53 protein-coding genes, 1 tRNA gene and 11 pseudogenes (2 of these 65 only partly in view) are annotated in these 54911 nt (G+C 71.3%); 26 read left to right on the forward strand and 39 right to left on the reverse strand.

The annotated features are described in order from the left end of the window. The 3 genes and pseudogenes from QQK29_RS00975 to QQK29_RS18305 all read right to left on the reverse strand — a co-directional run. On the reverse strand, positions 1–859 hold the 5' portion of the coding sequence (locus tag QQK29_RS00975; protein WP_284297042.1) for an ATP-dependent helicase. Its footprint begins 1007 nt before the window's first position; the window shows 859 of its 1866 coding nt (coding positions 1–859); its start codon is at positions 857–859; the stop codon falls past the left edge of the window. Further along, a complete protein-coding gene (locus QQK29_RS00980) occupies positions 852–3095 on the reverse strand; it encodes a PD-(D/E)XK nuclease family protein (RefSeq protein WP_284297044.1) in 2244 nt (747 codons plus the stop codon). Before QQK29_RS00980 ends, QQK29_RS00975 begins: the two co-directional genes overlap by 8 nt. Before the next feature lie 122 nt (positions 3096–3217). Continuing rightward, positions 3218–4012: pseudogene (locus tag QQK29_RS18305) on the reverse strand (UvrD-helicase domain-containing protein); the annotation flags it as partial. 90 nt (positions 4013–4102) lie between these two features. Here QQK29_RS18305 and QQK29_RS18310 point away from each other — a divergent pair. Next, positions 4103–4360: a DUF3107 domain-containing protein gene (locus QQK29_RS18310; protein WP_431308761.1), complete on the forward strand. Its 258-nt coding sequence runs from the start codon at positions 4103–4105 to the stop codon at positions 4358–4360. Positions 4361–4385: 25 nt separating this feature from the next. After that, entirely contained in the window at positions 4386–4688 is a 303-nt protein-coding gene (locus QQK29_RS00990; RefSeq protein WP_284297047.1) for a hypothetical protein, read from the forward strand. Positions 4689–4724: 36 nt separating this feature from the next. On the opposite strand, the gene QQK29_RS00995 is transcribed toward QQK29_RS00990, so the two are convergent. Beyond that, on the reverse strand, positions 4725–5456 hold the full coding sequence (locus tag QQK29_RS00995; RefSeq protein ID WP_284297049.1) for a ferritin-like fold-containing protein: 732 nt from the start codon (positions 5454–5456) through the stop codon (positions 4725–4727). 95 nt (positions 5457–5551) lie between these two features. Between QQK29_RS00995 and QQK29_RS01000 the strand changes: the two genes are divergently transcribed. Beyond that, a complete protein-coding gene (locus QQK29_RS01000) occupies positions 5552–7456 on the forward strand; it encodes a DEAD/DEAH box helicase (protein ID WP_284297051.1) in 1905 nt (634 codons plus the stop codon). A gap of 5 nt (positions 7457–7461) precedes the next feature. After that, positions 7462–7662 (forward strand): hypothetical protein, encoded by a 201-nt coding sequence (locus tag QQK29_RS01005; protein ID WP_284297053.1) that lies wholly within the window; start codon positions 7462–7464, stop codon positions 7660–7662. A 2-nt stretch (positions 7663–7664) separates the two neighbouring features. Here the strand turns inward: QQK29_RS01005 and QQK29_RS01010 are convergent, their stop codons facing one another. After that, entirely contained in the window at positions 7665–8519 is an 855-nt protein-coding gene (locus QQK29_RS01010; protein WP_284297055.1) for a PHP domain-containing protein, read from the reverse strand. A 146-nt stretch (positions 8520–8665) separates the two neighbouring features. Between QQK29_RS01010 and QQK29_RS01015 the strand changes: the two genes are divergently transcribed. The 4 genes from QQK29_RS01015 to QQK29_RS01030 all read left to right on the forward strand — a co-directional run bounded on the left by QQK29_RS01015 (position 8666) and on the right by QQK29_RS01030 (position 11888). Beyond that, entirely contained in the window at positions 8666–9685 is a 1020-nt protein-coding gene (locus QQK29_RS01015; RefSeq protein WP_284297057.1) for an endonuclease/exonuclease/phosphatase family protein, read from the forward strand. Between the two features lie 23 nt (positions 9686–9708). Beyond that, on the forward strand, positions 9709–11160 hold the full coding sequence (locus QQK29_RS01020; protein WP_284297059.1) for an aminopeptidase P family protein: 1452 nt from the start codon (positions 9709–9711) through the stop codon (positions 11158–11160). A gap of 94 nt (positions 11161–11254) precedes the next feature. Next, positions 11255–11509: a type II toxin-antitoxin system Phd/YefM family antitoxin gene (locus QQK29_RS01025; RefSeq protein WP_284297061.1), complete on the forward strand. Its 255-nt coding sequence runs from the start codon at positions 11255–11257 to the stop codon at positions 11507–11509. After that, positions 11439–11888: a type II toxin-antitoxin system VapC family toxin gene (locus tag QQK29_RS01030; protein ID WP_284297063.1), complete on the forward strand. Its 450-nt coding sequence runs from the start codon at positions 11439–11441 to the stop codon at positions 11886–11888. Before QQK29_RS01025 ends, QQK29_RS01030 begins: the two co-directional genes overlap by 71 nt. 64 nt (positions 11889–11952) lie before the next feature. Here the strand turns inward: QQK29_RS01030 and QQK29_RS01035 are convergent, their stop codons facing one another. Then, positions 11953–12876 (reverse strand): TetR/AcrR family transcriptional regulator, encoded by a 924-nt coding sequence (locus QQK29_RS01035; RefSeq protein ID WP_284297065.1) that lies wholly within the window; start codon positions 12874–12876, stop codon positions 11953–11955. A gap of 127 nt (positions 12877–13003) precedes the next feature. Between QQK29_RS01035 and QQK29_RS01040 the strand changes: the two genes are divergently transcribed. After that, positions 13004–13936 carry an ATP-binding cassette domain-containing protein gene (locus tag QQK29_RS01040; protein ID WP_284297067.1) on the forward strand — a complete coding sequence of 311 codons (933 nt, stop codon included), beginning with the start codon at positions 13004–13006 and terminating at the stop codon, positions 13934–13936. An 88-nt stretch (positions 13937–14024) separates the two neighbouring features. Continuing rightward, on the forward strand, positions 14025–14762 hold the full coding sequence (locus QQK29_RS01045) for an ABC transporter permease (RefSeq protein ID WP_284297070.1): 738 nt from the start codon (positions 14025–14027) through the stop codon (positions 14760–14762). A gap of 100 nt (positions 14763–14862) precedes the next feature. On the opposite strand, the gene QQK29_RS01050 is transcribed toward QQK29_RS01045, so the two are convergent. Next, a complete protein-coding gene (locus tag QQK29_RS01050) occupies positions 14863–15213 on the reverse strand; it encodes a general stress protein (RefSeq protein ID WP_284297072.1) in 351 nt (116 codons plus the stop codon). 167 nt (positions 15214–15380) lie between these two features. Between QQK29_RS01050 and QQK29_RS01055 the strand changes: the two genes are divergently transcribed. From QQK29_RS01055 to QQK29_RS01065, 3 genes and pseudogenes are all read left to right on the forward strand, one after another. Continuing rightward, positions 15381–16697, forward strand: coding sequence for a magnesium transporter MgtE N-terminal domain-containing protein (locus QQK29_RS01055; protein WP_284297074.1), 1317 nt, complete (start codon positions 15381–15383; stop codon positions 16695–16697). Continuing rightward, positions 16684–17189 (forward strand): annotated as a pseudogene (locus QQK29_RS01060) (DUF1003 domain-containing protein). The gene QQK29_RS01055 and the pseudogene QQK29_RS01060 overlap by 14 nt, the downstream one beginning before the upstream one ends. Next, positions 17186–18259, forward strand: a complete 1074-nt coding sequence (locus QQK29_RS01065) for a P-loop NTPase (RefSeq protein ID WP_284297076.1) — start codon at positions 17186–17188, stop codon at positions 18257–18259. Before QQK29_RS01060 ends, QQK29_RS01065 begins: the two are co-directional and overlap by 4 nt. An 863-nt stretch (positions 18260–19122) precedes the next feature. Here the strand turns inward: QQK29_RS01065 and QQK29_RS17590 are convergent. Together QQK29_RS17590 and QQK29_RS01075 are read right to left on the reverse strand one after the other, a co-directional pair. Next, positions 19123–19962: pseudogene (locus QQK29_RS17590) on the reverse strand (pyridoxal phosphate-dependent decarboxylase family protein); the annotation flags it as partial. Further along, on the reverse strand, positions 19845–21257 hold the full coding sequence (locus tag QQK29_RS01075; protein ID WP_284297078.1) for an MFS transporter: 1413 nt from the start codon (positions 21255–21257) through the stop codon (positions 19845–19847). The gene QQK29_RS01075 and the pseudogene QQK29_RS17590, both read right to left, overlap by 118 nt. A 147-nt stretch (positions 21258–21404) precedes the next feature. On the opposite strand from QQK29_RS01075, the gene QQK29_RS01080 reads away from it, so the two are divergent. Next, a complete protein-coding gene (locus QQK29_RS01080) occupies positions 21405–22121 on the forward strand; it encodes a TIGR00645 family protein (protein ID WP_284297080.1) in 717 nt (238 codons plus the stop codon). A 26-nt stretch (positions 22122–22147) separates the two neighbouring features. Here the strand turns inward: QQK29_RS01080 and QQK29_RS01085 are convergent, their stop codons facing one another. The 14 genes and pseudogenes from QQK29_RS01085 to QQK29_RS01150 all read right to left on the reverse strand — a co-directional run bounded on the left by QQK29_RS01085 (position 22148) and on the right by QQK29_RS01150 (position 32098). After that, positions 22148–22855: an SOS response-associated peptidase gene (locus QQK29_RS01085; RefSeq protein WP_284297082.1), complete on the reverse strand. Its 708-nt coding sequence runs from the start codon at positions 22853–22855 to the stop codon at positions 22148–22150. Between the two features lie 209 nt (positions 22856–23064). Further along, positions 23065–23412, reverse strand: coding sequence for a histone-like nucleoid-structuring protein Lsr2 (locus tag QQK29_RS01090; protein WP_284297084.1), 348 nt, complete (start codon positions 23410–23412; stop codon positions 23065–23067). Between the two features lie 32 nt (positions 23413–23444). Further along, positions 23445–23930 carry an SRPBCC family protein gene (locus QQK29_RS01095; protein ID WP_284297086.1) on the reverse strand — a complete coding sequence of 162 codons (486 nt, stop codon included), beginning with the start codon at positions 23928–23930 and terminating at the stop codon, positions 23445–23447. Continuing rightward, positions 23882–24283 carry an ArsR/SmtB family transcription factor gene (locus QQK29_RS01100; RefSeq protein WP_284297089.1) on the reverse strand — a complete coding sequence of 134 codons (402 nt, stop codon included), beginning with the start codon at positions 24281–24283 and terminating at the stop codon, positions 23882–23884. The genes QQK29_RS01095 and QQK29_RS01100 overlap by 49 nt, the downstream gene beginning before the upstream one ends. Positions 24284–24340: 57 nt before the next feature. Continuing rightward, the gene (locus QQK29_RS01105; protein WP_284297091.1) at positions 24341–24646 is read right to left on the reverse strand and encodes a cupin domain-containing protein; all 306 of its coding nucleotides are present in this window, start codon (positions 24644–24646) and stop codon (positions 24341–24343) included. Between the two features lie 55 nt (positions 24647–24701). Continuing rightward, positions 24702–25058 carry a YciI family protein gene (locus tag QQK29_RS01110; protein WP_284297093.1) on the reverse strand — a complete coding sequence of 119 codons (357 nt, stop codon included), beginning with the start codon at positions 25056–25058 and terminating at the stop codon, positions 24702–24704. A 139-nt stretch (positions 25059–25197) separates the two neighbouring features. Then, a tRNA-Glu gene (locus tag QQK29_RS01115) sits at positions 25198–25273 on the reverse strand. A gap of 76 nt (positions 25274–25349) precedes the next feature. After that, complete coding sequence (locus QQK29_RS01120) at positions 25350–26270, reverse strand: diacylglycerol/lipid kinase family protein (RefSeq protein ID WP_284297095.1); 921 nt, start codon at positions 26268–26270, stop codon at positions 25350–25352. Between the two features lie 114 nt (positions 26271–26384). After that, on the reverse strand, positions 26385–28523 hold the full coding sequence (locus tag QQK29_RS01125) for a heavy metal translocating P-type ATPase (protein WP_284297097.1): 2139 nt from the start codon (positions 28521–28523) through the stop codon (positions 26385–26387). An 85-nt stretch (positions 28524–28608) separates the two neighbouring features. Then, positions 28609–28803, reverse strand: a pseudogene (locus QQK29_RS01130) (metal-sensitive transcriptional regulator); the annotation flags it as partial. A 43-nt stretch (positions 28804–28846) separates the two neighbouring features. Continuing rightward, positions 28847–29529, reverse strand: a pseudogene (locus QQK29_RS01135) (IclR family transcriptional regulator domain-containing protein). Beyond that, a pseudogene (locus tag QQK29_RS01140) lies at positions 29526–30694 on the reverse strand (thiolase family protein). Before QQK29_RS01140 ends, QQK29_RS01135 begins: the two co-directional pseudogenes overlap by 4 nt. Then, positions 30691–31335, reverse strand: coding sequence for a 3-oxoacid CoA-transferase subunit B (locus tag QQK29_RS01145; protein WP_284297099.1), 645 nt, complete (start codon positions 31333–31335; stop codon positions 30691–30693). Before QQK29_RS01145 ends, QQK29_RS01140 begins: the two are co-directional and overlap by 4 nt. A 1-nt stretch (position 31336) precedes the next feature. Continuing rightward, positions 31337–32098 (reverse strand): 3-oxoacid CoA-transferase subunit A, encoded by a 762-nt coding sequence (locus QQK29_RS01150; protein ID WP_284297101.1) that lies wholly within the window; start codon positions 32096–32098, stop codon positions 31337–31339. Between the two features lie 111 nt (positions 32099–32209). Between QQK29_RS01150 and QQK29_RS01155 the strand changes: the two are divergent. Both QQK29_RS01155 and QQK29_RS01160 read left to right on the forward strand, forming a co-directional pair. Continuing rightward, positions 32210–32848, forward strand: a pseudogene (locus tag QQK29_RS01155) (IclR family transcriptional regulator); the annotation flags it as partial. Between the two features lie 222 nt (positions 32849–33070). Continuing rightward, the gene (locus QQK29_RS01160) at positions 33071–34255 is read left to right on the forward strand and encodes a 4-hydroxybenzoate 3-monooxygenase (RefSeq protein WP_284301871.1); all 1185 of its coding nucleotides are present in this window, start codon (positions 33071–33073) and stop codon (positions 34253–34255) included. A 1-nt stretch (position 34256) separates the two neighbouring features. Here QQK29_RS01160 and pcaC read toward each other — a convergent pair. From pcaC to QQK29_RS01195, 7 genes and pseudogenes are all read right to left on the reverse strand, one after another. After that, positions 34257–34678: pseudogene (gene pcaC, locus QQK29_RS01165) on the reverse strand (4-carboxymuconolactone decarboxylase). Continuing rightward, entirely contained in the window at positions 34675–35442 is a 768-nt protein-coding gene (locus QQK29_RS01170; RefSeq protein ID WP_284297103.1) for an alpha/beta fold hydrolase, read from the reverse strand. The pseudogene pcaC and the gene QQK29_RS01170 overlap by 4 nt, the downstream one beginning before the upstream one ends. 39 nt (positions 35443–35481) lie before the next feature. After that, positions 35482–36750: a lyase family protein gene (locus tag QQK29_RS01175; RefSeq protein ID WP_284297105.1), complete on the reverse strand. Its 1269-nt coding sequence runs from the start codon at positions 36748–36750 to the stop codon at positions 35482–35484. A gap of 31 nt (positions 36751–36781) precedes the next feature. Then, positions 36782–37345: a protocatechuate 3,4-dioxygenase subunit alpha gene (gene pcaG, locus QQK29_RS01180; protein WP_284297107.1), complete on the reverse strand. Its 564-nt coding sequence runs from the start codon at positions 37343–37345 to the stop codon at positions 36782–36784. Then, on the reverse strand, positions 37345–38139 hold the full coding sequence (gene pcaH / locus QQK29_RS01185) for a protocatechuate 3,4-dioxygenase subunit beta (protein WP_284297109.1): 795 nt from the start codon (positions 38137–38139) through the stop codon (positions 37345–37347). Before pcaH ends, pcaG begins: the two co-directional genes overlap by 1 nt. 85 nt (positions 38140–38224) lie before the next feature. Further along, positions 38225–38995 carry an IclR family transcriptional regulator gene (locus QQK29_RS01190; RefSeq protein ID WP_284297111.1) on the reverse strand — a complete coding sequence of 257 codons (771 nt, stop codon included), beginning with the start codon at positions 38993–38995 and terminating at the stop codon, positions 38225–38227. A 2-nt stretch (positions 38996–38997) separates the two neighbouring features. Further along, positions 38998–39474: a MarR family winged helix-turn-helix transcriptional regulator gene (locus tag QQK29_RS01195; protein WP_284297114.1), complete on the reverse strand. Its 477-nt coding sequence runs from the start codon at positions 39472–39474 to the stop codon at positions 38998–39000. Between the two features lie 91 nt (positions 39475–39565). Between QQK29_RS01195 and QQK29_RS01200 the strand changes: the two genes are divergently transcribed. The 6 genes from QQK29_RS01200 to QQK29_RS01220 are packed head-to-tail and all read left to right on the forward strand — an operon-like array spanning position 39566 to position 45149. Continuing rightward, on the forward strand, positions 39566–40498 hold the full coding sequence (locus QQK29_RS01200) for an SDR family NAD(P)-dependent oxidoreductase (RefSeq protein WP_284297116.1): 933 nt from the start codon (positions 39566–39568) through the stop codon (positions 40496–40498). Positions 40499–40502: 4 nt separating this feature from the next. After that, positions 40503–41393, forward strand: a complete 891-nt coding sequence (locus QQK29_RS01205) for an amidohydrolase family protein (RefSeq protein WP_284297118.1) — start codon at positions 40503–40505, stop codon at positions 41391–41393. Continuing rightward, positions 41390–41926 carry an acyl-CoA dehydrogenase N-terminal domain-containing protein gene (locus QQK29_RS18315; protein WP_431308637.1) on the forward strand — a complete coding sequence of 179 codons (537 nt, stop codon included), beginning with the start codon at positions 41390–41392 and terminating at the stop codon, positions 41924–41926. Before QQK29_RS01205 ends, QQK29_RS18315 begins: the two co-directional genes overlap by 4 nt. Continuing rightward, on the forward strand, positions 41827–42573 hold the full coding sequence (locus QQK29_RS18320) for an acyl-CoA dehydrogenase family protein (RefSeq protein WP_431308762.1): 747 nt from the start codon (positions 41827–41829) through the stop codon (positions 42571–42573). Before QQK29_RS18315 ends, QQK29_RS18320 begins: the two co-directional genes overlap by 100 nt. Before the next feature lie 21 nt (positions 42574–42594). Continuing rightward, positions 42595–43047 carry a MaoC family dehydratase gene (locus QQK29_RS01215; RefSeq protein ID WP_284297120.1) on the forward strand — a complete coding sequence of 151 codons (453 nt, stop codon included), beginning with the start codon at positions 42595–42597 and terminating at the stop codon, positions 43045–43047. A gap of 53 nt (positions 43048–43100) precedes the next feature. Then, the gene (locus tag QQK29_RS01220) at positions 43101–45149 is read left to right on the forward strand and encodes an acyl-CoA synthetase (RefSeq protein WP_431308638.1); all 2049 of its coding nucleotides are present in this window, start codon (positions 43101–43103) and stop codon (positions 45147–45149) included. Here QQK29_RS01220 and QQK29_RS17595 read toward each other — a convergent pair. The 5 genes and pseudogenes from QQK29_RS17595 to QQK29_RS01250 all read right to left on the reverse strand — a co-directional run. Next, positions 45137–45490 (reverse strand): annotated as a pseudogene (locus QQK29_RS17595) (PaaX family transcriptional regulator C-terminal domain-containing protein); the annotation flags it as partial. The gene QQK29_RS01220 and the pseudogene QQK29_RS17595 sit on opposite strands and share 13 nt — an antisense overlap. A 39-nt stretch (positions 45491–45529) precedes the next feature. Continuing rightward, complete coding sequence (locus QQK29_RS01235; protein ID WP_284297122.1) at positions 45530–46330, reverse strand: ABC transporter ATP-binding protein; 801 nt, start codon at positions 46328–46330, stop codon at positions 45530–45532. After that, positions 46323–47072, reverse strand: coding sequence for an ABC transporter permease (locus QQK29_RS01240; protein ID WP_431308763.1), 750 nt, complete (start codon positions 47070–47072; stop codon positions 46323–46325). Before QQK29_RS01240 ends, QQK29_RS01235 begins: the two co-directional genes overlap by 8 nt. Before the next feature lie 76 nt (positions 47073–47148). Then, the gene (locus QQK29_RS01245; RefSeq protein ID WP_284297126.1) at positions 47149–47973 is read right to left on the reverse strand and encodes an ABC transporter permease; all 825 of its coding nucleotides are present in this window, start codon (positions 47971–47973) and stop codon (positions 47149–47151) included. Between the two features lie 80 nt (positions 47974–48053). Then, complete coding sequence (locus tag QQK29_RS01250) at positions 48054–49040, reverse strand: ABC transporter substrate-binding protein (RefSeq protein WP_284297128.1); 987 nt, start codon at positions 49038–49040, stop codon at positions 48054–48056. Positions 49041–49263: 223 nt separating this feature from the next. Between QQK29_RS01250 and QQK29_RS01255 the strand changes: the two genes are divergently transcribed. The 4 genes and pseudogenes from QQK29_RS01255 to QQK29_RS01270 all read left to right on the forward strand — a co-directional run bounded on the left by QQK29_RS01255 (position 49264) and on the right by QQK29_RS01270 (position 53120). Then, positions 49264–50136 (forward strand): methylenetetrahydrofolate reductase, encoded by an 873-nt coding sequence (locus QQK29_RS01255; protein ID WP_348533766.1) that lies wholly within the window; start codon positions 49264–49266, stop codon positions 50134–50136. Then, entirely contained in the window at positions 50103–51002 is a 900-nt protein-coding gene (gene purU, locus QQK29_RS01260) for a formyltetrahydrofolate deformylase (RefSeq protein WP_431308640.1), read from the forward strand. Before QQK29_RS01255 ends, purU begins: the two co-directional genes overlap by 34 nt. A 20-nt stretch (positions 51003–51022) precedes the next feature. Then, positions 51023–52431: pseudogene (gene ligM, locus QQK29_RS01265) on the forward strand (vanillate/3-O-methylgallate O-demethylase). Between the two features lie 77 nt (positions 52432–52508). Further along, positions 52509–53120: a PadR family transcriptional regulator gene (locus QQK29_RS01270; RefSeq protein WP_284297132.1), complete on the forward strand. Its 612-nt coding sequence runs from the start codon at positions 52509–52511 to the stop codon at positions 53118–53120. Between the two features lies 1 nt (position 53121). Here QQK29_RS01270 and QQK29_RS01275 read toward each other — a convergent pair whose 3' ends face one another. The 4 genes and pseudogenes from QQK29_RS01275 to QQK29_RS01290 form a co-directional block, all read right to left on the reverse strand. Next, on the reverse strand, positions 53122–53358 hold the full coding sequence (locus tag QQK29_RS01275; protein ID WP_284297134.1) for a VOC family protein: 237 nt from the start codon (positions 53356–53358) through the stop codon (positions 53122–53124). Beyond that, positions 53310–53534, reverse strand: coding sequence for a VOC family protein (locus QQK29_RS01280; RefSeq protein ID WP_284297136.1), 225 nt, complete (start codon positions 53532–53534; stop codon positions 53310–53312). Before QQK29_RS01280 ends, QQK29_RS01275 begins: the two co-directional genes overlap by 49 nt. A 33-nt stretch (positions 53535–53567) precedes the next feature. Beyond that, entirely contained in the window at positions 53568–53975 is a 408-nt protein-coding gene (locus tag QQK29_RS01285; RefSeq protein ID WP_284297138.1) for a helix-turn-helix domain-containing protein, read from the reverse strand. Positions 53976–53995: 20 nt separating this feature from the next. Next, a pseudogene (locus QQK29_RS01290) lies at positions 53996–54911 on the reverse strand (acetylxylan esterase) (it continues 52 nt past the right edge of the window).

The raw sequence follows: 54911 nt of genomic DNA on the forward strand, positions 1-54911 counted from the left end.
CGGAGGTGTCTTGATACTCGTCGAGCAGCACGACCCGGAACCGGGCGCGCAGCTCCTCGACCGCGGCCGGGCGGGCGCGCACCGCGTGCAGGGCGAGCACGACCTGATCGGCGAAGTCGACCGCTCCGCGCAGGCGCTTGGCCTCGTCGTACTCACGGGCGAGGTCGACGAGCAGCTCGAGCTGCGCGATCTCGCGCATCCGCTCGACGTCGGAGGCATACTCCGCCGTGCCGCCGAGCGGCAGTTCGGGCAGGCCGGCGAAGCGGCGGCCGATCGCGCGGATGCGCTCGGGGTCGGCGTCGTTGTCGGCGATGCCCCGCGCGATCTGCAGGGTCGCCTCGACCACCGACTCGAGGCGCTTGTCGAGCTGCTCGAGCCGCGGGTCGGTGCTGCGCACCACGACGTTCCGGGCGAGCTGCCAGGCCGCCGCCTCGCCCAACACCACGCCATCGCCGTCGCGGCCGAGCACGAGCGCGTTGTCGCGGAAGACCGTGCTCGCGAAGGAGTTGTAGGTGGAGATCTCGGGGGCGTCGAAGAGGTCGTGGTCGTCGGGGGCGAGGCCGGCGGTGTGCAACTCGGCGAGACGGGTGCGGATGCGTTCGGCGAGTTCACCGGCCGCCTTGCGCGTGAAGGTGAGGCCCAGCACCTCGGCGGGCTTGAGGTGGCGGTTCGCGACGAGCCACAGCACGCGATTGGCCATCGTCTCGGTCTTGCCCGAGCCCGCGCCCGCCACGACGAGGGCGGGCTCGGCTGGATCCGCCTCGATCACGGCCTGCTGCTCGAGCGTCGGATAGCGCACCGACTCGCCCCGCACCTCGGCGAGCGCCTCGGCGATGCGGCGCGCGGTGACCTCAGTCATGGGTCACCTCCGGCACGCGCGGCAGCAGCGACTCGGGCACGGGCTTGCCGCGGAACTCGCGCGCCTCGCGCGGGCCCTCGAAGCTCGCGGCCGCCATGACCTTCGCCGCCTCGAGGATGCGCTCCCGGAAGCTCGCGAGCGACTCCTCGTCGAGCACGAGCTGCACACCCTCGCGGTAGAGCTTGCCGCGCACGCCCGACTTCACGAATACGAGCTTGGCTCCCCCGGCGCGGTGCTCACCGTGGGGCGCGAGGAACTCGTCGAGCACGCCCTCGCGATAGGCGAGCTGATAGGTCGCGAGCTGCGGATGCGCGTCGATGACCGGCTGCGAGGTCTCGGGGGTGCCGGTCTTGAGATCGACGATGACGACCTCGCCGCCCGGCGCGAGCTCCACGCGGTCGATGCTGCCCGACACGATCACGTCGTCGGCAACGGGGAAGCGGAACCGACCCTCGGCCGCCACGAGCGTCTTGTCGTGGGCGGCGAAGTCGCGCAGGTACTCGGCGAGCGCTCGGATGAGGCCGAGCGTCGCGCGACGCTGGAACTCGGCGATCCACGGCGCGTCGAAGGGCAGCTCGGGCCAGCGCCGCTCGACCTGCGCCCACAGGGCCTCCACCTCGGGCGACTCGGCGGTCTCCATCGCCCAGTGCACGATCGTTCCGACGCTCATGGCGATCGAGGAGCTGCCGCCCGCCAGGCGCGACACGGCCCAATCGAGGGGCGACTCCTCGACGTTCGCGAGCTGCGAGGGCGACACCCGCACGGGCTCGTCGGAGAAGAGGGGCGCATCCGTGGACGGCTCGCGCAGCCCCAGCCACTCATCCGGATCGGCCCCGGTGACCTGCCGCTCGGCGAGCAGGGCGAGCAGGGATGCGGCGTCGGCCGCGGCACCCGCCCCCGCGGCGGAGGCGCGTGCGAGGTCGCGACGCAGCAACCCCGTGAGACCGCGCAGCGTGAGGGGCGTCGCGCTCAGCCGCGGAGGTCGCCCGTCGTGCGGGCGCAACAGCTCGACCGCATCCGGCGCGAGCGAGAAGAGCACGCTCGAGGTCTCATCGTCGTTGTCGACGGCCGCGAGCACGACACGCTCCGACGCGCGCGAGACCGCGAGCGCGAACATCCGCAGCTCGTCGTCGAGGACGAGCTTGCGCTCGTCGATGGATGCCGCGTCGCGGCCCTCGAGCGCGCGCACGAGGCGCTGCGGTGCGAGCAGCGACCCGCGCGGTCGCAGATTGGGCCACGCACCATCCTGCAGCGAGGCGACCACGACCGTTCGGAACTCGAGCCCCACCACGGCCGATGGCGTGGCCACGAGCACGGCGTCGTCGACGCGCGCGGGCGCGAGCAGGTCGTCGGCGATGTCGGAGTCGAGCACGTGCTCGAGGAAGGTGTCGGGCTTGTCGACGGGACGTTGCTCCACGTAGCGCTTCGCCGCGGCGAAGAGCGCGACGACCCCGTCGAGATCGCGATTGGCCTCTGCCGCCTCGATGCCGCTGCCGAGCGCCGCCCGCCGCCAGCGCTCGGCGACACGACTGCGTTCCCACGCCGTCCAGAGCAGCTCCTCGATCGTGGCGTCGTCGGCCATGCCGCGCAGCACCTCGAGGGTCTCAGCGAGCCGCGCGGCGCGTGTGGCGGCCCGGCCCTCGATGGTCGCGAGCCGCCCCGGCGCCGCCAGCGCCTCGGCCACGAGCTCGGCGCCGGGGCGCGTGCCGCCGCCCGCGAGCTCCTCGTGGCGCAGCGCGAGCCGCAGGCGCCGGAGGCCGAGCGGGTCGAGCCCGCCGAAGGGGCCGGTGAGCAGCTCCGCCGCCGTCTCGGCGTCGAGTGGGCGCCTGCCGATGCCGACCTCGATGAGCGCCAGCAGCGCCCGCGGCGCGGGGTCGTCGCGCAGGGGCGTGCCGCGCCCCGTCGTGCGGGTCGGCACCTCGGCTCGCGAGAGCGCCCGCGCGAGCTCGGGAATCTGCGCGCCCGAACGCACGACCACCGCGAGCCGCGACCACGGAACGTCGTGCAGCAGATGCTCCTCGCGCAGCACGCGCGCGATCGCGGCGGCGTGCCGGGCAGGCGTCGTGGCGCGCAGCGTCGCGACAGCGGGGCGTTCCGGATGCGGCTCCACGCGTGCGGGAGACGCCGCCACCGCCGCGCGCCGCTGCGGCCCGGCGGCCGCCGTGCCGATGCGCTCGACGGTGCGCGCGACGAGGGCGCGCAACTCGGGCCCTCCGCGGTGCACGGTCTCGAGCACGAGCCGGTCGCCGTCTGCGATGCCGAGCGAGGCGGCGAAGCGCCCCGCGACATCCGCCTCTCCCCGCGGAAGGCGTTGGCCGCGACATCCGGGTCGCCGAAGGCGATCACCGCGACACCCCGGTCGAGCAGCGCCCGCAACACCGCCATCGTCGACTCGGTGGCCTCTTGCAGGTCGTCGACGAGCACGAGCCGGAGGCGGGAGATGCGGTCGTCGTCGCCGCCCTCGCGGATCGCGCGCACGGCGAAGCTCACGATCTCGGCGGCGTCGAACTGCTCGGGGCGGTTCTGCGCCTGAGTGGCGGCGTATTCGCGCATGAACGCGGCGGCGGCGGCCCAATCGGCGCGCCCCGCCTCGCGGGCGAGCTCGGCGACGCGGTCGGCGTCGGCGCCGTACTCGGTGGCGCGCGCCATGAACTCCCGCAACTCGCTGCGGAATCCGCGCAGCTCCCGCACCTCGGGGGTGAGGGGCTCGGGCCAATCGGGGCCGGTGCCGTCGGCGATGTGGCCCGCGAGGTAGGCGGCGATATCGGCATCCTGTTCGGTGCCGGTGAGCAGCCGGGGCGCCGGATGCCCCGCCACCCGCGCCGCCGCGCCGACCACCTCGTAGGCGAGCGAGGCGACGGTGCGCGCGAGCGGTCCGTCGGTCGGAACCCCGATCCGCCGAGCGAGCCGGTCGCGCAACCGCGCCGCAGAGGCGCGCGAGGGAGCGAGCACGAGCAGCTGCTCGGGCGCCCAACCGCGCGCCACCCGGTCGGCGACGAGCTCGACGAGGGTCGTGGTCTTGCCGGTTCCCGGCGCTCCGAGCACGGCAGCGGATGCGTCGTCGGGCAGCGCGAGCACGGCGGCCTGCGAGGCGTCGAGCTCGAGGGCGCGCACCTCCTCGGGCGCGTCGACGGCGAACCGGGTGTCGGGCATGCGGCTACCGTATCGGGCGGCGGCGACACCGCATCCGCCCCCGCGAGCACGGCATCCGCGCCCGGGTTCCGCCCAGGGAGAACGCCCCGGATGCCGCGCGTCGGCATCATCTACGCTCAACACGTGGACATTCGCATCGGTATCGCCAACACCGCCCGCGAGCTCTCCTTCGAGAGCGCGCAGACCCCCGCCGAGGTCGAGAAGATCGTCGCGGACGCCCTCTCCTCCGACGCCAAGTTCCTGAGCCTCACCGACGACAAGGGCAAGGTGTACGTCGTTCCGATCGCCGCGCTGGCCTACGTCGAGATCGGCGAGGGTGAGACCCGTCGGGTCGGCTTCGTCGCCTGACGCCCGCATCGCCTAGGATCGCGGCGTGGAGATCGTCTTCGTCACCGTCATCGGCGCCGGCCTCGGCGGACTGATCCGCTACCTCGTGCCGGGTCGCCGCACCTACGGCCTCGCGCTGCTTCCCGCCGTCGGCGCGGCAGCCACCTCCGGGGTGTGGGCGCTCCTGGTCTGGCTCGGCTGGCCGTTCGACGGCGGCTGGATCTGGACCGTCTCCATCCTCGCCGGCATCGCGGCCGACCTCGCCGTCGCGCTCCTCCTGCCGCGAACCCGCGACGCCGCCGACGCGCGCGCCCTGCACGAGCTGACCGGCGGCCGGCTCTCGCGCTAGGCGATCCCCGGCAGCGCCGTCAGGCCGGCAGCGCCCCTAGGCCGTCAGCCCCAGTTTGTCCATGCGGCGGGTGTGGGCCGCGATGAGTTCGGTGAACACGGGGTCCACGCGCTCCTCCGAGGCGTCCGGATGCTGCGCGATCGCGAGCCGCGCCACGAGCATCGTGTCGCCCACGAGCCGCCGCCCCCACATCGCCAGCCGCGACGCGAGCCGCGGGTTGTCTTCGATCGCGAGCCGCAGCTCCTCCACGAGCACCGCCTCGCCTTCGCGGCGTTGCAGCAGCGTGGCAGCGCGGTCGTCGAGCTCGTCGGGCAGCCCGGATGCGAGTCCCGCGAAGAAGTCGAGCAGGAAACCGTTGGTGAGGTAGCAGGTCACGAGGATCTCGTACCAGTCGGCGCCCTTCGTGCGGCGCTGGTAGTCGTCGAGCGGCACGCGGAACGGCTCCATCTCGGCCGCGGGATCCGCGCCCATGCGCTCGAGCTCGGCCGAGAGACCCTCGTGCATCGCGAGCATCTCGGATGCCGCGCGCGCCAGCCGCGACTTGGCATCCGTGGTGGGGGCGGTCGTCACCGCGCGGCCCAGATTCTCGAACAGCACGATCGTCAGATAGGCCGTCTGACCGAGGAATCGCGCGGGCGACGGGGCCAGGTCGCGCAGCTCGACCCGGGCGACGGCGACGGCCTCGGAGCGGGGGCAACCTGAAGCGTCCCCGGGCGCGGACGCGAGCGACGACGGAACCAGGCCACCGAGCCAGTGTAGAGGTCTCATCCCGCCGCCTCGGGAACGCGCCCGGTAGACTGGGCCCCCTCACACCCACAGACAGGTATTCCTTGACTTTCAGCGATCTAGGCATCGACCAGGACATGGTCGACGCGCTGGCGGCGAAGGGCATCATCGAGCCCTTCCCCATCCAGACCCAGACCATCCCCCTCGGCCTCGCCAAGCAAGACATCATCGGCCAGGCGAAGACGGGCACCGGCAAGACCTTCGGCTTCGGCCTCCCCGTGATCCAGGCCCTCGGCGAGAACCCCGGCCCCGGCGTCAAGGCGCTCATCGTCGTGCCGACGCGCGAACTGTGCGTGCAGGTGGCCGAAGACCTCGAACTCGCGGCCTCCAACCGCCCCACCCAGATCGTCGCCATCTACGGCGGCAAGGCCTACGAGGGCCAGGTGGAGCAGCTCAAGGCGGGCGCCCAGATCGTCGTCGGCACCCCCGGCCGCCTGCTCGACCTCGCCGGTCAGCGCCTGCTCTCCCTCAAGGACGTGCAGGTCATGGTGCTCGACGAGGCCGACAAGATGCTCGACCTCGGCTTCCTGCCGGATGTCGAGAAGCTCTTCGCGCAGACGAGCCCCACCCGTCACACCATGCTGTTCTCGGCCACGATGCCGGGCCCCGTCGTCGCCCTCGCGCGCCGCTTCATGACGCGGCCCATCCACATCCGCGCCACCGACCCCGACGAGGGCCTCACGCAGGCCAACATCAAGCACGTCGTCTACCGCGCGCACTCGCTCGACAAGGACGAGGTCATCTCGCGCATCCTCCAGGCGGAGGGTCGCGGCAAGACGGTCATCTTCACGCGCACGAAGCGCGCCGCCGCGAAGCTCGTCGAGGAGCTGAACGACCGCGGCTTCAACGCGGGCGCCGTGCACGGCGACATGAGCCAGGACGCACGCGAGCGTTCCATGGCGGCGTTCAAGGCCGGCAAGAAGGACATCCTGATCGCGACGGATGTGGCGGCGCGCGGCATCGACGTCAACGACGTCACCCACGTGATCAACCACACCGTGCCCGACGACGCCGACACCTACCTGCATCGCGCGGGCCGCACGGGGCGCGCGGGCAAGACGGGCATCGCCGTGACGTTCGTCGACTGGGACGACATGCACAAGTGGCGCCTCATCGACCGCGGACTCGATATGGGCATCCCCGAGCCGGTGGAGACCTACTCCTCGTCGCCGCACCTCTACGCCGAACTCGACATCCCCGAGGGCACGAAGGGTCGCCTGAAGCCTGCGGCGCCTGCCTCCGAGCGTGCGCCGCGACAGAGCAGCTCGCGCGGCGCCGGTGCGGAGAGGTCCGACTCCGGTGACCGCACGCGATCGCGTCGTCGCACGCGCGGCGGGTCGGGGGCAGCGGATCGGGTGGCGCGCAGGCAGCAGCCTCGCGTCCCGAGGGCGCAGGCACCCACGACGGCAAGGGCACCGAGCACCACGACGGCAACGCCGCACCGGCCAAGCGTCGCCGGCGGCGCCGGCGCAGCGGGGGCGCGACGGGCGCGCCGACCCCGCCGCCCGCGGGCTGATCGCTTTGCGCGGCGGCGCGCACTCGCGATACTGAGTACGCATCAGCGCGAGGAGGTCGAGTCATGCGAGCTCCTCGCGCGCTGGGCGCGGCGCTCCTCGTCGCCGTCGCGCTCACCGGGTGCTCGGGCACCCCGCGGCCGAGCCGCGCGCGACGCCGACGCACTCGCGCGAGGTCGCCTCCACCTACCGCTGCCTCGCCGACCACTCCCCTGGACCCTCGACCTCGACGCGATCTACCGGGAGTGGTACGACGCTGCGGCGGCGGAGCACGCGCTCGACGGCGGAAGCGTCACGGGAACCGCCGAGCTGAGCTTCACACGCGGCCCGCACCCGAGCTGGACCTTCCGGGCCAGCGGGGTGAGCTACGAGCTGTTCTTCGCGGGGGCGTGCGCGAGACGACGAGCTCGTCGCAAGAGCTGCGGGGTAGCTACACGCTGCCCGAGCCCGGCGGCATCCTCACCCTGACGAGCGTGCGCACGGTCGGGGGCACCACGGATGCCGCATCCCTCGCCGAGGATGGCACGCGCACCGCGGGCACGAGCGTGGCGGCCCCGCGCTTCCCCTGGGACGCCGATGCCGGCACCGCACTCGCCATCACCTGCACCGAGCACCTGCTCGTCGTGAGCGCGCCCGGAGAGACGCCCGACACGTGGGATCTCGCGCCCGGGTGAGGTCAGCCGGTGCGGAACGGGCGTGATCCGGTGGCACGCGCGACGATCGCGTCGTACACCTCGGGCGAGGTCGTGTTCTCGCCGAGCCGGTTGGGCTTGCCTGCGCCGTGGTAATCGCTCGAGCCCGTCGTGACCAGGCTGAAGCGCTCGGCCAGGTCGATCCAGTGCGGGCGTCCGGCGGGCGGGTTGTCGCGGTGGTCGAGTTCGAGGCCGAACAGCCCCGCGTCGACGAGCGCCCGCATCCGCTTGTCGGAGAGCACGCGTTGCGGACCGCGCGCCCCCGGATGCGCGATCACGGCGACCCCGCCGGCCTCCGTGATGAGCCGCACGCCTTCGACCGGCAGCGGGGCCTCGTGCGGGCGGTAGTAGCCGCCCTGCCAGTGCAGGATCGTCTGGAACGCCGCCGAGCGGTCGCTCACGTGGCCGCGAGCGACGAGCGCGTCGGCGATGTGCGGGCGGCCGATCGTGGCGCCCGGCGTCGCCTGGGCGAGCACGTCGTCCCAGTCGAGCGCGTAGTCGCGGCCGATCCGCTCGACCATCGACTCCGCGCGATGCAACCGCTCGGAGCGGATGGCGGCCGTCGCCTCCACGAGGGCGGGATCGGTGGGGTCGACGAGGTAGCCGAGGATGTGCACGCTCGCGTAGTCGAGCTGCGTCGAGAGCTCGATGCCGGGCACGAGCTCGAGCCCCGTGCCGTCGGCCGCGTCGGTCGCCTGGTCCCAGCCGGCGGTCGAGTCGTGGTCGGTGATCGCGAGCACTCCGAGGCCCGCTGCGACGCCAGCCGCGACGAGCTCGGCGGGCGATTCCGTGCCGTCGGACACGCTCGAGTGGGCGTGCAGATCGATCGGTCCCGGCATCCCCTCATGCTAGGGCGGCGCGCGGCGACGTCGCAGACACAGGCCGAACCGCACGTTCTGCGCTCCGTCCGCGGCGGCACACGCGACTCAGCCTGTATCTGCGACGCGTCGGCCCTCACCCGGCGACGTCGCCTAGGCTCGACGCGATGATCGGACGCCTGCTCACCGCCGCGGTCACCCTTCTCCTCGCCGCCCTGCTGCTCGTGGCCTGCTGGCCCCAGCTGTTCGGGCTGCAGCAGACGATGGGGGTGGCCCAATTGGTGTCGCTGCGCGGCATCGCCGCACTCGTCGCGGTGCTGCTCGCGGTGCTGCTGACCCTCGTGGCGCTGCTCACCGCGCAGACGCGGCGTTTCTTCGCGGGCCTCGCGGTGCTGCTGCTGGCCTTCGCCGTCGTCTCGACGGGCGTGCTCGCGGTGCGCGGCTTCGGCGGCGGCGCTTTCCAGACCACCGCGGAGGGCGACCTCGTGGTGCTCTCCTGGAACACCCTCGGCGATGCCCCGGGCGCCGAGACGATCGCCGAACTCGCGCTCGAGGTCGATGCGGATGTCGTGGCGCTGCCCGAGACGAGCCACGAGGCGGGCGAGCAGGTGCGCGCGCTGCTGGCCGCATCCGGGCACGAGATGCAGCTCATCGACCTGCAGGCCGACCAGATCTCGAAGGCGCGCTCGACGGTGCTGCTCATCAGCACCGCGCTCGGAGAGTACGTGCGTGACGACACGGTCGGCACGACCCCCACACTGCCGAGCGTGGTCGCGGTGCCCGCCGACGGCACCGGACCCACCATCGTCGCCGCGCATCCGGTGGCCCCCGTGCCGGGCGAGATGCAGAACTGGCGTGACGGGCTGGGCTGGCTCGCCGACCACTGCGCGGACGCCGACGCGAACCTCATCGTGGCCGGCGACCTCAACTCGACGCTCGACCACTGGGCAGGGCTCGGATCGGATGTCGGTCTCGCCGCCTGCGACGACGCGGCGCGAGCCGTGGGCACGGCGGCCGTCGGCACCTGGCCGACCCTGCTGCCCCCGCTGCTGGGGGCCCCCATCGACCACGTGCTCGCGACGCCCGCGTGGCAGCCGATCGGCTTCCGCGTGATCGAGTCGGCCGACGGCGCCGGCTCCGACCACCGCCCGGTCGTCGCCCAGCTGCGCCCTGCAGACGGTTCCTAGCGCCGAGTGGGAGGATGGAGGGTATGGCAGACACGACCCCCGTCGACACGACGGAGCGCTCCTCGGCCGCCACCACCTCGGCGACCGCGAACCGCTCCACGACCCCCACCTCCGACGCCTTCCGCGAGTTCATCTCGAGTGGGTGGGCCGAGCGAGCGGATGCGGCACCGTCGCCGCGTGAGCAGGCCGCGTTCGCCGCCGCCCGCCGCATGCGCCTCGCCGCGAAGTTTCCGGGGGCGACCCTCGTGATCCCGGCAGGCCCCGCGAAGGTGCGCTCGAACGACACCGACTACCCCTACCGCGCCCACTCCGCGTTCTCGCACCTCACGGGCTGGGCGAGCGACACCGTGCCCGGCGCCGTGCTCGTGATCGGCCCGGGTGACGACGCCCCGGCCACGCTCTACTTCACCCCCACCGCGGGCCGCGACACCGAGGAGTTCTACGCGAACGCGGCGATCGGCGAGTTCTGGACGGGCCCGCGCCCCTCTCTCGCCCACGTCGCCGCCGATCTCGCCCTGGAGACGCGAGCCCTCAGCGAGCTCGCGGCGCCTGGCGACGAGGTGCTCGTGCTGCGCGGTGTCGACCCGGCCGCCGACGACCTCGCCGAGGCCACCGCGAGCGAGGCCGAGCTGCTGCGCACCGTGAGCGAGCTGCGTCTCGTCAAGGACGAGTACGAGGTCGCCGAGCTACGCGCCGCGATCGCGGCGACCAAGGCGGGTTTCGACGACGTCATCGCCGACTTCCCGCAGATCGTCGCCCACCCGCGCGGGGAGCGGCTCGTCGAGGGCACCTTCAACCGTCGGGCCCGGGCCGAGGGCAACGCCGTCGGCTACGACACGATCGCGGCCTCGGGGCCGCACGCCTGCATCCTGCACTGGACCCGCAACGACGGCCCGGTCGCCCCCGGCGACCTGCTGCTGCTCGACGCGGGCGTCGAGCTCGACTCGCTCTACACGGCCGACATCACCCGCACCCTGCCCGTCTCCGGCACCTTCACCGAGGTGCAGCGCCGGGTGTACGAGGCGGTGCGGGAGGCGGCGGATGCGGCGTTCCAGATCGTGCGCCCCGGCATCCGGTTCCGCGAGATCCACGCCGAGGCGATGAAGGTGATCGCCGCCAAGACGGCCGAGTGGGGCTTCCTGCCGGTGAGCGCCGAGGAGTCGCTCGAGCCCTCGCTGCAGTACCACCGCCGCTACATGGTGCACGGCACGAGCCACCACCTGGGCATCGACGTGCACGACTGCGCGCAGGCGCGTCGCGAGCTCTACCTCGACGGGGTGCTCGAGCCGGGCATGGTGTTCACGATCGAGCCGGGGCTGTACTTCCAGCCCGACGACCTGACCGTGCCCGCGGAGTATCGCGGTATCGGCGTGCGCATCGAGGACGACATCCTCGTGACGGCCGACGGTGCCGAGAACCTCTCGGCCGACATCCCGCGCACGGCCGACGAGGTCGAGGCCTGGCTCGCGGGCTGAGCTGCGCTGTGTGCCGCTCTGCTGATCGAGTACCACGCACAGCGCGGCGTTATCGATCTTGACTTAGTCCACTGGACTTAGTCACACTGGTCGCATGACGACCGTCAACGTGCATGAGGCCAAGACCCACCTCTCGCAACTGCTCGCCCGTGTGGCAGAGGGTGAAACCGTCATCATCGCGAAGGCGGGGCGGCCCGTCGCGCGCTTGAGCCCGATCGAGCGCGATGACCAGCGCGCGTCGCGCCTCGGGTTCATGGCCGGGCAGGTCACCGTGCCGGATGACTTCGATCGCATGTACGAAGACGAGATCGCCGACCTGTTCGAAGGCTCGCAGGAGGGCGGCCGGTGATCCTCGTCGATACTCATCTGTTGATCTGGGCGGCAATCGGAAGCCCGCGTCTCAGCGAGGCAGCTCGGGCGGCGATCGAGTTCCCGGCTCCCCTCCGTTCTTCAGCGCCGTGAGCATCTGGGAGGTGGCGGTGAAGAGCGCACTGGATCGACCGGATTTCCGCATCGATGCTCGGCGCCTGCGCCATGAGTTGCTGGCATCGGACTACCGCGAACTCGACGTGACGAGCGCGCACGGCATCGAGGCGGCATCGCTCCCCCGCCACCACCGCGACCCATTCGACCGGATGCTGGTGGGTCAAGCCGCGTCGGAGGGGTTGACGCTCCTCACGAGCGACCGTCGGCTCGCAGCGTACGGCTCCGTCGTGCAGCTGGTTTAACCGCTGGTCGAGTAGCCCGCGCGGCGGCCCCGGTATCGATCCGACGCACCGTTGTGCCACATGATCAACGGCTATGGCGCAGGCGCTCGCGCGCGTCACGCAGGCGCTCGCGCTCGCGCTTGCGGGCTTCGCGCAGGGCCTTCTCGGCCTCGCGGCGCGCCTTGACCGCCTCCTTGACCTTCGGGTCGCGCGCCGCCTGATCCTCGAGCGGATCGGGCGGAGACGCGGGTGCGTCGGGAGCGCCGGGCAGCGTCTCGAGGTAGCGCTCGATGCCGTCGAGCACCCGCTCGAGCCCGAACGCGAAGGGGCTCTCGGGGCTCGGACCGAAGACGCCGGCCTCGAGCGCCCGATGCACCTCGGGGAACTGCTCGGGTGTGATCAGGGCCGCGATGACGTCCGAGGCGCGGCGTTCGAGCTCGGCCGGGTCGACCGCTGCGGCCTCTGCGGCCGCGAAGTAGCCGCGTTCGACGAGGCCCTGCCACCGCACCTGCGCCAGGACGGCAAGTGCGATCCCGAGCTTCGCCTCGTAGCCTGCGGGCACCTCGCCGAGCACCGCGAGCGCCGCGTCGAGCCACGCGAGGTTGTTGGGGGTCTGCGGCGTTCCGTCGATCGCCACGTCGAGCAGCCACGGATGCTCGCGGTAGGTCTCCAGGGTCGCGCGCGCCCACTCGTGCAGGCCGGTGCGCCAGCCCTCCGCCTCCAGCACCGACTCCGGCGGCACGCCGACGCCCGTCTCCTGCATGAGCACGAGCAGGTCGTCTTTCGAGGTGACGTAACGGTAGAGCGACATCGGCGTGTAGCCGAGCGCGCTCGCGACGCTCGCCATCGATACGGCCGCGAGGCCGCCGGCATCCGCGATCTCGATCGCCGCGTCGACGATGCGCTCGATCGACATCTCGCGCTTGGGCCCGCGCTGCGGGTTGGCGGCAACACCCCACGCGAGCGCGACCGCGCGCGGCAGCTCGGGTTCGGCGGGGATATCGGTCATCGGTGCCTCATCGTATCCGGATCGGAATGCCGCTTGACATGAGCGGTGCGAACTGTGTATCTCTTAAACAGTCACGCATATGTCGTAAACAGTTTACGGCATCCACTCATCATCGGAAGGATACGCGATGGACGCCATCACCGTCCGCGGCATCCGCAAGAGCTTCGGCGACAATGCGGTGCTGCGCAGCATCGACCTCGCCGTGCCCGCGGGCGCCGTCTTCGCCTTGCTGGGCCCCAACGGGGCAGGCAAGACCACCCTCATCAACATCCTCAGCACCCTCGTCGCCCCCGACGCGGGCACGGCCCACGTCGCCGGCCACGACGTCGTGCGCGAACCCGAACGGGTCAAGCGCAGCATCAGTCTCACCGGGCAGTCGGCCGCGGTCGACGAAGTGCTCACGGGCGCCGAGAACCTGCGGATGATGGGCAAGCTCTCGGGCCTCGACCGCCGCTCGGCGCGTCGTCGGGCCGAGGAACTGCTCGAGCGCTTCGGGCTCCAGGATGCGGCCCGCAAGCGCGTCGGCACCTACTCGGGCGGTATGCGGCGGCGACTCGACCTCGCCATCAGCCTCATCCTGACCCCGCCCGTCGTGTTCCTCGACGAACCCACGACAGGACTCGACACCCGCAGCAGGCAGGCCCTGTGGGACGAGATCCGCGGCCTCACCGCGAACGGCACCACGGTGCTGCTCACGACGCAGTACCTCGAGGAGGCCGACCAGCTCGCCGACCGGATCGCCGTCATCGAGCACGGCACCGTCGTGGCCGAAGGCACCCCCGACGAGCTCAAGGCGCGCGTCGGCGGCGGCGAGATGCTCACCGTGAGCGACGACGCGGGCACCGTGCTCGCCGAGCTGCCCACCGACGGCACCCTCGCCGGCCTGCGCCGAGCGCTCGATGGGCTGGCAGGCGATGGGCTGGCAGAGACGGATGCCGCATCCGTCGCCCTGCGCTCCCCCAGCCTCGACGACGTGTTCCTCGCCGTCACGGGCGCCCCTGCCAACGCCGCACCCGCGGCATCCGACCGCGAGCCCGCGCTCGCCAGCCCGAAGGGATGACCCCGATGACCACTCTCACCGCACCCACCGCGACTGCCGGATTCGCGTCCGGCGGCCTCGTGCCTCCCCGCGCCGCCTGGCGGTCTTCATGACCTTCGTCGGCCGCAGCGTGCTGCACACCCTGCGCACGCCCGATGCGCTCGTGATGGCGATCGCGCTGCCGACGATGCTCATGCTGCTGTTCACGCAGGTGTTCGGCGGCGCCATCGACCCCACGGGCGGCTACGTCGACTACGTCGTGCCCGGCATCATCCTGCTGTGTGCGGGGTTCGGTGCCGCCTCGACCGCGGTCGACGTCGCGAACGACATGAAGGCCGGCGTCATCGAGCGCTTCCGCACGATGCCGTTTCGCGCCGAGACCGTCATCGCGGGCCACGTCGTCGCGAGCCTCGTGCGCAACCTCGTGGCCACCGGCATCGTGATCGGCGTCGCCGTGCTCGTCGGCTTCCGCCCGAACGGCTCGCCGCTCGAGTGGGTGGGCATGTTCGCGCTCATCGCCGGCTACATCCTCGCGATCACCTACCTGTTCGCGGCGATCGGACTCGCGGCGTCGAACCCCGAGGCGGCGAACGGCTACGGCTTCTTCCTCATGTTCCTGCCCTACCTCTCGAGCGCCTTCGTGCCGGTCGAGACGATGCCGGAGTGGCTGCGGCCGCTCGCCGAGCACCAGCCGCTCACCCCGATCATCGAGACGATCCGCGGACTGCTCCTCGGCACCGAGATCGGGCAGAGCGGATGGTGGGCGCTCGGCTGGTGCGCGCTCATCCTCGGCGTCGCCGTCGTGCTGACCCGCGTGCTCTTCCGCGCGAAGGCGGGGCGCCGCTGAGGGCGTCGGTTTCGAGACGCGGCTTTGCCGCTCCTCAACCCGCTCGACAGCCGAGGTGGTTGAGGAGCGTCCGCAGGACGCGTCTCGAAACCGCTGACCGCTACGGGTGCCGCGCGAGCGCGTCCTGGGCGCGGGCGAGTTGCCCGGGCTCGAGCACGATCTGGTAGTTCGCCGCGATCACCTGCGAGATCGATTCGAAGTCGCGGCTGCGGCGGCTCACGGCGTAGCCGATGAGCTGCAGGAAGAGCCCGAGGGCCGCACCGATGAAGACCGCCGCCGCGAACAGCTGCCAGGTGAAGGTCGGCGAGATGAGGCTCAGCAGCAGCCCCATGAAGATGCCGAACCAGGCGCCCGAGAGCATGCCCGAGAGGGCGGCCCGGTTCCAGGAGCGCTTGCGGGTGACGATCTCGACGCTCGTGAGACCGTTGCCGACGATCGCGAGCTTGGCCACAGGAAGTCCGCCTTCGCCAGGCGATCGACCACCTTCTGGGCCTCGGGGTACGAATCGTAGGTGCCGAGCACGTCGCCCTGCGGAACCGTCAGGGGAACGCCGCGGCGCACGAAGGGTGAAGGGCTGGTCACCCCGCCATTCTCGCATCCGGCGGGTAGGGTTTGAGCGTGAGCGCCACGAGAGTCTTCGTCGCCCGCTTGGCGGGGTGCTCCGTCTTCGACCCCAACGGCGACCGGGTCGGCCGGGTGCGCGACGTGCTCGTCGTCTACCGCCCCAAGAGTTCACCGCGCGTCGTCGGGCTCATCGTCGAGATCCCCGGGCGTCGTCGGGTGTTCGTCTCCATCGGCCGCGTGACGAGCATCGGCGCCGGGCAGATCATCACGACGGGACTCATCAACCTGCGCCGCTTCGAGCAGCGCGGCGGCGAGGTGCGCGTGATCGCCGAGCTGCTCGGCCGCCAGGTCACCCTGCGCGACGGATCCGGCGAGGCCACGATCGAAGACGTCGCGATCGAGGAGGCCGGCCCCGGCGAGTGGGTCGTCGGCGAGCTCTTCCTGCGTCGCCCCCGCACGAGCGCCGCTCCGTTCGGCAAGGGGTCGACCGTGCTCGCGGGATGGGACAAGGTGCGCGAGAAGACCGCACCTGGTGAGGCCCAGTCCGCCGAGCAGCTCATCGCGACCTACGCCGACCTGCTGCCCGCCGACCTCGCATCCACGCTGCTCGATCTGCCGGAGGAACGCCGCATCGAGGTCGCCGAGGAGCTCTCGGATGACCGCCTCGCCGACGCACTCGAGGAGATGCCCGAGACCGACCAGATCGACATCCTCGCCCAGCTCGGCGACGAGCGCGCGGCCGACGTGCTCGACCAGATGGAGCCGGATGACGCAGCCGACCTGATCGCGCAGCTCCCGGAGGAGCGCGGTGAGGCGCTGCTCGGCCTCATGCAGCCCGAAGAGGCCGAGGACGTGCGCTTCCTGCTGAGCTACGCCCCCGAGACCGCGGGTGGCCTCATGACGACCGAGCCGATCATCGTCTCGGCCGATGCGACGGTGGCCGAGGGTCTCGCCCTCATCCGTCGCCACGAGCTCGCGCCGGCCCTCGGAGCCGCGGTGTGCGTGACCCTGCCGCCCTACGAGCCGCCGACCGGCCGCTTCCTCGGCTTCGTGCACTTCCAGCGCATGCTGCGCTACCCGCCGCACGAGCGGCTCGGCACGCTCATCGATGCGACCCTCGAGCCCGTCGCCGCCGACACGAGCGCGGCCGAGGTGGCGCGCATCCTCGCGTCGTACAACCTCGTCTCGCTGCCTGTCGTCGACGAGAAGCACCGGCTGCTCGGGGTGGTGACCATCGACGACGTCCTCGACTACCTCCTGCCGGATGACTGGCGAAGTACCACGGAAGAGCTCCCCGAACCCGTGAGCACCGACACCGCAGCCATCCCGACCCGTACGAGTGGAAGGAGGACGACGCATGGCACGCCGTAACGAGCCCCGCCTGGATGCGCCCAAGGGCATCCGCACGACCTTCGGCTTCCGCTCGTCGGGCCGCGACCGCTTCGGACGGTTCACCGAGGCGATCGCCCGCGGCATGGGCACCCCGTGGTTCCTGCTCGGGCTGAGCGCCTTCGTGCTCGCGTGGATGACGTGGAACACCTTCGCGCCCGACGGCCTGCAATTCGACCGCGCCGACTACGGGTTCATCGCCCTCACGCTCGTGCTCTCGTTGCAGGCCTCGTACGCCGCACCCTCATCCTGCTCGCCCAGAACCGGCAGGATGACCGCGACCGGGTGCAGATCGAGCAGGATCGTCAGCGCGCCGAGCGCAACCTCGCCGACACCGAGTACCTCGCGCGCGAGGTCGTGGCGCTGCGGCTCGCGGTGAAGGAGATGGCGACGCGCGACTTCATCCGCGCCGAACTGCGCGGCCTGCTCGAGGAACTGGATCGGGAGAAGGAGCCCGACGAGGTCGGCAAGTGACCGCACCTGCCGCGGGCGCACCCGACGCGGCCGCGGTGCGGAGTGCTCTGGCGCGTGTGCTCGACCCCGAGATCCGGCGCCCGATCACCGAACTCGACATGATCCGCGCGGTCGACGTCGAGGGCGCGACGGCACAGGTCGACCTGCGGCTGACGATCGTCGGCTGCCCGGCCGCCGACCGCATCGAGCGTGACGTGCGTGCCGCGGTGCTCGGGGTGCCCGGCATCCGCGAGATCGAACTGTCGGTGGGGGTGATGACACCCGCCGAGCGCGAGACGCTCGTGCGGCGACTGCGCGGCACCAAGCGGATGCCGTTCGGCCCCGGCACGCTCACCCGCGTGATCGCGGTGACCTCCGGCAAGGGCGGGGTGGGCAAGTCGACGGTGACGGCCGAGCTCGCGACGGCGCTCGCGGCCCGCGGACTCGCGGTGGGCCTCGTCGACGCCGACGTGTTCGGGTTCTCGATTCCCGGCATCCTGGGCATCCCGGATGCCAAGCCCACTCAGGTGGGCGACATGATCCTGCCGCCCATCGCGAACGAGGTGAAGGTCATCTCGATCGGCATGTTCGTGGATGACCGCACACCGGTGTCGTGGCGCGGCCCGCTGCTGCACCGCACGATGCAGCAGTTCCTCACGGATGTGCACTTCGGCGATCTCGACGTGCTGCTGCTGGATCTGCCGCCCGGCACCGGGGATGTCGCGATCACCCTCGGGCAGTTGCTGCCGAACGCCGAAGTGATCGTCGTGACGACGCCGCAGGCGGCGGCCGCGGATGTGGCCGAGCGGTCGGGCCTGCTCGCCCGGCAGACCGGTCAGACGGTGATCGGCGTGGTCGAGAACATGTCCGGCGGCGTCTTCGGCACCGGCGGCGGCGACGAGGTGGCGCGGCGCCTGGAGGTGCCGCTTCTGGCGCGGGTGCCGCTCACCGGGGCGGTGCCCACCGCGGGCGACGTGGGCTCTCCCGTCGTGCTGGGCGATCCCGCAGAGCCGGCGGCAGCCGCGCTGCTGGGGCTCGCGGATGCGGTGGTCGCCCGCGGCCGCGGCCTCGCGGGGCGCTCGCTGCTGTAGCGGCGCCTGCGGCGGCGGTTTCGAGACGCGTCGCGCTGCGCGCGGCGCTCCTCAACCACCTCGGCAGGGCACTTCTCAGGTGGTTGAGGAGCGTCGCGGAGCGACGCGTCTCGAAACCGCCGCCCCCTATGGCTCGACGAGCCGCCCCAGCAGCTCCACGAGCAACCGCTCGGCGATCGGCGCGGGCAGTGTCTCGATGAGCGCGATGAGCGGCGCCTGCGCGTCGGGCAGCTCCGCTCCCCGCCGATCCCGATGCCCTGCAGCAGCGCCCATGCGGTCTCCGAGTCGAGCGCCGACGGGTCAAGCGGTGGCAGCCCCGCGAGCAGCGCGGCACCGTCGACGTGCGGGGTGCCGCGCACGGCATCCGCACCCGCGACGAGCGCCGCCGTGAGCCCCTCGAGCACCGATTCGGTGACCGGCGTGATGGTGAGGTGCGTCGTCGCAGGCAGCGCGGCGTCGCCTTCCTGCCGCAGCGCCGGCTGCAGCTGCAGCACGAACCCGTGGCCGCGCACGACGTCGGCCCAGTGGTGCGGGTCGACGCGCCGGTCGGCGGGCACGCTCTCGTCGGCGGCGACCGCGAAGAGCGGTCCGACGGGGTCGCCGACGACCCGCAGCCCCTCGATGCCCGCGACGGCGGCGCGGAGAGCCGCCGTGCTGCGCGCGCACGACGCCGCGAGTTCCGCGAACCCATCCGCGCCGAGCCACTGGCTGATCGCCCACGCCGCGGCGAGCGGCGCGGCCGATTTGGAACCCAGCAGCGTCGGGTTGACGACGGGATAGCCGGGCCAGCGCGTCGTGGCGAAGAACTGGTGCCGCTGTCGGTCGCGTCCGCGCTGCAGCACGACCGAGGCGCCTTTGGGGGCGTAGCCGTACTTGTGCAGGTCGGCGCTCATGCTCGTCACGCCGGGCACGCGGAAGTCCCACGCGGGCAGCGGGGCGCCCGCGGCATCCGTCCAGAACGGCAGCACGAGACCCCCGATGCACGCGTCGACGTGCAGCGCGATGCCCGCGGCATCGGTCGCGGCGGCCACCTCGACGACGGGGTCGAGCGTGGCGAAGGGGTAGTTGGGGGCCGAGAGCACGACGAGCGCGACGTCGTCGTCGAGGCGGGCCACGACATCCGCTGCCGCGACGGTGCCATCGGATGCGACGGGCACGAGATCGAGCGCGAGGTCGAAGTACGCGGCCGCCTTCTGGAACGCCGCGTGCACGGTGCTCGGGGCCACGAGCCGGGGGCGCCCCTCGGAATGCGTCTGCCGCCATACGTCACGCGCCGTCTTGACTGCGAGCAGGCAGCTCTCGGTGCCTCCGCTCGTGGCCGAACCGACGACATCCGCATCACCGTGCAGCAGCTCGCGCACGAAACCGACGAGCTCCGATTCGAGCACGCCGACCGAGCCGAAGGTCGTCGGGTCGAGCCCGTTGACGGGAAGCACCTGCGCGATGGCGGCCCGGGCGACCTCGTCGAGTTCGGCGAGCCCGGAGTCGTACACGTAGCTCAGCACACGTCCGCCGTGGGTGGGCGGGTCGTCGGCACGCAGGTCGGCGAGTCGGGCGATGATGGCGTCGGCGTCGATGGCCGGATTCACAGAGGCTCCTCGCTGTCGGTACGGGTGGCCGACGCGGTTTCGGTGCGGATCGCGGATGCGGCGGTCGCCGCGTCGATGTCGCTGCGGCGCAGCGGGTAGCGGCCCAGCGTCCACAGGCTCAGGCCGATCATGATGGCGGGCACGATGCTGAAGCTCAGCACGATGCCGGTGATGGCGTTCGCACTCTGCTCGACGGCGACGTCGGCGACCGACTCCTGGTAGCCGGTGAGCGCGAGGATGAGCGTGAGCACGACGGCGCCGAGCGCCATGCCGGTGGTCTCGCCGGCGGTCCAGACGCCGCCGAAGATGCCGGCCCGGCCCGGACCGTTGGTCTTCGCGTCGTGGCTGATGACGTCGGGCAGCATCGCCATGGGCAGCGTCTGCATGCCCGCGTACGCGGCGCCTGCGAGGGCGACCGGTGCGTACAGCCACGGCCCCGGCATCCACACCAGCATGACGAGCGAGAGGGCGGCGAGGCCGAACAGCACGGATGCGGCGCCGAACGCGAGCTCCTTGCCGGTGCGTCGCGAGATGAGCGACCAGACCGGGGCGCAGACGAGCGCAGGCGCGATGAGTGCGATGAAGAGGAAGGTCGTGCCGCTCGTGCCGGCCTGCAGCACCCACTTGGAGATGTAGGCCGCGCCCGCGAGCATCATGCCGGTCGCGAGGGCCTGCAGCAGGAAGGTGGCCAGAAGCATCCGGAAGGCGCGACTGCCGCGCAGAGCCGCGAGGCCGTCGCGGTAGTGGCTCGCGATGGAGGTGCGCGGCGGGCTGGTGATCGCTTCGCGCGGCGCGGAGGTGGCGGCGATGAGCATGCCGATGCCGAGCAGCACCCCCGCGACGATCGCCATCCACAGGTAGCCGCCGCCCGGCATCCCCGCGAACGCGCTGACCAGCTCGGGGCCGCCCGCACCGAACAGCAGGATCGCGAAGGTGAGCACGACGACGCGCGCCGACAGCAGTCGGGTGCGGGCGTCGTAGTCGGTGACGAGCTCTGCCGGCAGGGCGATGTAGGGCACCTGGAAGAGGCTGAACCCGGTGGCCGCGAGCATGAACGCGACGAGCACCCAGATGCTGTTGGCGAGCGGCCCGGCATCCGGGTTGGCGGCGAAGGTGAGCACGAAGAACACCGGCAGCAGCAGGCCGCCGAGAACCATGAAGCGTCGGCGCGATCCGGTGAGTGCCAGGCTGCGGTCGCTGCGGCCGCCGATGACGGGGTCGATGACGACGTCCCACAGTTTCGCGACGCCGATGATGATGGATGCGCCGAGCGCGGCGATCCCGAGCGTGTCGGTGAGGTAGATCGCGAGCACGAGGCCCGGCAGCGTGGCGAATCCGCCCGTGCCGATCGAGCCGGCCGCGTAGCGGGCGATGACCGAGGCGCGCAGCGCCGGCGACGTCGTCGTCATGCGCGCCAGACTATCGGGCGCCGAGGGGTGGCGGATGTGCACGCCGGTCGCGCGCTTCGACGCCGGATACGTCACTCGGCGCGCTCCCGGCGGTGAACCCGTATTCTTCACCTGCTGACACGACCCGACCAGGAGCACCCGACCCCGATGACCGAGCCGCGCCCCACCTCCACCGACCCCGCCCACGCATCCGCCGCAGCATCCGCCCCGTACGAACCTGGCCGCTACAAGCCGCAGGCCCCCTGGGTGAGCACCGTCGGCTACTTCATCTTCTTCAGCCGCTGGCTGCAGGCCCCGCTCTATCTCGGGCTCATCGTGGCCCAGCTCATCTACGTCGTGGTGTTCATGACCGAGCTGTGGCACCTGGGCGAGCAGGTGATCGGCTCGTTCCTCTACCCCGAGAACTCGCATTACGAGTTCACCGAGGCGACCGTCATGCTCGCCGTGCTCGGACTCATCGACGTCGTCATGATCGCGAACCTGCTCATCATGGTGATCATCGGCGGCTACGAGACGTTCGTGTCGCGCATCAAGGTCGACGGGCATCCCGACCAGCCCGAATGGCTCAGCCACGTCAACGCCAACGTGCTCAAGGTGAAGCTCGCGATGGCCATCATCGGCATCTCGTCGATCCACCTGCTGAAGACGTTCATCGAGGTCGGCGACCTCGGCTCCGGCGACGCCCCCGACATCGAGGGCAGCGACGACTACACCTGGGACGGCGTCTTCTGGCAGGTGATGATCCACATCACCTTCATCCTCTCCGCGGTCGCCCTGGCGTGGATCGATCGGATGTCGCTGACGCACGCGGGCCATGCGAAGAACGCCGAGGTGCCGCTCGAGCCGCAGCTCGCCGCGCACTGAAAGATGCGGGCGCTGGGCGCGCGAACTCAGCCGGCGAGCGGTTCGATGAGCCCGGGATCGGCCGGGTCGATCGTGCGCGAGTTGTTCACCCGGCGGTCGACCTCGTAGCCGGTGAGCGAGGCGGCGACCTCGCTCGACACCGACTCGAGCAGGTGCAGCATCCGCTCCTTGTCGGCGTCGGATGCGAGCTTCGCGGGCGACAACCACTCGTCGTACGTTTCGCGGGTGAGAAAGGCCGGCATCCGCGGATGCACCTCACCGGATGCGTCGCGTGCCTCCCGCGTGACGATGACCGTCGACACGACCCACTCGTCGTCGACCTTGCGGGCCGTCGCCAGGCCCGCCGCGGCCAGGATGGGTCGCTCACCGTGCAAGAAGTGCGGCTGCTTGTCGCCCGCCTCGCCCGTCCACTCGTAGTAACCGCGCATCGGCACGATGCAGCGGTTGCCCGCGAAGGCCGACTTCCACAGGCCGTTCGTGGCGATCGTCTCGATGCGGGCGTTGAACTGCGGACGGGTCTTGGCCGTCAGGAACGGCGGGTGGAAGTCCCACTCGGCGGGCTCGATGGTGCGCACGAGTTCCCCGGATGCCGCGGCCCGCTCGCGCACGATCGGCACGACCTCGGTGGGTGCGATCGAGAACTGGGGGCGCCAGTCACGGTAGTCGTTGCCTGCCGCGACGAACTCCTCGATCAGCTCGTTGGTCTCGGCGTCGTTCGCGAATCGTCCGCACATGCACACATCATGGCGCGAGCGTCGGACATGCGGGCAGCTCGTTCCGCTCCCTCTCAAGGACCGGCGCGCCCAAATCAAGGAACGGATCCGGCTCGGATGCCTCAGGCGCCCCTCCAGACGACACGAGCCCCACCGGGTCCTTGATTCGGGCGCCCCGGTCCTTGATTCGGGCGCCCCGGTCCTTGATTTGGGAGACGCTCACCGCCGACTCAGTGCGCTGCGTCGAACGCCTCCACGATCTCGGCCTTGATGCGACCCCGGTCGCCGACCGCGTAGCCGTTGCCCTGCGCCCAGGACCGGATCGCGGCGAGACGTTCGGCATCCGCGCTCTTGGCACGAGCCCGCGGACGCCCGGTCGACGCGCCACGCGCGCTGCCGACCCGCCGACCGGCGGCGATGTAGGGGGCGAGCGCATCAGCCAGCGCCCGCGCGTTGGTCGCGGAGAGGTCGATCTCGTACTCCGCCCCGTCGAGCGCGAAGCGCGTGCTGCGCGAACCGGCGGGCAGTTCCTCGCCGTCGAGGTCGTCGGTGAGAATCGTGATCGTCTTCTTCGCCATGCCGTGAGTGTATTCGTCGGCGGCGATCGGCCCTAGCCTTCGGCGAGCACGGCCTCCATCTGGCCCATCGATCCGACGAGCCCCTCCTCCATGCCCATGTCGAGGGTCTTCTGCAGATCCTCGAGCGAGTCGTAGCTCGAGACGCACACCATGCGGGTGCCGTCGGGCGTGGACTCGAAGCGGTAGTCCATGTGCACGGTCGGCATCCCCTCTGCGGGTGCGCCCTCGGCATCGGCGAAGAAGTCGTCGACGGTGAAGCCCGTGGGCTCATCGACCGTCTTCACGTGCCAGACGCCGTGGAACTGCTCCCCCTCGGGGCTCGTCATGTAGTAGTGCACGACCCCGCCCGGTGTGAGCTCGTGACGCACGACCGTCGCGGGGTAGGTGGGTGGCCCCCACCAGCGCTCGAGCTTGCGCGGGTCGGCGTAGAGCGCCCACACCTTCTCGATCGGATACGCGAAGGTCGCCGTCACGGTGAGGGTCGCGTTCTCGAGATCCTTGTCGACTGCCAGTTCCATCTGCGTCTCCTTGTTCGTGTGTCACTCGTCGAGCAGCGCGGCCATGCGCTCCACGCGACCCCGCCAGGCTTCTTCCAACTGGTCGAGGGCTTCGCGGGCGCGGCGCAGGGCTTCAGGTTCCGACCGCACGAGCAGCTCCTCCCCCGGCGCACCTTGCTGACCAGTCCCACCTGCTCGAGCACTGCGACGTGCTTCTGCACGGCCGCGAAGCTCATGGGGTACTCCTCGGCGAGTCGGCTCACCGACAACTCGCCGTCGATGCTGCGCCGCAGGATGTCGCGGCGCGTGGCGTCGGCGAGCGCGTGGAAGAGCCGATCCACCTCGGCGTCGCTGAGCGGCGTTGATACAACCATTTGGTTGTAGGTTAGGCGGATGCCGCGGTCACGTCAAGGGCGCGTGCAGGCAGGTGACTACTTCAGAATGCAGAGCAGCAGCTTGGCCGCCGCATCCGCCGCGACCGAGTGCGGAACCCCCGCGTCGAGGTGCAGCATCCCGCCGGGCCGCAGCACCACCTCGCGGCCCTCGGCCGCAACCCGCAACTCGCCCTCGAGCGCCTGCAGCAGGATCGGCGCCGGCGCCCGATGCTCGGCCAGCTCCTGGCCCGCCGAGAACGCGAACACGACCGCGCGCACGCCCGCGGCCGCGAACGCGACCTGCGATGCTCGGCGCTCGGGATCGTAGGCGACCACCGCGGACAGGTTCTCGATCTGAATCATGCTCCCAGTATCCGCTCGGGTCGATTCCGGCGGCTCGATGCTCCTCGCCCGGCGCTCACGACTCGGGAACGTCGACCTCGAGGTCCACCCGATCGCCGATCGCGCGGGGCACGGCGGGGAAGATCCAGCCGTCCACGGTCGGCACGAACCAGCCCGCCCGCACCGCCGGATCCTCGGCCGCGAACGCGCGCGCCTCATCCGGAGACACGGTGTAGAGACTCATGCCGCGGAACATCGAATCGTCGAGCTGCTCGATCGGGCCGTTCACGAGGATCACGCCGCGCGCGTGCAGACCCTGCAGGTAGGCGACGTGCGCCGCCTGGATCGCATCACTTCCGGCATCCCAGGGCGGACGCTCGGGATGCTGCATGAGACGCACGATGGTGAGGCGCTGGAACGGACGACGCGGCATGGGAGGGAGTATGCGAGCACGCGGGCGCTGAGGCAAGGGTCGATGCGACCCGGCGCGATGCAACCGGGGGCCGCACGTGCCGGCCTCGCGTCGCGCGAGCGAACGCAAGAAGCCCGGTCCGTAGACCGGGCTTCTGCCTTGGTGACCCCAGCGGGATTCGAACCCGCGTTACCGCCGTGAGAGGGCGGCGTACTAGGCCGCTATACGATGGGGCCGTTTCGCCATCGCGAAGCGCGACAACTTGACGATTATGCCATAGGTCGAGGGGTCGGCCAAAACGGCCGGGGCGGCTCAGGCGAGCACCCGCAGGGCGCCGGGCTCGACCTCGAGTTCCACCGGAAGGGGCCCGATCCGCTCCCCGTCGGCGTAGGCGACGAGCGGTGCGTCGACCTCGATCCGGATGCGTTTCGCCCGCCGCATCACGACCCGTGGGTCGCTCGTGTGCTCGCCCCGGAACACGCGCGGGAAGATGCGCAGGAACGCGATGCGCGACAGGGGCTTCACGAGCATCACGTCGAGCAGGCCGTCGTCGAGCAGGGCCTCCGGGGTGATCTTCATGCCCCCGCCGAGTGACACGTTGTTGCCCACCGACACGAGCAGCGCGTCGAGCTCCAGCTGATCGTCGTCGAGCGTCACGCGGTAGCGCAGTGGCCTCAGCCCGGCGAGCTCCGCGAGCAGCGCGAGGATGTAGCGGCTCGGCCCCTTCGGGCGCCGCATGAGGTTCGCCCGCTCGTTGACGATCGCGTCGAAACCCGCCGAGAGCGCGCACGCGAAACGCCGCTCACCGGGCGTGCCGTCGTCATCCGTCCAGCGGATGCGCACCGCGTCGATCACGCGCGGCGGTGCCTGCAGACGCTCGCCCAGCATCCGGATCGCCGCCTCGGTGTCGTCGTGCGGGATGCCGAGGCCGCGGGCCATGTCGTTGCCGGTTCCCGAGGGCACGATGCCGAGGGGCACGCGGGTGCCGGCGAGCAGGTTGACGCCGAGGTTGACCATGCCGTCGCCGCCCACGACGACGAGCGCGTCGGGTCGTGAACGCAGCGCCGTGTGCGCCACCTCGAGCAGCGACTCGAAGTCGGGCTCGGTGAGCGAGGTCACCTCGTGCCCCATGGCGCGCAGCGTCTGCACGACGGCCGGGCCGACGTCGCGACTCGCGCCGAACGACGCCGTCGGGTTGATGGCGACGACCACCCGCTTCGGCTTCGTCGTCATGCGCCCATCATGGCATCCGCGGCATGCCCGCGAGCGCTACCCGAATCCGCGAGCGCTACCCGTAGACCGGTAGCGCTCGCCGGTTTCGGTAGCGCTCGCGGGAGGGGGCGGGGGTCAGCGGCGGAAGCGGAGGCGACGCAGCAGTTGCGCGTTGAGGGCCACGATGACCGTCGACACGCTCATGAGCACCGCGGCCAGCCACGGCGGCATGAGGAACCCGACTCCCGCGAGCACCCCCGCGGCGAGCGGGATGCCCAGGGCGTTGTAGCCCGCCGCCCACCACAGGTTCTGCAGCATCTTGCGGTAGCTCGCGCGACTCAGCGTGATGGTGTCGACCACCCCGCGCGGGTCGGACGAGGCCAGTACGACGCCCGCCGACTCGATCGCGACATCCGTTCCCGCCCCGATCGCGATGCCGAGATCGGCCTTCGCGAGCGCGGGCGCGTCGTTGATGCCGTCACCGACCATCGCGACGCGCGCGGCCCCGCCGTCCTGCAGGGCGGCGACCTCGGCCGACTTCTGCTCGGGCAGCACCTCGGCGCGCACCTCGTCGATTCCGAGATCGGATGCGACGTGCGCCGCGACCGCGTGTGCGTCGCCCGTGAGCATCGCCACCCGGATGCCGCGCTCACGCAGCTCGGCGACCGCCTCGCGGGACTCGGCGCGCACCCGGTCGGCGATGCCGAAGGCCGCGAGCACGCGGGCGTCCGCGTCGTCACCGTCGACCAGCAGCACGACGGACGACCCGTCGGAGTGCGCCGCCCGGGTGGCGTGCACGAGCTCCGGTTCGAGCTGGATGCCGCGCTCGGTCACGTAGCGCGAGCTCGCGACGGCGAGCTGCCGCCCGTCGACCGTCGCGACAGCCCCACGTCCGGCGAGCGCACGGAACCCCGTCGCCTTCGGCACGCTGAGCCCTCGCTCACGCGCCGCCTCGACGATCGCGCGCCCGATCGGGTGCTCGCTGTGCCCCTCGACGGCCGCGGCGAGCGCGAGCGCCTCGGCCTCGTCGGCTCCAGATGCGGGGGTCACCGCGGCGAGCGACTGGCGCCCCTCGGTGAGCGTGCCGGTCTTGTCGAACAGCACGACATCCACGTCCTTGGCGTCTTCGAGCGCCGCGCGGCTGCGGATCAGGATGCCGCGCTTGGCGGCGAGCGCCGTCGAGATCTGGGCGACGAGCGGGATCGCGAGGCCGAGCGCGTGCGGGCACGCGATCACGAGCACCGCGACGACGCGTTCGAGCACGAACGAAGGGTCGTCGGGCTGCAGCAGCCACCACACGGCGAGGGTGATGACGGCCGCCCCGACCGCGACGTAGAACAGCAGCGCCGCCGCGCGATCGGCGAGCAACTGCGCGGGAGACCGACTCGCCTGCGCATCCGCGACGAGCTTCATGATGCCCGCGAGGGCGGTGTCTCCCCCGGTGCGCGTCACCTCGATCGTGAGGGAACCGGATGCGATGGAGCCCGCGACGACCTCGGCACCGGCCGCCTTGTCGACGGGTGTCGACTCTCCCGTGAGCAGCGACTCGTCGACCTCCGCCGTGCCCTCGACGACGCGACCGTCGGCGGGGATCGCGGCACCCGGGCGCACGAGCACGTGGTCGCCGACTGCCAGTTCGGAGCGGGCCACGGTCACCGGCTCGCCCTCGCGCAGCACCTCGGCCTCATCCGGCAGCAGCTTCGCGAGTTCCCCGAGCGCGTTCTGGGCGCCGTGCACCGCCGACATCTCGATCCAGTGGCCGAGCAGCATGATCGTGATGAGGGTCGAGAGCTCCCACCAGAAGTCCATGCCGGGCAGCCCGAACATCACCGCGGCCGAGTAGCCGAACGACACGACGATCGCGAGCGAGATGAGCGTCATCATGCCCGGGCTCTTGCCGCGCAGCTCGTGCCAGGCGCCGGTCAGGAAGATGCGGCCGCCGATGACGGTGATCGCGGCACCGAACACCGCCGGGATCCACTCGCTGCCCGGGAAGCGCGGGCCGCCGAGACCCAGGATGTCTTGCAGGCCGGTCGAGAACACGAGCGTCGGCACCGTGAGCAGGAGGCTGATCCAGAACAGCTTGCGGAACTGTGCGGGGTCGTGTCCGGCATGCCCGCTGTGGTCGTGCGCGGCGTGGTCGTGCGCGGCGTGGTCGTGGCCGGCGTGGTCGTCGTGCGCCACCCCCGGTTGAGTAGCCCGCGCAGCGGGCGTCTCGAGACCGGCTCCGTGCCCGTGGTGCTCGTGCTCGTCGTGGTGCTGGTGCTCGCTCATCACGCCCCCGGTTCTGCTGCAGCTCGAACAGGGCCAGCAGTTCGTCAACGGCCTTCTCGCGCTCGTCGCCGCCCTCGTCGAACATGTGCGACACGTGCGTGCGCAGGTGGTTCTCGACGAGCAGCTTGTTGAGGCTGCGCAGCGACTTCTGGATCGCGAGGGTCTGCGTGATGATGTCGACGCAGTACGCCTCGTCTTCGATCATCTTCTCGACCCCGCGCAGTTGCCCTTGAAGGATGCGCGAGCGGTGCAGGGCGCGCTTCTTGATATCGGCGATCATGCCGGTAGTGTATACCCCCTGGGGTATCTGCGCAGCCCTCGTCCTACGCGCCAGGCGCGTGCAGCTCGCGCTCGATCGCGGTCGTCGTGCGCAGCAGGGCGGGCAGGTACACCTCACGCAAATGCTCGAGGCTCGTGCGCGCCGCGCTCGTCGATACGTTGACCGCCGCGACGACCTCCCCGAGCGATCCCGTACGGGGGCCGCGATCGCCCGCAGCCCCGGCTCGAGTTCCTGGTCCACGAGCGCCCAGCCCGCACCCGGCACCTCGGGCGCGTGACCCGGGTCGGATGCCGCGAGCAGCACCCTGCCCATCGACGTCTGCGCGGCGGGGAAGCGCGTTCCGATCGTGATGCCGACCGACATGATGCGCCGAGTGGCGACCCGCGCCACGTAGACGATCTCAGATCCATCGAGCACCGCCGCCGACACGCTCTCGTCGAGCTCGTGCGACAGGCGTTCGAGGTGCGGCTGGGCGATCTCGGGCAGCGTCAGCGCCGAGAGGTAGGCGAACCCCAGCTCGAGCACGCGCGGGGTGAGCCGGAACGTCTTGCCGTCGCTGTGCACGTAGCCGAGCACCTCGAGGGTGCGCAGGAAGCGGCGCGCCGCCGCGCGCGGCACCTCGGCCCGTCGAGCCACCTCGGCGAGGCTCAGCTCGGGATGCACGGCGTCGAACGCCCGGATCACCGCGAGGCCCCGGGCGAACGACTGCACGAAGTCGTCGCTCATCGCTCCAGCACGATCGCGAGTCCCTGGCCCACCCCGATGCAGATCGCCGCGACCGCGACGCCGCCGCCCTGCCGCACGAGTTCGTGCGCCGCGTGGGCGATGATCCGCCCGCCGGAGGCCCCCAGCGGATGCCCGATCGCGATCGCCCCGCCGTGGATGTTGACCCGCTCGGGGTCGAGTTCGGGCCACAGCTGCAGGCACGCGAGGCTCTGTGACGCGAAGGCCTCGTTGAGCTCGAGCACGTCGACGTCGTCGAAGGTGCGCCCGGCGCGCGCGAGAGCACGCCGCACGGCCTCCACGGGCGCGATGCCGAAGAGGTCGGGGTCGTTGCCGTACGCGCCTCGGCCCGTGATGCGCGCCATCGGCTCGGCATCCAGCGCCCCCTCGGCCCCCAGCAGCACGGCGGACGCCCCGTCGTTGATCGAGGAGGAGTTGCCGGCCGTGACGGTGCCGTCGGCGGCGAACAGCGCCCGCAGGCCCCGAGCTTCTCGAGCGAGGTGTCGGCACGGATGCCTTCGTCGCAGGCGAGTTCGGCCCCCGGCACCTGCACGATCTCGGGCGCGTAGATGCCGGCCTCCCACGCCTCCGCGGCGAGCCGGTGACTGCGCAGGGCGAAAGCATCCTGCGCCTCGCGACTGATGTCGTAGATGCGTGCGAGCTTCTCGGCGGCCTGCCCGTTCGAGATGGTCCACTCCACGGGCAGCGCGGGGTTCACCATGCGCCAGCCGATCGAGGTGTTCCACATCGTGGGGTTGCCGGATGCCGGCCACGGCTTGGGCGACTTCTCCACGACGAAGGGGGCACGGCTCATCGACTCGACCCCGCCTGCGAGCACGAGGCTCGCATCCCCCGTCTCGATCGCGCGCGAGCCCTGGATGACGGCCTCGACCGCCGAGCCGCACAGCCGGTTGACGGTGACGCCCGGCACGCTCGTCGGGAAGCCGGCCAGCAGCGCGCCGAAGCGCGCGACGTCGCGGTTGTCTTCACCCGCCTGGTTGGCATCGCCGAAGACGATGTCGTCGATGCGCGCGGGATCGAGGCCGGTGCGTTCGACGCTCGCCCGCATGACGACGGCCGCGAGGTCGTCGGGCCGCACCCCGGCGAGCGCGCCTCCCGCGCGCCCGAAGGGCGTGCGCACGGCGTCGTAGATGTAGCTCGCGGTCATTCCGCCTCCTCCAGCTCGAGTCCGGTCAGCTCACGCAGTTCGGCGAGCGTCGTGTCTCCGAACAGCTCGGTCACGACGAAGCCGCGCGCGGTCACGTCGAACACCGCGTGGTCCGTGTAGACGCGCGTGACGCATCCCACGCCCGTGAGCGGATAGCTGCACTCGGTCACGAGCTTCGCGGTGCCGTCGCGGGTCAGCAGGTCGGTCATGACGTAGACCGCTTTCGCGCCGATCGCGAGATCCATGGCTCCGCCGACGGCGGGGATCGCATCCGGCGCGCCCGTCGACCAGTTCGCGAGATCCCCGCTCTGCGACACCTGGAAGGCGCCGAGCACACACACGTCGAGGTGGCCGCCGCGCATCATCGCGAACGAGTCGGCGTGGTGGAAGTAGGCGGCGCCCGGCAGCTCGGTGACGGGCTGCTTGCCCGCGTTGATGAGGTCGGGGTCGACGCGGTCGGGAGCCGGCTTCGGCCCCATCGCGAGCATGCCGTTCTCGGTGTGCAGGATGATCTCGCGATCCTCGGGCAGGTAGTCGGCCACGAGGGTCGGCGCGCCGATGCCGAGGTTCACGACGGCACCGTCGGGGATGTCGGCAGCGATGCGTCGGGCGAGCTCCTCGCGGCTGATGCGGGTCGCCATGTCAGTCGCCTCCTGGCCGGGCATCGTGGTGGTCGCGGGCTCGAGGTGCGCCCTCGACGGTCACGCCGCCGATGAACTCGCCGTCGCGAAGCCACGCTCGCTCGCCCAACGCGACCACGCGGTCGACGTAGATGCCGGGGGTCACGACGGCCTCGGGGTCGATGCTGCCGAGCGGCACGATGTGGTCGACCTGCACGATCGTGGTCGTCGCTGCGGCCGCCATGAGCGGACCGAAGTTGCGGGCCGTCTTGCGATAGACGAGGTTGCCCCAGCGGTCGGCCGTGAGGGCGCTCACGAGGGCGTAGTCGGCACGGATGGGGTACTCCAGCACGTAGTCGCGTCCGTCGATGCGCCGCGTCTCGCGCGCCTCGGCGAGCTGGGTGCCGTATCCGGTGGGCGTGTAGAACGCCCCGATGCCGGCCCCGGCGGCGCGGATGCGTTCGGCCAGGTTGCCCTGCGGCACGAGCTCGAGCTCGATCTCGCCCGCCCGATACAGACGATCGAACACCCAGGAGTCGCTCTGCCGCGGGAAGGAGCAGATGATCTTGCGCACCGCCCCCGTCTCCAGCAGTGCCGCGAGCCCCGTGTCGCCGTTCCCCGCGTTGTTGTTGACCACCGTCAGACCCTGCAGCCGGCGGGCGATGAGCGCGTCGATGAGTTCGCGAGGCTGCCCGGCGCGCCCGAAGCCGCCGATCATCACGACGGCACCGTCGGGGATGTCGGCGACCGCGCTCTCGATGTCGGCGACGGTCTTATCGATCACGGGCGCCGCCCTTCTGTTCGCTGTGCGAACGTTCGTTCGTCTAGCAACTACTCTAGCGAGCCGCGGGATGCACGTCGAGGCCCGGGCGCAGCCTGTGCCACGCTGGGGCGCATGGCCAACTCCTCGTCGGGGGAATCGGTGCTCGAGCGCACCGTGCGCATCCTCGACACGTTCACGACGGAGCGCACGGTGCAGACGGTCGCCCAGATCGCGCGCCGCGCCGAGCTGGCCTCCTCCACGGCGCACCGTCTCGTCGACTCGCTCGTCGAGACCGGCCTGCTCGAGCGTGACGACGACCGCCGCGTGCGCCTCGGCCTGCGCCTGTGGGAGCTCGCCCTGCGCGGCTCCGAGGCCCTGCGCCTGCGGCAGGCCGCGCTCCCCGCGATGGAGCGGGTGCAGGCGCGCGTGCGCCAGCACACCCAGCTCGCCGTCTACGAGCAGGGCGAGGCGCTCTTCCTCGAGCGGCTCTCCTCGCCGCACGCGGGTGCCAACATCGCGCGCATCGCCGAACGGCTGCCCCTGCACGCCTCCTCGGCGGGCATCGTGCTGCTCGCGCACCGCCCGGCAGAGCAGCAGGAGCAGCTCATCGCAGGCCCGCTCGCCGCTCTCACGCCCGAGACCATCACGCAGCCCGAGGCCCTGCGCCGCAAGCTCGCCGAGGTGCGGCGCCTCGGTCATGCCGTCATGCCCGGCACGGTCGAGGCGGTCTCGACCGGTGTCGCGGTGCCGGTTCGGGATGCCACGGGCACCGTGATCGCGGCGCTCTCGGTCGTGCTCCCCGGGAGCAGGCGCCCGCCACGGCGATCGCGGCCCTGCGCGAGGCGGCCGAGGAGGTGCGCGCGACGCTCGCGTCCGGCGCGCGCTGACCTGCGCATCCGCTTGTTTCCCGTTCAACGGGAAGCAGCGCACACACCGCGGTGCCCGACGGCACACTGGCACCGAGCCCTGCCGTCGTCGAAGGAGACCACACCCATGACCGAAACCGTGCGCACGCGCGTCGCGATCGTCGGAGCCGGCCCGGCCGGGCTCATGCTCGCGCACCTGCTCGCCTCCGACGGCATCGAGTCGGTCGTGATCGACCGCCGCAGCCGCTCCGAGATCGAGCGCACGATCCGGGCCGGCATCCTCGAGCAGGCCACCGTCGAGCTGCTCGAGACGACCGGCGCCTCCTCGCGCGTGCGCACGGTCGGCACCCGTCACGACGGCATCGAGCTGCGCTTCGCCGGCGAGGGCCACCGCATCGACTTCGCGGGCCTCACCGGGCGCGGTGTCTGGCTCTACCCGCAGCACGAGGTGCTGAAAGACCTGCTCGAGGTGCGGCTCGCCGCGGGTCAGGAGATCCGCTTCGGCATGACGGCGCTGCGCGTCGAGGATCCGGACTCCGCGCAACCGCGCGTCATCGCGAGCGACCCCGAGGGCCGGCCGGTGACGATCGAGGCCGACTTCGTGGTCGGAGCGGACGGATCGCACAGCGTCGTGCGCCAGTCGGTGAGCGGCTCGCACGCGGGCTATTTCCGCGAGTACCCCTTCGCGTGGTTCGGCATCCTGTGCGAGGCGCCCCCGAGCTCCGACGAGCTCATCTACAGCAACTCCCCGCACGGCTTCGCCCTCGTGAGCCAGCGCAGCGCGAGCGTGCAGCGCATGTACCTGCAGTGCGATCCCGAGCTCGACCCCGAGTCGATGAGCGAGCGCGAGATCTGGGATCAGCTGCAGTTGCGCGTCGACGGCCACACCCTCGCCGAGGGCCCGATCTTCCAGCGCGACGTGCTGCGCTTCCGCAGCTTCGTGGCGCACGAGCTCGTGACGGGCCGCACCGCCCTCATTGGCGACGCCGCGCACACCGTGCCGCCCACGGGTGCGAAGGGCATGAACCTCGCGATCGCTGATGTCGTGCTGCTGCACCGCGCGCTGGCCGCGTTGCTGCGCGCGAACGACGCGCGCCCGCTCGAGTCGTTCACCACGGTGGCCCTGGAGCGCATCTGGAAGGCCCAGCACTTCTCGTGGTGGATGACGAGCATGCTGCACACCGCGCCCGACGCGAGCGACTTCGATCGCCGACGTCAGGAGGGCGAGTTGCGTGCCGTCGTCGGCTCGGAGTCGGCCCGCCGCTTCCTCGCCGAGTGCTACACGGGCTGGCCCTTCACGACCGAGCTGTGACTCAGGGCTCGGCGGCGCCGTCGGCCGCCGCGTCGTCGGCGAGCGCCTCCTGAGCGATGCGGAACGCGGCGTTCGCCGCCGGCACGCCCGAGTAGATCGCGCTCTGCAGGATCACCTCGCGGATCTCGTCGACCGTCAGCCCGTTGCGCCGCGCCGCGCGCACGTGCATCGCGAGCTCCTCGTGGTGCCCGTGCGCGATGAGCGAGCTGAGCACCGCGATCGAGCGCGAGCGGCGGTCCAGTCCCGGTCGCGACCAGACCTCCCCCACGCGACGCGCGTGATGAAGTCCTGCCAGGGCGCGGTGAACTCGGTCGCGGATGCTGCCGCAACATCCACGTGGGCATCCGACAGCACCGCGCGGCGCACCTCCATGCCCTGCGCGAGACGTTCGCGATCGGTGAGCCCTGCATCCTCGGTGGTCATCGTGCCTCCTCGACGTACTCCAGCAGCGCGGCCGCGGTGGCCTCCGGCTGTTCGGCGGGCGGAAGATGCCCGGCGTCGGCGATGCGCAGCGTGCGGCCGTGCTGCACCCGTTCGGCGATCTCGGCGGCGAGCGGCTCGGGCGACACGGTGTCGTACTCGCCCCAGACGGCGAGCGTGGGCACCGCGATCTCGGCGAGCCGCGCACGCACGTCGTGCTGCGCGAGCGCCTCGCAGCAGCGGGCGTAGCTCTCGTCGTCGGCGTCTTGCAGCGCGTGCAGCAGCCGGCCCGAGAGCTCGGGACGGCGCTCGATCGACCCCGGTGCGAACCAGCGCGATGCGGATGCCGTGATGAGGCTCGAGGTGGACTGCGCCCGCACCTGCGCGGCGCGTTCATTCCACGCCGCGGGCTCACCCAGCCGCGCCCCGGAGGCGATGATCACGGCGCAGGAGAGACGGGCGGGGTGACGCAACGCGAGCTCGAGCCCGACGGCGCCGCCGAGCGAGACGCCCGCGTAGGCGAACGCCGGCTCGTCGACTGCGGCGGCCACGGCATCCGCGAGGTCGGCGACGGTGAACGGCGCGGTCGCGACCGGCGAGGCGCCGTGCCCCGGCAGGTCCCAGCTGAGCACGCGGTAGCGTGCGGCGAGCACCGGCACGACGTCTTCCCAGAGGATGCTCGAGGTTCCGAGCGAGGCACCGAGCACGACGAGCGGCGCGCCCGCGGGGCCGAGCGGGGCGCTCAGGGTGATCGCGGGCACACTCACCGCTGCCCCCGTCCCGCGCCTCGCGCACGATCTCGTCGGTCACGCGTCCGGCCACGCCGAGGTAGCCGCTCGGGTCGAAGAGCGCGTCGAGATCGAGTTCGGCTGCCTCGGGCAGCGCGGCGACGCGGGCGCGCAACGCGCCCCCGCGGCATCCGCCACCAGGGCGTCGAAACGCTCCCGCCCGATGAGCGGGGTGAGGTGGATGGCGAGCCGCTCGCTGAGGATCGCCCCGGCCGTCGCGTCGAGGTTGGCGCGCGCCCGCTCGGGGTGGAGCACGAGGCCCTCGGCGAGCGCCGCGGTGCGCTCCGCCGTGCCGAGCGTGAGGCGCAACAGCTCCTGCAGCGTGGGCCACTCCGCGTGCCAGGCGCCGTCGGGACGCTCGTCGACCGCGAGCCCCGCCGCGAGCTGCAGCGTCGCCAGGAGGGAGGGCGCGCGCAGCGCCGCGGAGCGCACGAGCACGGCATCGACCGGGTTGGCCTTCTGGGGCATCGTGCTCGAGCCGCCCCCGCTCGCGGGAGATGCCTCGCCGACCTCGGTGCGCGCCAGCTGCGCGACGTCGCTCGCGAGCACCCCCGCCGTCGAGACGACCCCGGCGAGGGCGGCGCCGATCGCCGTGACGGGGGCGCGGTCGGTGTGCCACACGGATGCCGGGGCCGCGAGCCCGAGCTCGCGTGCGTAGGCGCGCGGCAGCTCGAGCGCCGCGTCGACCCCGATCCGCTCGGCGATCGCGGCGAGCGTGCCGCCCGCGCCGCCGAGCTGCGCCGGAAGCGTCGCCGCGACGCGCGCGAGTTCCGCGCGGGCGCGCACGAGCCCTCGCGTCCAGAGCGCGGCCTTGAGTCCGAGGGTGGTCGGCACGGCGTGCTGGGTGAGGGTGCGTGCCGCGGCGGGGTCGTCGCGGTGCCGTTCGGCGAGCGCGGCCGTCGCGGCGATCGCGCGCGCGAGCTGCTGCTCGATCGCGGCCGCGACATCCCGGCAGAGCAGCATGAGCGCGGTGTCGAGGATGTCCTGGCTGGTCGCGCCGCGGTGCACCCATCCGGCGGCATCGTCATCGACCGCAGCGACCTGCCGACGCAACAGGGCCACGAGCGGGATCACCGGGTTGCCCCCGGGCACCGCGTCGCGGGCGAGCGCGGAGAGCTCGATCGCGACGGACACGGCCTCCGCGGCGGCCCCAACCGACGCGGGCGCGTGCCCCTCGGCGACGTAGGCGCGCAGCAGCGCCAGCTCGGCCGCGACCATCCGCTCGACGACGGCGGCATCCGACACGGCATCCGCGACGAGAATCGACACCGGCGAGAGCAGTCCCACGTCGTGGGGCTCTGCGGCCTCGGGCCTGTCGTCAGAACTCAAGGAACACGGTCTCCTTCTCGCCCTGCAGCCGCAGGTCGTGCTGCAGGTGACCCTCGGGCGTGCGCGTCGCGATGAGCGTAGCGCGCTCCTCGGCCTCGAGCGCCGCGAGCAGCGGGTCCGCCTGCTGCAGCTGCTCGTAGCCGGGCACGTAGATGCGGGTGTGCAGCTTGTCGGGCAGTCCGCGCGCGAACACGACGACCGCGAAGAAGGGCGCGCGACCCTCGTGACTGCCGGGTTCCCGGGTCCAGAACTCGTAGTGCCCCTCGTCGCTCGTGAAGGCGCGTCCGAAGCCCGTGAAGGTGTGGCCATCGCGACGGAACGCGCCGCGGGCGCGCGGGATCGATCCGTCGCCGTCTGCTCCGAAGATCTCGATCACGGCGTCGGGGATCGGCTCGCCCGCCCCGTCGAGCACCCGTCCGCCGAGCAGGATCGCGCCTGGGCTGTGCGGGAACGCCACCTCGTGCTGGTGGGGATACTCGAGGCCGAAGGCGTAGAACGGCCCGACCGTCTGCCCGGGCGTCGGCTCGAGCCTCTCGCGTGCGGTCTCGTTCATCAGTGCTCCTCGGTCTCGAACCAGGTGGCGTCGGGTCCGTCGACGACGATGTCCCACTCGTAGCCCATCGAGATCTCGGGAACCGAGAGGTCGTGGGCGTAGGCGCCGATGAGACGCTCGCGGTCCTTCTGGCGCGGGATGGTGTTGATGATCGGGTCGAGCGGCAGCAGCGGGTCGCTCGGGAAGTACATCTGGGTCACGAGGCGCTGCGTGAAGCCGTTGCCGAACACCGAGAAGTGGATGTGGGCGGGGCGCCAGGCGTTGACGTGGTTGCGCCAGGGGTAGGGGCCCGGCTTGATGGTCGTGAACAGGTAGCGACCGGCCTCGTCGGTGATCACCCGGCCCGCGCCCGTGAAGTGCGGGTCAAGGGGCGCCGGATGCTGGTCGCGCTGGTGGATGTAGCGCCCGGCCGAGTTGGCCTGCCACACCTCGATGAGCTGGTTGGCGATGGGCTTGCCCCACGAATCGAGCAGGCGTCCACGCACCGTGATGCGCTCGCCGAGGGGCTCGCCGGCGTGCTGGATGGTGAGGTCGGATTCGATCGCGGCCACGTCGCGCTGGCCGAAGGCGGGCGAGTACAGCTCGATCGTCTCGGGGTCGACGAGCCGCGGGTTCTTGGTCGGATGCCGCAGCACGCTCGAGCGGTAGGGCGCGAAGTCGTGCAGCGTGCGGGCCGCATCCGCCGGTGTCCTCGCGTGGATCGCGGCGATCTCGTCGGAGATCTGCCGCTGGCTGGCCTGATCGGGCGCCGCGAGCAGGCTCTCGGGTGCCGCAGCGGGGGTGGATGTGCTCATGTGTCTCCCTTGACGGATGCCTCACGGTGGCACGAGGCACGCGGCGACCGAAGAACCCGATCCCACTGAGTGGGATCCGGGCGTCTCACGGGCGCTCGAGTTCTCGCGCGATGGCGCGTGCCGCGGCGACCACGAGCTGGGCGAGTCGTCGCTCATCGGCGCGCGCGAGATGCGTCACCACGCCGACGGCCGCGGGCGGGAGCCCCGCGCTCGGCGGGATGGGCGCGGCGACCGAGACGTTGCCGAGCGTCATCTCCTGGCGTGTCGTGGCGTAGCCGCGCTCGCGAGCGGTGACGAGCTCTGCCCGCAGCTGCCGCGCATCCGTCACCGAGTACACGGTCTCGCGTTCGAGGGTGCGCTCGAAGAACTCGTCGAGCCAGGCGTCGTCGCGCGTCGCGAGCAGGGCCTTGCCCACGCCCGTCGTGTGCAGCGGATGCCGCCCGCCCATGCGGCTGAGCGTCGGGATCGAGTGCGGCCCGGTCACGCGCCCCACGAAGAGCGCCTCCGCGAGCGCGGGGTCGGTCGTGCTGAGCACCGCGAGGTGCACGTTCTCGCCGCTGACCTCGTACAGGTGGGCGAGGTGCGGGAGCGCGCGCTCCCGCAGCCGCAGCGAGACGGGGGCGAGCTCGCCGAGCTCCCAGAGCCCCGTGCCGATCGTGTAGCCGCCATCGGGGTGCCGCTCGAGCAGGCCGAGGCTCGCGAGTTCGACCGCGAGCCGGTGCGCGGTCGACCGCGCGAGGCCCGTGCGTGCCGCGAGGCTCGTGGCGGTGTGCTGCTCCTCGCCCTCGTCGAAGGCGCGCAGGATGCGCAGCGCGCGTGTGAGAACTCCGTCGCCGCCCCCGCGCCCTCCGCTCATCGTCAGCTCGGGAAGGCGAGGCGCTGCAGGAGTTCCGAGAGCCGCGCGTGGTCGTCGTCGGAGAGCTCGGCGTGCAGCTCGCGCTCGGCGGCGCGCACGGCGAGGCGGGCTTCGGCGAAGCAGGCCTCGCCCTCGGTCGTCGCGACCACGACGTTGGCGCGCCGATCGGCGGGATCCGCCTCGCGCCGCACGAGGCCCCGGCGCTGCAACTCGTCGACGAGCGCCACGACCTGGCTCGGATCCAAGCGCAGGAACTCGGCGAGCTCGCGCTGCGAGGGGCGGGCATCCCCCACCGCGAGCGCGAGCACCGAGTAGGAGCGCACCCGCAGACCGTAGTCGGCGAGGGCGGCGTTGCCCGCCGCGAGCGAGAGCGCGTTGGCGCGCGCGAGCAGGAAGCTCACGTCGTCATCGAGCGGCGAGCCGCCCCGCCGCTGTGCCACGGAGACGCCGCCGCGCGCGCCACCCGCGGGAGAAGCCATGCGGTGATGGTAGCAAACAGTTCAATTCCACATAATTGACATTCTCAATGGAATCGGGCTGTAATAGCTTCACACGACAAGGGAGTAACGCATGTCACTCGAGGGCAAGGTCGCCATCGTCACCGGGTCCGGTCGCGGACTCGGGCTCGCCTACGCGCAGGAGCTCGCCCGCCAGGGCGCCGCGGTCGTCGTGAACGACGTCGATGCGCAGGCCGCCGCCGACGCTGTCGCCTCGATCGAGGCCGCAGGCGGCCGTGCCGCCGCCGTCGTCGCCCCCGTCGGGCCGACCGAGACGGCCACCCAGCTCGTCGAGACCGCCGTGGCGACCTTCGGCCGCCTCGACATCCTCGTCACCAACGCCGGCGTGCTGCGCGACACCGTGCTGTGGAAGATGAGCGACGACGACTTCGACACCGTCATCAACGTGCACCTGCGTGGCACCTTCACGTGCGTGCGCGCCGCCGCGACCCACATGCGTGAGGCCGGCGAGGGCGGGCGGATCATCTGCATCGGCTCCCCCACCGGACAGCGCGGCAACTTCGGCCAGACCAACTACGCGGCCGCCAAGGCCGGCATCGTCGGCATGGTGCGCACCTGGGCCATGGAGCTCGCGCGTGCGAACATCACCGCGAACGCCGTCATCCCCGTCGCCGCGACCGCCATGACCGCGACCGTTCCCTACTTCGCCGCCGCCGTCGAGGCAGACGCCAAGGGCGAGCCCATGCCCGCCTTCTTCCGTCACGACCTCGGCTTCGGCACGGCCGACGACGTCTCGGGCGTCATCGCGTTCCTCGCCTCGGACGCCGCGGCCGGGGTCACCGGCCAGGCCATCGGCGTCGGGGGCGACCGCGTGCAGCTGTGGTCGCATCCGCAGCCCACGGTGACCGCCTACCACGACGGCGGCTGGTCGGCCTCGGATGTGGCGGATGCCTGGGACGCGCAGTTCGCCGGTCACCTCGAGACGGTCGGCGAGAAGTTCCCGCCGCTGCCCGCCGAGCTCCAGGCCCCCGCACCCGACGCGTGATGGCATGACCCGCTACGAACCGGCGATCGATGTCGACGCGCTCACCGCGATCGACCTGCACGTGCACGTCGAGGTCGACGCGCACGGGCACTCCTCGCTGCCGCCCGAGCTCGCCGAGGCGGCGTCCCGGTACTTCAGCACCGACGGGCCGCGCCCCGACCTCGACTCGATCGCCGACTACTACCGCGACCGCCGGATGGCCGCGGTCGTCTTCACCGTCGACGCCCAGACCAACCTCGGCCAGGCACCGCTCTCGAGCGCCGAGATCGCCGAGGGTGCGGCGCGCCACAACGATGTGCTGATCCCCTTCGGCTCGGTCGACCCGCTGCAGGGCGCCGCCGCCGTGGATGCCGCCGCCCACCTCATCGAGGAGCACGGGGTGCGCGGTTTCAAGTTCCACCCCACCGTGCAGGGCTTCGACCCGAGCGATCCGGTGTACGCGCCGCTCTACGCGCTGCTGCAGGATGCCGGGGTCGTCGCCCTCTTCCACACCGGCCAGACGGGCATCGGCGCCGGGCTGCCGGGTGGTCGCGGCCTCAAGCTCGCGCTCTCGAACCCCATGCTGCTCGACACGGTCGCGGCCGAGTTCCCCGAGCTTCAGATCGTGATGGCGCACCCCTCGGTGCCGTGGCAGGACGAGGCCCTCTCGGTCGCCACCCACAAGCACAACACCTGGATCGACCTCTCCGGCTGGAGCCCCAAGTACTTCCCCGCCGAGCTCGTGCGCTACGCGAACTCGCTGCTGAAGTCGCGCGTGCTGTTCGGCTCCGACTTCCCGATGCTCACCCCCGACCGCTGGCTGCGCGATGTGGAGCAGACAGCCCTCAAACCGGAGGTCATGCCGGGCATCCTGAAAGACAACGCCGTGCGTCTGCTGGGGCTCGGCGGGTCATGACCAGCCTCACGTCTCCCCTGGGCATCGACCCCTATGGCTTCGCGTCGACGCACCTGAGCGAGGCCGCTCGCGGCGTGCTCGGCACGCTGGCCGCGACCCTGGAGAGCGACGTCCGCCCGCTCATGGCCGAGGCCTGGGAGACGGCCACGATGCCCGCCGAGGTGCGCGCGACGCTCGCCGCGCTGCGCCTCATGGACCCGGCCGAGCTGAGCGAGGCCGAGGCGGCGTCGAGCATCTACGCGGGGTTCCGCAACTTCGTGCTGGCGCGTGCGGATGTCTCGGTCGCCACCGCCTACAACGCCCAGTCCGGCCTCTTCCGCACCGCCGTGACCCTCGGCGGCTCCCCGAGCAGGCCCGCGAGCTCGATCCGCGGGTGCGTTCCTTCGATCTCGTGGGCGCCTTCGCCCTCACCGAGCCCGAGCACGGCTCCGACATCGCCCAGGGCCTCGCCACGACGGCCCGCCGCGACGGCGAGGGCTGGGTGCTCGACGGCGCCAAGCGCTGGATCGGCGGGGCCGACACGGCCGACTTGATCGCCGTGTTCGCGCGCGACACCGCGACCGACCTCATCCGCGCCTTCCTCGTGGAGCGCACCGCGCCGGGACTGCGCCTCGAGACGATGCGCGGCAAGGTGTCGCTGCGCCCCATGCAGAACATGCAGGTCACGCTCGAGAACGTGCGCGTGCCCGACGACGCACGTCTCGGCCGGGTGAACGGCTGGGCGGATGTCGCACGGCTGCTGCGGGCCATGCGCTCCGACGTCGCGTGGATCGCGACGGGCCTGCAGGCCGGCGCCCTCGAGGCCGCCATCGCCTATGTGCAGCATCGCGAGCAGTTCGGGCGCCCGCTGGCATCCTTCGCCCTCGTGCAGGAGAAGCTCGCGCGCATGCTCGGCAATCTCACCGCCTCGCTCGGCCTCGTCGTGCAGCTCTCGATCCGCCAGGACGCGGGCGACTACCGCGACGAGAACTCGGCGCTGGCCAAGATGTGGACGGCCCTGCACGCCCGCGAGACCGCCGCCCTCGGGCGCGAGCTGCTCGGCGGAAACGGCCTGCTGCTCGAGCACGACGCCGCGCGCTTCTTCGCGGATGCCGAGGCCGTGTACTCGTACGAGGGCACCCACGAGATCACCTCGCTCATCGTCGGCCGAGCCCTCACCGGGCACTCCGCCTTCCTCTGACCCCTTCGAAAGGACACCACCATGACCACGATCGTCGACTACGCAGACGCCGCCGGCCTCGTCGGAACCGACCTCGGCACCTCCGACTGGCACGTCGTCACCCAGGAGCAGGTGAACCTGTTCGCCGACGCCACCGACGACCACCAGTGGATCCACGTCGACCCGGAGCGGGCCAAGGACGGACCCTTCGGCGCCCCCATCGCGCACGGCTTCCTCTCGCTCTCGCTCACCGTCAAATTCTGGTCGGAGCTGTTCGACCTGACGGGCGTGAGCACCCGCGTGAACTACGGGCTCGACAAGGTGCGCTTCGTCTCGCCCGTGAAGGTCGGCTCGCGCGTGCGGATGAGCGCCGTCATCGCCGAGGTGACCGAGGTCGCCGGCGGCTACCAGTTCACGGTCGATCAGACGATCGAGATCGACGGCGCCCCGAAGCCGGCCGTCGTCGCGCGCGGCCTGTACCGCTTCTACGCCTGAGCGACCCCGCATCACGCGGAAACCACCCCGAAACCTCGACGGAGAGGATGCGCATGTACGATCAGGGCCTCGCTTCCTGGATGGACAAGCGTCGGCAGAAGTCGCCCGACAAGATCGCCCTCATCTACGGCGAGGGCGACACCGTCAGCTACCGGCAGCTCGCCGACGGCGCCGACCGGGTCTCGGCGCTGCTGCAGGAGCGCGGAGTGGGCCGCGGCGACCGCGTCGCGCTCATGAGCGAGAACAGCCCCGAGTTCCTGCAGGTGCTCTTCGGCACGGTGCAACTGGGCGCCGTCTTCGTGCCCGTCAACACGCGCCTCGTGGGTCCCGAGATCGCCCACGTGCTACGGGACTCGGGAGCCCGCGTCGTGATCCACGAACCCGACTTCGCCGACAAGGTCGAGGCGGCGCGGCGCGAGAGCGACATCGAGCACGTGATCCTCACGGGTGAGGGCGATGCCGACCGTCCCGGGCTCTCGGCGCTCATCCGCACTGCGACGCCCGGTCATGCGGTGCCCGAGCTGAGCCTGGATGCGCCCGCCGCGATCCTCTACACCTCCGGCACGACGGGGCGCGCGAAGGGTGCGGTGCTGAGCCACCGCAACCTCACCTGGGTCGCCCTCAACACGCTCGTGGACTACGACATCGTGTCCACCGACGTCGCGCTCATGATCTCGCCGCTGTTCCACGCCGCCTCGCTCGGCATGGGCGCGCTCCCCGTCGTGCTCAAGGGCGCCACGATCGTGCTCGAGCGCGGCTTCGAGCCGGGCAGGGCGCTGCGCCTCATCCAGCAGCACGGCGTGACGATGCTGAGCGGCGTGCCGACCACCTATCAGCTGCTCGCCGATCACCCCGACTGGGCGAGCACGGATCTCTCGAGCCTGCGCAAGCTCACCTGCGGGGGCTCCGCGGTGCCGACCCGCATCCTCAACGCCTACGAGGAGCGCGGCCTGTCGTTCTCGCAGGGCTACGGCATGACCGAGACCTCGCCGGGCGCGACCTCGCTCTCGCCGGAGATGACGCGCAGCAAGCAGGGCAGCGTCGGGCTCGCGCACTTCTTCTGCGAGGTGCGCATCGCGGATGAGAACGGTGCGCTCCTGCCGGCAGGCGAGATCGGCGAGATCCAGGTGCACGGCCCCAACGTGTTCCCCGGATATCACGAGCTGCCGGATGCGACCCGGGCCGCGTTCGCCGACGACGGCTGGCTGCGCACGGGCGACCTGGGCTACCTCGACGACGACGGCTACCTGTTCGTCTCGGACCGCGCGAAGGACATGATCATCTCGGGCGGCGAGAACATCTACCCCGCCGAGGTGGAGAACCTCATCAACGACCTCGAGGGCGTCGCGAGTGTCGCCGTCATCGGCGTGCCCGACGAGCGTTGGGGCGAGGTGCCGTGGGCGATCATCGTGGCGCACGGGGATGCGCCGATCACGACCGAGACGGTGCGCGCGCACCTCGAGGGGCGGCTCGCGCGGTTCAAGCATCCGAAGAACGTCGTGCTGGTCGACGAGCTGCCGCGCACGGCGTCCGGCAAGGTCAAGAAGGCCGAGCTGCGGGCGCGCTTCGCGAGCGAGGTCGAGGAGGCTGAAAGAGGCGGCGCGCGCTCAGCGCGCGCCGACCGCGACCGGGCGGGCGACGTCCGCCCCCACGAGCCGCGCGAACGCCTCGGCCGCACTCACATCGAGCTCGCCGTGCCGCGCTCGATGCACCGCGAAGGAGCGATCGGCGGGCCAGTCCTCGTCCATGAACTCGCGCGGCAGCCGCGGGTCGGTGCGCAGCAGCGCCAGCCAGTCGGCCACGAGCATCGTGCGCGCCGAGATCGGATTCTCGCTGCCGTCCGTCTCGCCCGTGCGGCCCCAGGTCTCGATGAAGGCGAGATGGGCCGCGCGGATCGCCTCGATGTCCCACGCGGAGCGCACCGATTGCGCCATCGAGAAGCCGTCGAGCTCACTCGCGCGGAAGGCCGTGATCGACCCGGGCGGCAGATCGTCGCGCAGGGGATCGAGCCGCGTCGCCAGATCGACCTCCCCGGCGCGAGCCAGAGGCCGTCACGCAGCGGGGCGAAGCCGGCCCAGGTGAGCGCCGCCCGCAGGCGATGACGCAGGGTGCGCTGGCCCTCCGAGAGGGTGAAGGTCACGAGGGTCCACCCCTCCCCCGACGGTGCGAAGGGGTTGGCGCCGTGCACGCGTTGACCGCCCTCGCGGAGCACCGCCTCGGCCTCGCGGGTGAGCTCGAACTCGATCTCGCGACCCCGCCGGCGACGCTGCAGCAGGCCGCGCGACGTCATCCGGTCCAGGGTGGCACGCGTCGCGGGCGCGGCGACACCGGCGCCCTCCATGACCTCGAGGATCACGCTCGCGCGCAGCGGATCGGCGTGACGGTCGAGCACGAACTCGCCGAGGAACGCGAGCAGCAGCTGCTTGGGCGCGCGGTTCTGCATCACTCCATCCTTCCCGGACTCCTCGGCCCGCTCGCGCGATCAGGCCGTCGGGCGAACGGCTTCGCCGCGCTTGGCGCGCTGGATCTGCTCGTAGACGTGGGTGCGCAGCTCGGTGAACCGCGGAAGTGCTCGGGTGGTGATCTGGTCGCGCTCCGGGGCGAGGTCGATCGGCAGGTCCTCCTGCACCCAGGTCGGCGACTTCGAGAGCACGATGACACGCTCCCCCAGGTACACCGACTCGTCGATATCGTGCGTCACGAACAGCAGCGACATACCCCGGTCGCGGTGCAACTGCCGCACGAGGTCCTCGAGGTCGGCGCGGGTCTGGGCGTCGACGGCGGCGAAGGGCTCGTCCATGATGAGCACCTCGGGCTGGTAGGCCACGGCGCGCGCGATCGCGACGCGCTGCTGCATGCCGCCCGAGAGCTGCCACGGATAGCTGTTGCCCGCGTGATCGAGACCGACCGCGAGCAGCGCGTCGTCGACGAGCTGGGCACGCTCCTGCTTGGAGAGCTTCTTGTGCTTGAGCGGCAGCTCGACGTTGCCGCGCACCGTGAGCCACGGGTAGAGGCTGCGGCCGTACTCCTGGAAGACGAGCGCCATATTGGGCGGCGGGCTCGTCACCGGCTGACCGTCGAGTTCGATGACGCCAGAGGTCGGCGCGAGCAGGCCCGCGATGCACTTGAGCAGCGTCGTCTTGCCGCACCCCGACGGCCCCACGATGCAGACGAGCTCACCGCGGCGCATCTCGAAGCTGATGTCGCCGATCGCCTCGACCGACCCCGTCGAGGACTCGTAGACCTTCTTCAGCTTCTCGACCTTGAGCAGCGTTTCAGGCACGCTCGACCTCCTTGATTCCGTGGTACCAGCGCAACACGCGCCGCTCGACGAAGCCGAAGATGGCCGCGAGCAGGATCCCCATGAGTCCGAGCAGCAGGATGCCGCTCCACATCTCGGCGATGAGGTAGTTCGTCTGGAAGTAGGTGATGCGGTAGCCGAGGCCCGAGGAGTTGTTGAACATCTCGGAGATGACCATGAGGATGAGCGCGACCGAGAGCGACTGCCGCACGCCCGCCATGATCCGCGGGCTCGCCGAGGGCAGCACGAGGTAGCGCAGGCGCTCGACCCGGGTGAGCGCGTAGGAACGCGCCGTCTCGGTCATCACGGAATCGGTCGAGCGCACGCCCTCGATCGTGTTGAGCAGCACGGGCCAGACGGCTCCCGCGACGATCACGATGACCCGGGTGGCATCCCCCGGCCCGAAGACGAGCATGAGGATCGGAACGAGCACGGGCGGCGGCACGGCGCGGAAGAACTCGAGAGTCGGCTCGAGCAGCTCGCGCAGCCAGCGCACGAGGCCGATGACCGTGCCCGCGACGATTCCGACGAGGATCGACACCACGATGCCGACGACGAGCCGCACGACGCTCGGAACGACATCGGCCGTGAAGGCCGGGCCGATCCAGGTCTCGATGAAGGCCTGGATGATGGCGATCGGACCCGGGAAGAACTTCTGCGGGGAGATCGTGCCCCAGATGCCCCAGATCACGAGCAGGATGAGGGGAAGCCGATCGCGAACCAGATGCTCGACAGCACCGAGCGCGAGCGGCCCGGCGGGCGACGGAGCACGCTGATCGAGCGCGTCATCATGCTGCTGCTCATGCCACATCCTCCCCGCGCACGGACTGGTGCCACGACAGCACGCGGCGCTCGATCAGGCGGAAGATGAGGTTCACGATGAGCCCGAGCAGCCCCGCCACGACGACGTACACGTAGACCGTCGGCACGTCTCCCGCGCCGCGCGCGAACACGATCACGCGCCCGATGCCGGGCACCGCGATGAGCAGCTCGGCCGTCACGGTGAGGATGAGGGCGACGGCGGCGCCGAGGCGCACGCCCGTCATGATGTAGGGCAGCGCAGTCGGCAGCACGAGGTTGCGGAACCGGGAGGCCCGGGTGAGGCCGAAGCTCTTGGCCGTGTCGCGGGCGACCGTGTCGACATCCGCGACGCCGTAGAGCACCTGCACGAACACCTGCCAGAAGCTCGCGTAGACCACGATGAGCAGTGCCGCCGGCATCTGGAAGCCGAACATCAGGATCGCGAGCGGGATGAGCGCGACCGAGGGGATGGGGCGCAGGAACTCGACGGTCGTGTGCGTGAGCCGTCGCAGATACGGCACGAGGCCGATGACGGTGCCGATCGCGACGGCACCGAGGGTGGCGATGAGCAGCCCGAGGAACCAGGTGGTCATCGTGCGCCCGACGTTGCGCCAGAACTCGAGGTCCTGGAACTCGGTGGCGAGCTGGGCGAGCACGGTCGTGGCCGGGGGCAGGAACCGCGCGTCGACGATGCCGAGTGCGGGCAGGAGCTCCCAGGTGAGCAGGAACCCGAGAAGTCCCGCGACGCCCAGCACGAACTTGCGGAGTCCGCGCGCCGGCCGGCGGGAGCGGATCCGCGGCTGGGCGACGGGGGCGGAGGTCATGTGAATCTCTCGATCGGGACGGAACGTGGGCACGACGGGGTGCGGGATACCTCAGCGTGAGGCACCCCGCACCCGTTCGTCTACTGCAGCTTCAGCAGCTTGCCGAAGTCGGGCTTCTGGTCGAGCACGCCGAACTCGACTGCGAGGTCGGCGAGGTCTTCGAGTCCGGCCTCGTCGATCGTCGAGGTGAAGACCGGGAGGGTGATGCCGGCGGCCGCAGCCTCCGGGATGCCCATGTTCTTCACGATCGCCGCGCGCACCGCGTCAGGGTTCTCCTGCGCCCAGTCGAGTGCCTCGGTCATCGCGTCGGAGTAGTCCTTGACGAGCTCCGGGTCTTCGTCGATGAGCTTCTGCGTCGTGATGTTGGTGAGCAGCGAGAGGCCCGGGATGGTCGCCTGGTACGGGTGCACCACGATGAGGCCGTCACCGCCCGCCACCATCGACATGAACGGGTCGGGAACCCAGGCCGCGTCGATGTTGCCGGCCTCGAGCTGTGCCTGGGCGTCGGGGAACGCGACCTCGACGAATTCGATCGTCGTGGGGTCGCCACCGGCGTCCTTGACGGCCTTCATGATCGTGACATCCCCCGCGGCTCCCAGCGAGTTGACCGACACGCGCTTGCCCGCGAGGTCGGCCGGGCCCGTGATGCCCGAGGACTTCAGCGCCACGACGGCGTTGACATCCTTCTCGGCGTCGGCACCGAGCGAGCTCGCGTAGTTGCTGATGATGGGCGCGCCGAGGTCGGCGAGCGCCGCGCGGAACGGACCGAACGGCTGGCCGATCGCGAACTCGATGTCGCCGTTGAGCAGACCCGGGATGGCCTGGGCGCCGCCCTGGGCCGGAACGACCTCGACCTCGATGCCGTGGTCGGCGAAGATCCCCTCGTCCATGGCGGCCCACAGGGCGCCGGTCTCGGCGATCGGGAGCGCCGCGACGCGAACGGTGCGCAGCTCGCCGGAATCGTTGTCGACGGGTGCGCTCGAGGGTGGTGCGGCGGAATCGGTGCACGCGCTCAACGCCAGAACGGCGGCGGCGCCGATGGCGATTGCGCTCAGGGCTTTCTTCATTGAACAGGCCTCTCAATATGTGGGGTGGCTCAGCACATCACTGTGCCGACAGTGTCATGGTCTGGTACCCCTCGCCGATTGTCAAGACTTTCGTGACGAGCGTCACAAAACTCTTGAATAACGACAGACTCGCGCTGGTGCCTATCGACATTACCTATCGACATAGGTATGGTTCGGGTCAGCGCACGTCGTCGTGCGTCTCGACGTCGAGAGGAAGCCCCGCGTGGATGCCGCCGGATCGCCCGCGAAGGATGCCAGCCGTGCCCTGCTGGCCGGTTTCTCGCTCGAGATGACGGGCAAGGACATCCCGGGCCTCGACGACGCCGCCGCCCTGCTGCCGCCCGGAACGCGCGTGAATGTGACCTTCCTCGGCAACGAGGACCTCGAGATGCGCCTCGCCGCCGCGCGCGCGGTGCAGGCGCACGGCCTCGTGCCGGTGCCCCACATCTCGGCGCGCCGGCTCGCCTCGCACGATGCGCTCGAGGAGTTCCTCGCGCGGCTGCAGGAGGCCGGCCTCAGCGAGCACGTGTTCGTGGTCGGCGGCGACCCCGCGACCCCGGAAGGTCCCTACGCCTCCTCGCTCGACGTCATCCGCACCGGCATCCTCGGCGACTACGGCGTGCGCGAGGTGAACATCGCGGGCTACCCCGAGGGCCACCCCGACATCCCCGAGGCCGAGCTCTGGGCGGCGCTCGAGCACAAGACCGCCGCGCTCGCCGAGCAGGGGCTCGCGAGCGTCATCATCACCCAGTTCGCCTTCGACCTGGATGCCGTCCTCGCCTGGATCGCCCAGGTGCGGCAGCGAGGCATCCGCTCGCTCATCCGCGTCGGCACCCCAGGACCCGCGGGCATCAAGCGGCTGCTCGCCTTCGCCTCCCGGTTCGGCATCGGGGCGAACGCCATGATCGTGCGCAAGTACGGCTTCTCGCTCACCAACCTGATGGGAACGGCGGGGCCGGAGAAGTTCGTGGCCGAGCTCGGCCGGCGCCTCGCGACCGACCCGGCGGCCGGCGAGGTGGCGCTGCACTTCTACACCTTCGGCGGCCTCCCCGCGACGGCGGAATGGGTGCGCAGCCACGGGGGCGAGGGGTCGTGACGCTCGCCGCATCCGTGCTCGACACCGGCTGCCTCATCGTGCACGGGCCCGACCGGCCCGGCATCGTCGCGGCCGTGACGGCGCTCATCGCCCGACACGAGGGCAACATCGTCAGTCTCGACCAATACTCCGACGACGCCGACGGGGGCGCGTTCTTCCAGCGAGTGGTGTTCCACCGCCCCGACTTCGCGGCCGCGATCCCCGAGCTCGAGGCCGACCTCGACGCGACCCTCGGCGCGTTCGGCCTCGAGTGGCGCCTCACCGACCAGTCGACGCCGAAGCGGATGGCGGTGCTCGCCTCCCGCTCCGATCACTGCCTGCTCGAACTGCTGTGGCGGCACCGTCGCGGTGAGCTCCCGGTGGCGATCCCGATGGTCATCTCGAACCATTCGACGACCGCCGAGAGCGTGCGCTCGTTCGGCATCCCGTTCTTCCACGTGCCCTCGCACGGACCCGACAAGACCGAGGCCGAGACGGCGTTGCTGCGCCTGCTCGTGGGCAACGTCGACTTCGTCGTGCTCGCGCGCTACATGCAGATCCTGAGCGACGACTTCCTCGAGCGGCTCGGGGTGCCGATCATCAACATCCACCACAGCTTCCTGCCCGCCTTCATCGGGGCGGCGCCCTACCGCAAGGCGAAGGAGCGCGGGGTCAAGCTCATCGGCGCGACCTCGCACTACGTGACCCCCGAGCTCGACGAGGGACCCATCATCGAGCAGGACGTCGCGCGCGTGACCCACGCGATGACCGCCGCCGACCTGCAGGCGCGCGGAGCGTACGTCGAACGCGAGGTGCTCTCCCGTGCCGTGCAGTGGCACGCCGAAGACCGCGTCATCCGACACGGCAACCACACGATCGTCTTCTGACGCGGAAAGAGAGGAACACCATGGCAGCCGCCACCCTGCAGCAGGTACTCGACGCATCCGGCAACCCCGTCGAGCTGCTGCGCAATTCGCAGATCGGGTCGTACATCTACCCGGTCGTGCCCGCCGACTTCCAGAACTGGATCAAGGAGCAGCGCGCCTGGCGCGAGACCTCGGTGCTGTACGACCAGTCGCACCACATGGACAACCTGTTCCTGCGCGGCTCCGACGCCATCCGGCTCATCTCCGACACGGCCATCAACTCGACCGCGGTCTTCCCGGTCGACAAGGCGAAGCAGTACGTGCCGACCACCGCATCCGGTCACGTCATCGGCGACGGCATCCTGTTCCACGAGGCCGAGGACGAGTACGTCTACGTCGGCCGCTCCCCCGCGGCCAACTGGCTGCTCTTCCACGGCGAGACGGGCGGCTATGCGAACCTCGACATCGAGGTCGACCGTCGTTCGCCCTCGCGTCCCTACGGTCACGCGGTGTCGCGCCGGTACTACCGCTTCCAGATCCAGGGCCCGACGGCTTGGCAGGTCATCGAGAAGCTCAACGGGGGCCGCTCGAGCAGCTCAAGTTCTTCAACATGAGCACCATGACGATCGACGGCACCACGGTGCGCACCCTGCGCCACGGCATGGCCGGTGCCCCGGGGCTCGAGATCTGGGGCCCGTACGAGCACCACGACCGCATCCGCGACGCGATCGTGGAAGCCGGGGCCGAGTTCGGCCTCGTGCCGGTCGGATCGCGCGCGTACCCCTCGAACACGCTCGAGTCGGGATGGATCCCCTCGCCGCTGCCCGCGATCTACACCGGCGAGGCCGAGCGCGCCTACCGCGAGTGGCTGCCCGCCGACGGCTACGAGGCCACCGGCACGCTCGCCGGCTCGTTCGTGTCGGACGACATCGAGGACTACTACCTCACCCCGTGGGAGCTCGGCTACGGCTCGTTCATCAAGTTCGACCACGACTTCATCGGGCGTGACGCGCTCGAGAAGGTCGACCCCGCCACCCAGCGACGCAAGGTGACGCTTGCCTGGAATGGCGAGGACCTCACCCGCATCTTCGGCTCGCTGTTCACACCCGACGGACCGCACTACAAGTTCTTCGACCTGCCGCTGGCGAACTACGGCTCGGCGAACTACGACTCGGTCGTCGACGCCGACGGCACCGTCGTGGGCTTCTCGATGTTCACGGGCTACAGCTCGAACGAGCGCAGCGGGCTCTCGCTCGCGACGATCGACGCAGACGTGCCCGAGGGAACCGAGCTGCGGGTGGTGTGGGGCGAACCGAACGGCGGCAGCCGCAAGGCCGCGGTGGAACCGCACGAGCAGACCGAGGTGCGCGTCGTCGTGAGCCCCGTGCCGTACTCGGCGGTCGCACGCGTCGAATATCACGGCGGATGGCGCACCGGCTATCGCGCCTGAGAGCGGATGCGGGGCGCCCCTGACGCGCGGGCGCCCCGCATCGCGCCGTTAGCCTGGAGCCGAGAGGGAAGGGGCCCATGAGTCTGCGGTACGCGCTGCTGGCGATCCTCCGGGTCGGACCGCTCTCGGGGTACGACCTCGCCAAGCAGTTCGCGCAGTCGGTGGGCCACGTGTGGCACGCGCCCGACTCCCAGATCTATCCCGAGTTGCGCAAGATGGAGGCCGAGGGCCTCGTCGAGGGCGAGCAGCAGGCGCGCGGCGAGCGCGGCCACCGTCGGCTCTACCACGTGACCCCTGCCGGCGATGCCGCCTTCACCGACTGGATGGCGGCACCGCTCGACTATCAGCGGGTGCGCGATCCCGCCCACCTGCGCGCCGCCTACCTCGAGGCGACGACACCGGATGCCGCCCGCGCGTTCCTGCGGGCACACCGCGCGCAGTGGCAGTCCGAGCTCGAGCAGTGGGAGGGCGAGCTCGTGCGGATCGACACCGTCACCAACCCGATGCTCGCCCGCCGCATCGCCGTGACCGCCGAGCAGGACCGCGAGCGCACGATCGCCTACAAGCGCTTCACCTACGAGGGGCTCGTGGCGCGCGCCCGCATCGAGATCGAGTGGGCCGAGCGCGGCCTCGCCCTCGTCGACCGGCTGAGCGATGATCCGGATGCCGGCCCGGCCGGCGGCAGGTGACTCACTCGTACGACGGGATGCGCCCGATACGGATCGGGTTGCCGAACGGATCGCGGATGCCGAAGTCGCGCCCGTAGCCCTGATCGGTGGGCTCCTGGGTGATGTCGACCCCCGCAGCCTTGAGCCGCTCGAACTCGCCGTCGACGTCATCCGAGAGGAAGGCGAGCCAGCCGCCGCCCGCCCCCTTGCTCACGAGCTCGCGCACCTGCTCCTCGGTGGCGGGGTCGTGCGCGGGCACCCCGGACGCTCGAGCAGGATGTCGTGCTTCTCGCCCGGCACGCGCACCGTGAGCCAGCGCATCGGGCCGAACTGCACGTCGGCGCTCACCTCGAGCCCGAGCAGCCCCACGTAGAACTCGAGCGCCTCGTCTTGATCGAGCACGAAGATCGACGACAGGTTGTTGGATGTCAGCATGGTTCCTCCGGTTCGGGATCGTGTTGCTTCACGCTACGAGTCGGGGCCCCGCGGCGCTTCTCCGAAAGTGCTGGGTCTGCCCCAGCGCATGATGAAGGAGCCCGAGTTCGGTTCGATCGCTCCGTCGGCCGCGGCGCGATACCGGCTCGGCGAGCTCCCGACGACCTCGGTGAAGGTGCGTCCGAAGGTGCCGACGCTCGTGAACCCCACGGCGAAGCAGATCTCCACGATCGGCGCGTCCGTGGTGCGCAGCAGGAACATCGCGCGCTCGACGCGCCGCCGCTGCAGGTAGCGGTGCGGCGTCTCGCCGAACACCCGGCGGAACTCGCGGATGAAGTGCGCTTTCGACATGAACGCCACGGCTGCCACGGACGCGACGTCCAGCGGCTCGGCGTAGTGCCTGTCCATCGTGTCGCGGGCGCGCAGCAGCCGGCGGTTCACCTGCTCCGCGTCGCGCGACACTAGTTGCCGAACACCTCGTGCAGGATCCGCACGTTCTCGCCGTCGGTCTGCGCCGCGCCGCCCTCGTGGCCGTTGAAGGGGAACACTTCGATCTGCTTGGGCCCCGCGTAGGCGTTGTAGGCGCCGAAGACGGTCGAGGCCTTGCAGGTCTCGTCCATGAGCGCGACGGTGAACCAGGCGGGTGCGGTCGCGCGGCGCGCGAAGTTCACGCCGTCGAAGTAGGCGAGAGTCTCGAGCACGTGCGCGACCTTGGTGCGGTGCTGGGCCAGGTAGCGCACGACCTCGTGGTACGGGTCCTTGTCATGGATCGTGAGGGCGCGCGGGAAGTCGCACAGGAACGGCACCTGCGGTAGCACGGCACGAAGTCCTCGACGAGGCCCGCGACGGCGAGCGAGATGCCGCCGCCCTGGCTGCCGCCCAGCACGGCGATGCGCTCGGCGTCGACGAACTCGAGGGTGCGCACCGCGTCGATCGCGCGAACGGCATCCGTGAACAGCCTCCGGTAGTAGTAGCTGTCTCGGGAATCGATGCCGCGCGTCATGACACCCGGAATCTGGGGGCCCGTCTCGCCGGAGTCGGCGGTGTCGCCGATCGACCACCCCGAGCCCTGACCGCGGGTGTCGACGAGCAGGTGCGCGAAGCCCGCCGAGGCGTAGAGCAGGTTCTCGGTGGGCCGGCCGCGCCCTCCGCCGTAGCCCTGGTACTGCACGACCGTCGGAAGCGGCCCCGCAGCGCCCCGCGGCATCCGCAACCAGGCGCGGATGGGCTGCCCGCCGAATCCCGGGAAGGTCACGTCGAACACGTCGAGCGTGCGCAGCCCCACCTCGACCGCGTCGAGTCGGGCGCCCGCCGGGGCCGCCGCGCGGCTGGAGGCGAGGGTCGCGTTCCAGAACGAATCGAAGTCGGCGGGGTCGA

It is taken from the genome of Homoserinibacter gongjuensis, from assembly GCF_030161875.1.
Classification (GTDB): Bacteria; Actinomycetota; Actinomycetes; order Actinomycetales; family Microbacteriaceae; genus Homoserinibacter; species Homoserinibacter gongjuensis.

Coding starts and splice junctions, on each gene's coding strand:
- QQK29_RS18310 (WP_431308761.1), top strand. CDS start 4,103: ATGCCGCGCGTCGGCATCATCTACGCTCAACACGTGGACATTCGCATC.
- QQK29_RS00995 (WP_284297049.1), bottom strand. CDS start 5,456: ATGAGACCTCTACACTGGCTCGGTGGCCTGGTTCCGTCGTCGCTCGCG.
- QQK29_RS01000 (WP_284297051.1), top strand. CDS start 5,552: ATGGTCGACGCGCTGGCGGCGAAGGGCATCATCGAGCCCTTCCCCATC.
- QQK29_RS01010 (WP_284297055.1), bottom strand. CDS start 8,519: ATGCCGGGACCGATCGATCTGCACGCCCACTCGAGCGTGTCCGACGGC.
- QQK29_RS01015 (WP_284297057.1), top strand. CDS start 8,666: ATGATCGGACGCCTGCTCACCGCCGCGGTCACCCTTCTCCTCGCCGCC.
- QQK29_RS01020 (WP_284297059.1), top strand. CDS start 9,709: ATGGCAGACACGACCCCCGTCGACACGACGGAGCGCTCCTCGGCCGCC.
- QQK29_RS01025 (WP_284297061.1), top strand. CDS start 11,255: ATGACGACCGTCAACGTGCATGAGGCCAAGACCCACCTCTCGCAACTG.
- QQK29_RS01030 (WP_284297063.1), top strand. CDS start 11,439: ATGACTTCGATCGCATGTACGAAGACGAGATCGCCGACCTGTTCGAAG.
- QQK29_RS01035 (WP_284297065.1), bottom strand. CDS start 12,876: ATGACCGATATCCCCGCCGAACCCGAGCTGCCGCGCGCGGTCGCGCTC.
- QQK29_RS01040 (WP_284297067.1), top strand. CDS start 13,004: ATGGACGCCATCACCGTCCGCGGCATCCGCAAGAGCTTCGGCGACAAT.
- QQK29_RS01045 (WP_284297070.1), top strand. CDS start 14,025: ATGACCTTCGTCGGCCGCAGCGTGCTGCACACCCTGCGCACGCCCGAT.
- QQK29_RS01075 (WP_284297078.1), bottom strand. CDS start 21,257: ATGACGACGACGTCGCCGGCGCTGCGCGCCTCGGTCATCGCCCGCTAC.
- QQK29_RS01080 (WP_284297080.1), top strand. CDS start 21,405: ATGACCGAGCCGCGCCCCACCTCCACCGACCCCGCCCACGCATCCGCC.
- QQK29_RS01085 (WP_284297082.1), bottom strand. CDS start 22,855: ATGTGCGGACGATTCGCGAACGACGCCGAGACCAACGAGCTGATCGAG.
- QQK29_RS01090 (WP_284297084.1), bottom strand. CDS start 23,412: ATGGCGAAGAAGACGATCACGATTCTCACCGACGACCTCGACGGCGAG.
- QQK29_RS01095 (WP_284297086.1), bottom strand. CDS start 23,930: ATGGAACTGGCAGTCGACAAGGATCTCGAGAACGCGACCCTCACCGTG.
- QQK29_RS01100 (WP_284297089.1), bottom strand. CDS start 24,283: ATGGTTGTATCAACGCCGCTCAGCGACGCCGAGGTGGATCGGCTCTTC.
- QQK29_RS01105 (WP_284297091.1), bottom strand. CDS start 24,646: ATGATTCAGATCGAGAACCTGTCCGCGGTGGTCGCCTACGATCCCGAG.
- QQK29_RS01110 (WP_284297093.1), bottom strand. CDS start 25,058: ATGCCGCGTCGTCCGTTCCAGCGCCTCACCATCGTGCGTCTCATGCAG.
- QQK29_RS01120 (WP_284297095.1), bottom strand. CDS start 26,270: ATGACGACGAAGCCGAAGCGGGTGGTCGTCGCCATCAACCCGACGGCG.
- QQK29_RS01125 (WP_284297097.1), bottom strand. CDS start 28,523: ATGAGCGAGCACCAGCACCACGACGAGCACGAGCACCACGGGCACGGA.
- QQK29_RS01145 (WP_284297099.1), bottom strand. CDS start 31,335: ATGGCGACCCGCATCAGCCGCGAGGAGCTCGCCCGACGCATCGCTGCC.
- QQK29_RS01160 (WP_284301871.1), top strand. CDS start 33,071: ATGACCGAAACCGTGCGCACGCGCGTCGCGATCGTCGGAGCCGGCCCG.
- pcaG (WP_284297107.1), bottom strand. CDS start 37,345: ATGAACGAGACCGCACGCGAGAGGCTCGAGCCGACGCCCGGGCAGACG.
- pcaH (WP_284297109.1), bottom strand. CDS start 38,139: ATGAGCACATCCACCCCCGCTGCGGCACCCGAGAGCCTGCTCGCGGCG.
- QQK29_RS01190 (WP_284297111.1), bottom strand. CDS start 38,995: ATGAGCGGAGGGCGCGGGGGCGGCGACGGAGTTCTCACACGCGCGCTG.
- QQK29_RS01195 (WP_284297114.1), bottom strand. CDS start 39,474: ATGGCTTCTCCCGCGGGTGGCGCGCGCGGCGGCGTCTCCGTGGCACAG.
- QQK29_RS01200 (WP_284297116.1), top strand. CDS start 39,566: ATGTCACTCGAGGGCAAGGTCGCCATCGTCACCGGGTCCGGTCGCGGA.
- QQK29_RS01205 (WP_284297118.1), top strand. CDS start 40,503: ATGACCCGCTACGAACCGGCGATCGATGTCGACGCGCTCACCGCGATC.
- QQK29_RS18315 (WP_431308637.1), top strand. CDS start 41,390: ATGACCAGCCTCACGTCTCCCCTGGGCATCGACCCCTATGGCTTCGCG.
- QQK29_RS01215 (WP_284297120.1), top strand. CDS start 42,595: ATGACCACGATCGTCGACTACGCAGACGCCGCCGGCCTCGTCGGAACC.
- QQK29_RS01220 (WP_431308638.1), top strand. CDS start 43,101: ATGTACGATCAGGGCCTCGCTTCCTGGATGGACAAGCGTCGGCAGAAG.
- QQK29_RS01245 (WP_284297126.1), bottom strand. CDS start 47,973: ATGACCTCCGCCCCCGTCGCCCAGCCGCGGATCCGCTCCCGCCGGCCG.
- QQK29_RS01250 (WP_284297128.1), bottom strand. CDS start 49,040: ATGAAGAAAGCCCTGAGCGCAATCGCCATCGGCGCCGCCGCCGTTCTG.
- purU (WP_431308640.1), top strand. CDS start 50,103: ATGGGTGCGCAGCCACGGGGGCGAGGGGTCGTGACGCTCGCCGCATCC.
- QQK29_RS01270 (WP_284297132.1), top strand. CDS start 52,509: ATGAGTCTGCGGTACGCGCTGCTGGCGATCCTCCGGGTCGGACCGCTC.
- QQK29_RS01280 (WP_284297136.1), bottom strand. CDS start 53,534: ATGCTGACATCCAACAACCTGTCGTCGATCTTCGTGCTCGATCAAGAC.